This window comes from Flavobacterium gelidilacus DSM 15343, from assembly GCF_000422685.1.
Classification (GTDB): domain Bacteria; phylum Bacteroidota; class Bacteroidia; order Flavobacteriales; family Flavobacteriaceae; genus Flavobacterium; species Flavobacterium gelidilacus.
In genome coordinates this window covers 1-57,501 of record NZ_AUGN01000013.1, presented here as the reverse complement: position 1 = coordinate 57,501, position 57,501 = coordinate 1, and the positions used below count along the sequence as shown (strand labels likewise).

Below are 57,501 nucleotides of genomic sequence, written 5' to 3'. Positions count from 1 at the left end.
CCTTTACAAAATTAGAATTTGTACCCAAATGGTTAAATTTGGCTATTGGTTATGGTGGTTCTGGAATGTTGTTTGGAACAAAAGATGATGCTTTTACAAATGGATATATTCAAAACGAATATCGTCAGTTTTACTTAAGTTTTGACGTTGACTTGACGAAAATCGAAACAAACTCACACTTTTTAAAGACAGTTTTTTCTATTTTTAACACCATAAAAATACCTGCTCCAACGCTGCAACTCAATTCTAATAAGGACTTTAGGGCTTACGGATTCTTCTTTTAGAAAAATTTAACACACTGTAAATCAATTGTATAATATTTTTTGTATATTTGCAGGCTCAATTTACAGAAGTGTTTTGCATTTCTGTTTAAAGAAAAAAAATGAAAAAATTTATATTTTTTACAGGTTTATTAAGTTCACTTACTTTGGCAATAGTTGGCTTTAGTAGTTTTAAAATTGATAAAGTTGAAGGGTTTCATTTAGAGGAAGATGAGGTAATTAATTACCATGTTCCTACAGAAGGTGAAACAGAAGAATTCGAATTTCTGACTAAAATTCCTTATGTAGGAAAAACTTATATCGGATTTAGACAAGCAATTGCTTACAAGGAATCAAGAGGAAAAAGTACTTTAGTTAACCCTTATGGTTACATGGGTAAATACCAATTTGGTAAAAGCACATTAAGAGCTGTTGGTGTTTATGATTTTCAAAATTTTTTAAACAATGTTTCTATTCAGGATAAAGCTTTTAAAGCCTTAGTTGCTAAAAACAAATGGGAATTGCGTAAAGAAATTGAAACTTATAGCGGAAGAGTTATGAATGGGGTTGAAATAACTGAATCAGGAATTATCGCAGCCGCTCATTTAAGTGGTGCAGGTTCTGTGAAAAAATACTTAAGAAGTAATGGTCATAATGGATTTAAAGATGGATTTGGAACTTCTTTAAGAAGTTATATCAAGAAATTTGCATCCTACGATATTTCTCATATTAAAGCAGATAGAAATGCAAAAGTAAAAATGAATTAATTAATTCATTTTATGAATAATAAAAATGCAAGGTCGGTTATGTAAATCGACCTTATTTTTTTGCCATTCTTTTACTGTTTTTGTTTTGATAAATTCAGTAGGCAAAGTAATATCACAAGCTACGCATAAATGTGTATTTGGTTGTAAGGCTTGTAAAATATCTTCAAAAATTTTATTATTTCTATACGGAGTTTCTATAAATAATTGTGATTGGTTTTTCTCAAATGACAATCGTTCTAAACTCTTTATAGCTACTTTTTTCTCATTCTTATCAATAGGTAAATAGCCATTGAAAGCAAAACTTTGTCCGTTCATTCCGCTAGCCATAACAGCCAACAAAATTGAACTTGGTCCAACTAAAGGAATAACTTGAATTCCTTTTTCGTGTGCTAGTTTTACTATTACCGCACCAGGATCTGCAACACCAGGACAACCTGATTCGCTTAATAAACCAATATTATTTCCATCTAGCAAAGGTTTAATCATTTCATTATAATCGGAAACATCAGTGTGTTTGTTTAATAATGAAATATTTAAAGAAGGTTGCTTCTTTTCTGGATGAATACTTTTAATAAAGCGTCTAGCTGTTTTTTCGTTTTCAACAATATAATAGTCTATAAAATCTATTGTTCTTTTAATGCTTTGTGGCAAAACATCCTCTGGAACAACTGTAGTTTCACCAGGATTTGATAATGTACACGGAATTAAATAAAGTTTTCCTAAAAGTTGAATAGGTTTCATATTAAAAATATTGATTCCTTACAAAAGTAAGTAATTTGTAAAGCAAATAGAAATCTATTTTGAATCAGTTCTTAAGTTTTTTGCAATAACATCACAAGCTTTGTCGAGCATTTGATAAACATTTTCAAAACCATCTTCGCCACCATAATAAGGATCAGGAACTTCTAGGTCTTGATTTGGGTATAATTCGTTTAAAATTAACTTGACTTTTTGTTTGTCTTTTTCCGAAGAAGCTAATTTAATTACATTTTCATAATTGGATTTATCCATTACATAAATAGCATCAAATTCTTCAAAATGTTTTGAAGTAAAGTGTTTGCAACGTTGATTTGTAATATCAATTCCATGGATTTTTGCCACAGCTATGGATCGTTTGTCTGGTAATTCACCAACATGGTAATTTGCAGTTCCAGCACTATCAACAAAAATATTCTTATTAACTTTTGATTGTAAGATTCCTTCTGCCAACGGAGAACGACAAATGTTTCCAAGGCAAACCATTACAACTTTAACCATCATTTTATAATGATAATTTCTTGTTGATATCTTCTACAAATTTCTTGAATTGCTTGTCAGTAGAAACTAAGTTGTCAACTGTTTTACAAGCATGAAGTACAGTAGCATGATCTCTATCTCCAATTTGTGAACCAATATTTGCTAGTGAATTTTTAGTATATTTTTTAGCAAAAAACATAGCTAATTGACGCGCTTGAACCACATGTCTTTTTCTAGTTTTTGACTGTAAAATATCTAAATCCAATTGAAAATATTCTGAAACAACTTTTTGAATATAGTCTATAGAAATTTCACGTTTTACATTCTTAACAAATTTCTCTACAATTTGTTTAGCTAATTCAACGGTTATTTCTCTTTTGTTAAATGAAGATTGTGCAATTAAAGAAATAATTGCTCCTTCTAATTCTCTAACATTCGATTTTATATTTTTGGCAACATATTCAATAATTTCATCAGGCATCTCTACACCATCTCTGTAAAGAATATTCTTCAAGATAGAAACTCTAGTTTCGTAATCTGGTTGGTGTAATTCTGCAGAAAGTCCCCATTTGAAACGTGATAACAAACGTTGTTCGATATCTTGCATGTCAATTGGTGCCTTGTCAGAAGTAAGAATTACTTGCTTTCCATTTTGATGTAAATGATTAAAAATATGGAAGAATACATCTTGAGTTCCTGATTTTCCAGATAAGAATTGAACATCATCAATAATTAAAACGTCAATTAATTGATAGAAGTGAATGAAATCATTTCTAGTGTTTTTCTTAACGGAATCTATATATTGTTGTGTGAAAATTTCAGCCGAAATATATAAAACTGTTTTTTCAGGATATTTATCTTTGATTTCAACACCTATAGCGTGAGCTAAATGCGTTTTACCTAATCCAACACCACCAAAAATTAAAAGAGGATTAAATGATGTTCCTCCAGGCTTGTTAGCTACAGCCATACCAGCACTACGTGCCAATCTGTTTGAATCACCTTCAAGGAAATTGTCAAAACTATAATTTGGATTTAATTGAGATTCAATCTTTAAATTTCTGATACCAGGAATCACGAAAGGATTTCTTAGTTCAGCATTTTTATTTACAATAGGAAAATCAACTTCTTGTGGCTTAACGCTTGAACGTTGGGAGCTAGGTAATTGTTCTGTATAAGGAACATTATTACCATAAGTATTTTCCATTTTGATTTTATATAGTAACTTTGCCGATGGACCAAGCTCTTTTGTAAGAGCTACTTTTAATAATTTAACATAATGTTCTTCTAGCCATTCATAAAAGAATTTACTAGGAACTTGAATATATAGTGCGTTGTCGGTTAGTTCAACTGATTTGATAGGTTCGAACCAAGTTTTAAAAGCTTGATCTTGAATGTTATCTTTTATAAAATCTAAACAGTTTTCCCATACTGATTGCGCAGTTCTAGCCATAAATTCAATTCTATTAGTGATGTTTTTATTAATTTTTCTTTGTTGATTTCAACAAATATGTGTCTCGATTTTCGGGAGAACAAATATGTGAACATTTTTTTAATAAAAAAAATTAAAAGGGGGTTGATTACTAAAAAAAAATGTCGTAAGCTCATTAACAAATGTAATGAAAAAAATTAACATAATTTATATATGAAAGAATATCAATTTACTGTACGAGTAAGGTATGCAGAAACAGATCAAATGGGAGTAGTTTATCATGGTAATTATGCCCAGTATTTTGAGATGGGTCGTGTGGAATGGTTAAGAAACATGGGGGTTTCCTATAAATGGATGGAAGAAAATGGAATTATGCTTCCTGTTGTTTCTTTAACTGTAAATTATAAAAAACCAGCACGTTACGATGACCTTTTAACGATAAAAACGGTCTTTAAAAGTCAAACCTCTGTTAAGATAGAATTTGACTATGAGATTTATAACGACAAACAAGAGTTATTAACAACTGGCTACTCAATGTTAGTTTTTGTAGACATGAAAACTGGTAAACCCACAGTTCCTCCTAGCTATGTAAAAGAAAAAATATCAAATTTATAATGATACCTTTTCTTTAATGATAATTTCATAAATTGAGTTAAAAATGTCGAATATATTTTCGGCATTTTTTTTTCTTGTTGCAATTTCAATTTCACAACTCATTTCCATTGTTTGTGAAACCATTTCGATGTTTTTTTCTTTAATAATTCGCATGACTTTATTCATGTTCTTATAGTCAAAAGAAATGATGAAATGAACATCAATTGTTTTTTCAACAATATCGGCAACTTCAAAAGCCATTTGAGCAGCAGTTTTATAAGCACTAATTAATCCTCCAACACCTAATTTAACACCACCAAAATAACGAATAACTACAACTAATATATTAGTGACATCAAAAGATTGAATTTGGCCATAAATAGGCATTCCTGCGCTATTGTTAGGTTCGCCATCATCGTTGACTCTATATGATATGCTTTCTGTTCCCAATTGATAGGCATAACAAAAATGTCGAGCTGAATTATGTTGCTTTTTCAGTAACTCTAAAGCTTCTTTAACATCATCTTCATTATTTATAGGAAAAGCATAGCCAAAGAATTTACTGTTTTTTTCTTTGAACAATACTTCTTCTGATGGTTTTGATAAGGTTTTGTATGTATCTTTTAATGCTTCGCTCATACTATAAAGTAACTAAAATTACTGCAATAATGGCTAATACAATGCCAAAGTAATTTTGTTTTAAAAGTTTTTCTTTGAATAAAATTATTCCAAAAATCGTTGATAGCAAAATTACACCAATATTAATTAAAGTAAAAACAGTAGCGCTTTCAAGATTTTTATTGTGAAGTGCTTTAATTAGAAAATACATCGAAAAATAATTGGGAACTCCTAAAAATATACCACCAATTATACTCTTTCCTTCAAATTTAAAATCCCCTTTTATAGTTTTAAAGACTGAAATTAGAATTCCAAAAAAGAAAGCTGATAAAAAAGTAGTCGCCGAAAATAAGGCAATTTCATTGTCTTTTAAATGTGTGTGTTGAAGATAATTCATAGTTGTATCAACAACTCCAGCTCCAAAAAAAAGTAAAATGGGAAAAATAAAATTCTTTACTTCAACTTTGCCAGCTTCTTTTTTTGAGGTGAAATAAACGGCAATCAATGCAATTCCAATTCCAATTATTTTTTCTAAAGTGATGGATTCCTTAAAAAAGAAGATACCAAACAAAATAGGAATTATCATAGACATTTTGCTTGAAACTGAAGCTACAGAAACACCATTTTCTTGTGATGTTTTTCCTAAGATGTTAAATACTAAAATAAATAATCCACCTAATATGAAACTTCCAAACAACCATGACTTACTAAGAATTGATTGAAAATCTAATGGTTCTTCAGACAATACTATTCCAACTAAAAAAGCAGCAACATAATTAAATACAATCGCTTGAAAAGTATTAATGTTGAATTTTGAATAAAACTTAAATACAATATAAAGTAAGCTTGAAAATAGAATAGCTAATACTAAATTAATCATTTACAATATATATTAATTCGTCAGTCAAAATTTGGGTTTGCCTTTTTATGGAATGATTAATTGTAGGAGCTTTTACACCTTTTTTAAAAATAGTTTTCCCTTTAAAAACTCGAGCTTCGTCCCATAAATCTTTATCGATGAAACTCTGAATGGTTCTGCTTCCACCTTCAATAATTACCGATTGAATTTGATGTTTTACTAAAACAGCTAAAATGCTTTCAATTAGATTTTCATCAAACAAACATTTTTCATAAATACAATTTTCAGTTGTTTGAAAATCATCTTTTTCTGTTATGAATATTGTTTTTATATTGTTATCTTTTACATTAAATTTTACATTAAATTTTGCATTAAATTTTGCATCAATTTTTCCAGATTTATCCAAAACAATTCGAACAGGATTATTACCTGAAAAATCTCTAGCATTCAAACTTGGATTATCATCTAAAACCGTCTTTGTGCCAACTAAAATAGCCTGTTCTTCGGTTCTCCATTTGTGGACTAATTGCCTTGAGTGTTTATTGGTAATCCAAATAGGTTTTTGTTCATCTTTAGCAATAGGAGCAATAAATCCATCAGCAGTTTCTGCCCATTTCAATATAATGTAAGGTCTTTTTTTATTATGAAAAGTAAAGAATCTTTTGTTTAAATCATGACACTTTTTTTCTAAAATACCAATAGTGACATTTGCACCAGCTTCCATCAATTTTTTTATTCCTTTTCCTGCAACTTTCTCATTGGGATCAATTGTTCCAATAACCACATTTGGTATTTTATGAAAAATTATTAAATCTGAACAAGGAGGTGTTTTCCCAAAATGACTACAAGGCTCTAAACTTACATAAATAGTAGCTCTTGATAGTAATGTTCTATCTTTAACAGAGTTTATGGCATTGACTTCAGCATGAGGTTCACCAGCTTTTTTATGCCAACCTTCTCCAATGATTTTGTCTTCATAAACAATCACACTTCCGACCAAAGGATTTGGATAAGTTGTGCCTAAACCATTTTTGGCTAATTCGATGCAACGATTTATGTATTTTTCATGTATTTTCACAGGACAAAAATAGTACTTTTGTTTTAGAATATATTTTTATGCAGATTAGAAAAATTAAAAAAGAAGATAATGCTCAAATTGCTAAGGTAATTCGAGATGTTTTTATAGAATTAGAAGCTCCAAAAACCGGTACAGCTTATGAAGATCCAATTTTAGATACTTTATACGAAGTATATAATAAAGAGAACACTATTTATTTTGTGATTGAGCATGAAGGTGAAATAATTGGTGGAAGTGGAATTGCTCCTTTAGAAAATGGACCAAAAGAAATATGTGAATTGCAAAAAATGTATTTCGCTTCAAAAGCCAGAGGAATTGGAATGGGAAAAAAAATGATTCTAAAGTGTTTAGATTTTGCTAAAGAAGCTGGTTTTGAAAAATGTTATTTAGAAACCTTAGAAATGATGAAAGATGCCCAAAAGTTATATCAAAAAGTTGGATTTCACTATTTAGAGGAACCTTTAGGTTGTACTGGTCATACAAGTTGTCCCGTTTGGATGATGAAGGAGTTGTAGTATGAAGTTTAAGTATTAAGATTTGAAAATGATTTTAAAAGAATATAAAATAAGTTTTACCAAAGCATTAGAATCAATTTATGACAAAGAAGAAATCGAAAGTTTCTTTTTCATTATTGCTGAATTCCTACATCAAAAAAAACGTATTGATTTGGCTTTAGACCCAAGTTTTTCCATCAATGAAAATGAATTGGAAAAATGGAATTCAATTATTGCTGAATTAAAACAAGAAAAACCCATTCAATATATATTAGGAGAAACTGAGTTTTATGGATTGCGATTTTTAGTAAATGAGAACACCTTAATTCCAAGACAAGAAACCGAAGAATTAGTGGATTTAATCCTAAGTGAAAATTCCAAAATAGAAAATCCAAATCCCAAAATATTAGACATTGGAACAGGTTCAGGTTGTATTGCAATTAGTTTAGCTAAGAATTGGTATAATGCAAAAGTTTATGCTTTAGATGTGTCTGAAAAGGCTTTAGATATCGCAAAACAAAATTCTGAAATAAATAAAGTTGAAATAAATTTCATAAATAAAAGTATTCTTGAAGTTGAAGACTTAGAGCAACTCACAATTCACAACTCACAATTCACAACTAATTTTGACATAATAGTTTCAAACCCACCTTATGTTCGAAATTTAGAAAAAGAGGAAATCAAGAAAAATGTATTGGAATACGAACCTCATTTAGCGTTGTTTGTAGAAGATAACGATGCTCTATTATTCTATAGAAAAATTGCTCAATTAGCACAAAAAAATATTTCTGAAAACGGAAAATTATATTTTGAAATCAATCAGTATTTGGGCAAGGAAACGGTCGAATTACTTAAAAAGTTGAATTTCAAAAACATTCAATTAATCAAAGACGTTTATGGTAATGATAGAATGATTTCTTGCGACAAATAAATTTTATTACTCATATCTCAACGCTTCAACAGGGTCAAGTTTAGAAGCTTTCATGGCAGGATAAACTCCAGAAACAATTGTGACTACAAAAGTTGTAATAAACGCAGCAATCATTGCCATCCAGGGAATTGTAAAAGCAAAACCAATAGCCATTGCGATGCCATAACCTATACCAATTCCTAAAATAATTCCAACAATTCCTCCTAATTGGCCAATTACTAAAGTTTCTGTAAAAAATTGCCAAGCTATTGTATTGCTTCTTGCACCTAATGCTTTTCTAATACCAATTTCTCTTGTTCGTTCACTTACAGAAACTAACATAATATTCATCAAAGCAATTGAAGAACCAAAAACGGTAATAATTCCAATTACCCAAGCCGTAATACTTAAAACTTCCGTGTTAGATAATAAAGTCTGAATCAAATCGTCACTCCTTTCTATTCCAAAATTTTCTTTTTCAACAGGACTCAGTTTTCTAACTTGTCTCATGGTAATCAATGCATTGTCAACAGCTTCATCTAACAAAGCCTCATTGTTAACCATTACATTCAAATCATAATTAATATTTGGGGCAGAAAATAAGGATCGAGCCACTTGATTTGGAATTAAAACACGTAGATCTTGACTATTTCCAAAAGTGGAACCTTTTTCTTTTAAAACACCTATAACTTTAAATTTTGCACCACGAATTGAAATGATTTTATCAATCGGATTAATTCCATCAAACAAACCTTTTTCAAAATCAGAACCTAAAACACAAACATAATTGTTGTTGGCAATATCAAAAGAATTAAAATTTCTTCCTTTAGCAATTTTTAGACCTTTATTTGGAGAAAAATTCTCATCTACACCAACAATATTAATTTCTGGATCTGTTTTTTTATCTCTGTATTTTACTTCAATTCCATTAGCTGCTGTGAAGGATAAAGATGTAGTAGTAAACGGAAAGTTGTATTTGTCTTGAAATTCTCTAGCTTGTGGATAATTTATGATAGGATTAACTCTTACATCTACGTCATTTTGATTGATTTCTGAAGAAAAATCATATTGACTTATGGAAAATGTATTTGCTCCCATTGAGGCGAAATCATTTAATATTGTGTTCTTCAAGGCAGAAACAACCGTCAGGATTCCAACTAAGGCTGTAATTCCAAGTGCAATAATAAAAACCGTTAATGAGGTTCTCAAAGCTTGACTTCGTATTGAGTCTAAAGCAATTTTCGTATTTTCTTTAAATAATCCTACCATGTTGTATTAGACTATGCAAATTTAAAATTGTTACACTTTTTTATAGATAATAGATTTTCAGATAATAGATTTTCAGATTTTGGAAATCAGGTGGCAAAAAAACAACACGTAATTCTTTTATTCCTTCAAAAAATAAGATATTTGCATTTGAAAAAGTATTTGGTTTTTCTTTTATCTGAAAATCCAAAATCTGAATATCCGAAAATCTAACAAAAAATGTCAAAAAAGCCAAGTATTCCAAAAGGAACAAGAGATTTTTCTCCAGCTGAAGTAGCTAAGAGAAACTATATATTTTCTATCATTAAATCGAATTTTGAAAAATTTGGGTTTCAACCAATTGAAACACCTTCTTTTGAAAATTCAGAAACCTTAATGGGAAAATATGGAGAAGAAGGTGATCGACTTATTTTTAAGATTTTGAATTCAGGTGATTTTTTAGCTAAAGCTGAAGACACATTATTAAGTGATAAAAACAGTTTAAAAGTTACTTCTCAAATTTCAGAAAAAGCCCTTCGCTACGATTTAACAGTTCCATTCGCACGATATGTAGTGCAACACCAAAACGAAATTGAATTTCCTTTCAAACGTTATCAAATTCAGCCCGTTTGGAGAGCAGATCGACCACAAAAAGGACGTTTTAGAGAGTTTTTTCAATGTGATGCTGATGTTGTTGGTTCAACGTCTTTATGGCAAGAAGTTGAGTTGGTTCAATTGTATGATTCTGTTTTTAGTCAATTAGGCTTAAAAGGAACAACCATAAAAATAAATAACCGTAAAATTTTATCCGGAATTGCTGAGGTAATTGGTGCTTCGGATAAATTAATTGACTTTACCGTTGCTTTAGATAAATTAGACAAAATTGGAGAAGATGGTGTAAAAAAAGAAATGATTGAAAAAGGAATTTCTGAAGAAGCTATCGAAAAAGTACAACCGTTATTCAATTTTACTGGAACTATAAATGAGAAAATAGAGAAACTTTCAAACTTACTTTCATCTTCTGAAGAAGGGAAAAAAGGAGTAGAGGAGTTGCAATTTATTTGTGAAACGATTCAAGAATTAGGTTTGCAAACCGCATCTTTAGATTTAGACGTGACTTTAGCAAGAGGTTTAAACTATTATACTGGAGCTATTTTTGAAGTCGCTGCACCAAAAGAAGTCGCAATGGGTTCTATCGGTGGTGGTGGAAGGTATGATGACTTAACGGGAATTTTTGGCTTGAAATATATGAGTGGTGTTGGAATTTCATTTGGTTTAGATAGAATTGCCTTAGTAATTGAAGAACTAAGTCTTTTTCCAGAAACGGTTTTGGCTACTTCAAAAGCGATTTTTATTAATTTTGGAGATAAAGAAGCTCTTTATTCAATGAAAGCAATTGCTAAATTAAGAGCCAATAATATTAAAGTTGAATTATATCCTGACAATACTAAAATTGGAAAACAATTTCAACACGCAGACAAAAGAGGTATTCCATTTGCTATTTTAGTGGGCGAAGAAGAAATGAACAACTCGGAATTTACGTTAAAGAATTTAGCAACAGGTGAACAACAAAAAGTTGACTTTGCAACATTAGTTACTTTATTAGCATAAATAAAAGCTGAAATTTGTAATTGGAATTTGGAATTTTTATAATGTGATTTATTATGGATATAGACGAAGAAGCAAAAAAAGTAGTTTGGTCCTTGCAAAACAACAAACGTTCAGAAGATGAACGCAATGTTTTTAAGCCAACAGGAAAAAAACCAATGAATAAAAATGTGATTTATATTTTTACTTCAATAGGAGTTTTGTTATTGTTGAGTTTTTTGTTAACACAATTCAATTCAGAAGAAAAAGAATTTTGTTTTCTACTTGATTCTCTTTGTTATTCTTCTTCGGATGATAAATGGTTTTATGTTTTGTATACGTTTTTAAACCTTCTAATTATCATAATCGGATTTTTTGCAGCTTATATTGTTGGAAAAAAATTAGGAAATAGATTCAAGATTTAAAAAAAAATTAAAGGCTTAAAAACAAAAAAATCCAACTTGCTAGTTGGATTTTTTCATCAAAACAAACAATCAAATATTTAATAAAAAATCTTAAAAATTAATCTTTAATTTTTTTATAAAGTAATATTTAAATAAAGTCCCTTAACTCTCTATTAGTATTACAATTCAAATGTATACTATTATAGTTATTAACAAAAACTTTTTATTACATAATCGTTATAGATACAAATAAAACCGTTTAAAAGTAAATAAAACTTAGTTATTAACAATATAGGAAGTTATCAACAGTTTATTGGTTATGATATTAACTATTAAATATACTTAATTTTGTAAAATTAATCCAAAATAAAATAAATAAAAAAGCTAACAAACTTTAATAAGAATGTTAGCTTTAAGAATGTAGTAAATAGATTTATAACGAACTCATGTCAATCACAAAGCGATATTTCACGTCGCTTTTTAACATTCTTTCATAAGCTTTATTGATATCTTGCATTTTGATTATCTCAATTTCTGAAACAATATTATGTTCTCCACAGAAATCTAACATTTCTTGTGTTTCGGCAATTCCACCAATCAGCGAACCTGCAACAGATTTTCTACCTAGAATCATTGGAACCGAATTTAAAAACGGATCTAATGGTCCAAGATAACCGACAAGCACTAAAGTTCCGCTTATGTTTAAAGTTCCAACATATGGATTGATATCATGAACGTATGGTACGGTATCGATTATTAAATCGAATTCACCTGCTACGGCTGACATTTGATTTTCATCTGTTGAAATAACTACAGTATCAGCTCCTAAATCTTTTGCATCTTGAGTTTTTTCTGGTGTTCTTGAAAATAATGTCACTTCTGCTCCTAATCCTTTTGCTAATTTAATAGCCATGTGACCTAATCCTCCTAGACCAACAACAGCTACTTTACTGCCTTTCTTTACATTCCAATGTCTTAAAGGTGACCAAGTTGTTATTCCGGCACAAAGTAATGGTGCTACAGCAGCTAAATTTAAGTTAGTAGGAACTTTCAAAACAAAATGCTCTTCAACAACAACTTTTTCAGAATACCCACCAAAAGTATGGCCTCCTAAATATTTGTCTTCACCATTATAGGTTCCAACCCAGCCATTTGAACAGTATTGTTCTAAATCCTTTTTACAACTATCACAGGTTTTACAAGATCCTACTAGGCATCCAACACCTGCTAAATCACCTACTTTAAATTTAGTGACTTCATTTCCTATTTTGGTAATTCTACCAACAATTTCATGACCTGGTACAGAAGGATACATGGTTCCACCCCAATCATTTCTTGCTGTATGTAAATCAGAATGACAAACACCGCAATATAAAATTTCGATTTCTATATCATTTGCAGTTACCTCTCTTCGGTTAATATCTAACTCTTTTAAGTCTGCGTCTGCTGCTGCTGTACCAAAGGCTTTTACATTTGTTGTTTTCATAGTTTTTTTTATTTAGTTATTATTTTGTCAGTTGTTTTTAATTCACAGGATATTTATTCCAAGATAAGAATAGTTTTGTAACATTAGTTGACTTTTAACATTGTATTAATCCCAAAAATTAATTTCTAGCTAAATTTCTTGAGTGTGGTTCAGTTTTCAAAATCTTTTCTTGATAGTATTTGATGATTTGTTAAGTCATATAAAGGTATTAAAATGTTAAGTCTTAAAAAATTTTAAATGTTATCTAAATGAAATCAAATTTATGAAGTTAATCTAAGAGGTTTAAAGCTTACTATTATGATTAATAATCTTTAGTTTTTATAGAGTAAATTGTATAAAAACTTAAATAGATTTTGTTTAAAAAGATAAATTTTGCTAATTAAAAAGGATTTGATGTTGGTAAATAGGTGTGTAAAATAGTTTTTGAAGTAGATTTTAGGTTTTTAAACACTGCAGCAAGGTATTTTAAAAAAGTGTAGGAGTTATCTTTTAAATACATTTTGGTGTTAAAATAAATGATAAATCTCAATTATCTAATAACTATTTAGGTTTATATTTGTGCATTTTTAAATAAAAAACCCTAAATACCAAGTATTTAGGGTTTTTTTGTAGCGAAAACGGGAATTGAACCCGTGACCTCAGGGTTATGAATCCTGCGCTCTAACCGACTGAGCTATCTCGCCATTATATGTTTTGCATTTCCTCAATGCGGGTGCAAATATATAATTATTTGTAAGTAATTCAAATGTTTTTTTAAAAATTATTTTTCATTTTTTATTTTTTTATATATCATAATTATTCTATATTCGAAAAAATTTAATTTATAGAGATGGAAGTAAAAGTAAAATATGAAATAGAATTTCCTATAATGTCTTCGCCACAATTGTTGTTTCAATATATATCGACACCTTCAGGTTTGTCAGAGTGGTTTGCAGACAATGTAAATTCAAGAGGGGAATTGTTCACTTTTATTTGGGATGATAGTGAAGAGAAAGCAAAATTGATGTCAAAAAAGACCGATGAAAGGGTGAAATTCAGATGGTTGAATGAAGATAATTCAGAAACTGACTACTTTTTTGAAATTAAATTGATGGTTGATGAGATCACAAAAGATGTTTCTATCGTAATTATCGACTTTGCAGATGAAGATGAGGTAGAAGAATCAAAGTCTTTATGGACAAATCAAATTTCTGACCTGAAACATGTATTAGGTTCTGTATAATTAAAAATATAAAAGTATATTTGTCCCGACTAAAAATCGGGATTTTTTATGATAAATTTTAACGGAACTATACAAGATTCAAGTGTAACTATAATTGAAAAAAACAGAGGTTTTCTTTTTGGAGATGCTGTTTTTGAAACTTTAAAAGTTTTAGATAATAAAGTTTTATTTGCTGAAGATCATTATTTTAGGCTAATGGCTTCTATGCGAATTTGTAGAATGGAAATTCCGATGAATTTTACATTAGAATATTTTGAAGAGCAAGTTTTAAATTTAACTGACTCTTTAAATTGTAGTAATTCTGCTAGAGTACGAATGACGATTTTTAGAGATTCTGACGGTTTTTATTTGCCAAAAACTAATAATGTTGGTTTTGTAGTTGTTGCTCATCAACTTAATTCAAAAAAATATAGTTTTTCTAAGGATTTTTATGAAGTAGAATTATACAAAGATTTCTATGTTTCAAAGCACTTGCTTTCGACATTAAAAACGACCAATAAGATGATTAATGTTACTGGAAGTATTTTTGCCAAAGAAAATGATTATCAGAATTGCATTTTGTTAAATGATGATAAAAATGTGGTTGAAGCTTTAAATGGAAATATTTTCATGAAAATGGGGAATTCAATAATAACTCCACCTATTTCTGACGGTTGTTTAAATGGAATAATGCGAAAACAACTCATAGCATTAATTAATAAAATGGAAGGGTTTGAATGTGTTGAGAAATCCATTTCTCCTTTTGATTTACAAAAATCAGATGAATTGTTTATTACAAATGTAATTTCTGGAATTCAACCTATAACGAAATACAGAAAAAAAGAATTTGAAATCGATTTTTCACTTCAATTAAACGAAAAATTAAATGAATTAATTTAAAATAGGATTTTCGGGTGCGTTTGAAAACAAGATATAATCTCCACCTTGAGCTTCAATTTTTTCTTTCCAAAATTCGCTTGTTGGTTTTGCAAGTAGATTTTGTTTTTCTTTGTTTTCAATAAGTAACCAACTGTTTTCTTGTAATTCGTTTTCTAATTGTTCTTTTGTCCAGCCACTGTAACCTAGAAAGAAACGAATCTCAGTTTTAAGAATTTTATTTTCATTTAATAAGGTTTTTAATGATTCAAAATCACCGCCCCAATAAATGCCATTAGAAATTTCTATACTATTTTTAATTTTTTCTGGAATAGTATGAATAAAATATAAATTATCTTGTTCAACAGGGCCACCATTATAAATAGTCAAGCTCGAATTTATTTCCGGAATTAAATCACCAATCGTAAACTCAAGTGGTTTGTTTAAAATAAAACCTACAGTTCCATCCTTTGTATATTCTGCTAATAAAACGACAGACCTATTAAAAGAATTTTCCCCTAAAAGTGCTGGCTCAGATAGGAGTAATTGACCTCTTTTTATTTTCACTTCATTCATAAGTAATGATTTTAAAATAAAGTTAAGAAAATTCTTTTTTAAAATTCAAAAAAAAGTGATTTTTTTGTAAAAAAAAACCTCTCACAAGGAGAGGTTTCAATATCTTATCTAAAATTATTTAGTGTTTACAGCTCCTTCTAAGTCTGAACCAGCTTTAAATTTCACTACATTTTTAGCAGCAATTTTGATTGTTTTTCCTGTTTGAGGATTTCTACCATCTCTTGCAGCTCTGTTAGAAACTGACCAAGATCCAAAACCTACTAATGAAACTCTTCCACCTTTTTTCAAAGTACCTTCAACATTTCCTAAAAATGACTCTAATGCTAATTTAGCTGCTGCTTTTGTGATACCAGCACTTGCTGCCATTGCATCGATTAATTCTGATTTGTTCATAATAATGATTTAATTATTTGGTTAAACTTTAATTTACTAATACAAATTTAGCAGTATCTATGAATTTTGCAAGTATTTGCTGTCTTTTTCGTCAAAAATGTTAATAAAATCGTTTAAATGTTAATAAAGGTGTGCTTATTACCTATGTTTATTGAGGTTCCACGTTTATTTTGCTATGCTAGTGTCAGAAAAAACTAGTCCATTTAAAAGTTGTTGGGTTTCCATTTTTCTTTTTCCGGGCATTTGAAGGGACTTTATGTCTAAATAGCCGTCAATCGTAAATATGTGTAATTCCTTTTTAGAAGCAACAATTTTTCCTAATGAATTTTTATGTGCAACTTCAATGAATTCAACTTCATATAATTTTACATTCCATTCATTTTCTCCATCTACAAAAAATGTCCAAGCTGCAGGATATGGATTTAATCCTCTAATTTGATTATAAATTTCCTTTCCAGGTTTTGTCCAATCAATTTTACAATTGTCTTTGTTGAGTTTATAGGCTGTTTTTAATTCTTTAGATTCAGGTTGAATAGTTGTGGTTGCTTTTTCGTTTTCAATTAACAGAAGCGTTTCTAAAACAGCTTCAGAACCTAATTGCATTAATCTGTTGTGAAGTTCGCCAACTGTTTCTGTTTCACTAATTGGAGTTTCCTTCTTTAATATGATTGCACCAGTGTCAATTTTATCATCAATAAAAAATGTTGTTACACCCGTTTTTGTTTCACCATTAATGATTGCCCAATTAATAGGCGCGGCACCACGATATTGTGGCAATAATGAAGCATGTAGATTAAATGTTCCTAATTCGGGCATTTTCCAAACAACTTCTGGTAACATTCTAAAAGCAACAATTACTTGTAAATTGGCTTCTAAACTTTTTAGTTCAGCTAAAAATTCTTCATTTTTTAAATTAGTTGGTTGCAATAAACGTAAGTTATTGGCTAAAGCATATTCTTTAACAGCGCTAGTGCTTACTTTTTGTCCACGACCAGCTGGCTTATCTGCAACAGTGATTACTCCAACAACTTCATAGTCATTTTTATAAATGGTATCAAGAATTCCGACTGCAAAGTCTGGAGTTCCCATAAATACGATTTTTAATTTCTTCATTATATAAGGTAATATTTGTTTTGTGAATTAATTGCAATCTTATTTTTTTCTAATAATTGCTTTAATGCAAAGATAGTTTCTTCGCTTGTTATAGAAAGTTTATTTTCTATTTCTCTTGAAGAAGTTGGATTTGACTGCAATAAATCTATAATTTGAATTGATAAATCTAAATCTGATTTTTTGTTTTTTGAAAGACAAGTAGAGCAAATTCCGCAATCTGCATTAGTTTCTTGATTGAAGTAGGTAAGGAGTAGTTTGTTCTTACAAATTGAAGTATCTTCAATAAATTCGATCATTTTTTTGAATTTTTCTTCTTTTTGTTGGTTTTGACTTTCTAAAAATTTACTGACTCTATTAATGGTGAGTTCATCTTCACGTGCTTCGTTAAAAGTAATGTTGCTGTCATTGTTGTGAATTTTTAAAGTAACAGCATTACTTTGATGTAATTTATGGATAGCATCAAGGACCTTTTTTTCAGTGGAGTTTGATTTTTTAGCAATTAAAATTGGATTAATCGAAGTTTCCATTTCAAAAATTCCGGTATATGTTCTTAAAATAGTTGAAATTATTTCTTCGTCATTAGTATTTAAACTCATGTATCTAATGACTTCTCTACTTTGAATAATGAATTGTAAATCAATTTTTTCTGAAAATAAATTCTGTAAAGTCAAAATCCCTTGTCTATCCAAAAACTGAATGCTATTGTACGTTTTTATTATTGGAAATTGATAATGCGCACAAAAATGATTTAGGTTGAAAGAAAAATTCTCATTATATCCTTCACCATAAGCTATTTGAAAATAATTATTGAGTTTGATATAAACGGTTTTCAAAAATACTTTGTCAGGTAAAACAGAAATAAATTGTGATTTAGCTGATTTTATATCGCTTGCATTTGTCAACAAAACACCAAAAGCTTTTTCTCCATTTCGACCTGCACGACCAACTTCTTGATAATAATTTTCTAAATTTTGAGGCAAATGAATGTGAATAACCGTTTTTACATCAGGTTTGTCAATTCCCATTCCAAAGGCATTTGTTGCTACTATTATTTGGACTTTGTTTTCCATCCAAAGCAAACGATTTTTCTCCTTTTCTTTATAGGATAAACCTCCGTGATAAAAAGTGGCAGAAAATCCCAAATGATTCATCTGACTAGAAATTTCTAAACAAGCCTTTCGGTTGCTAACATATATAATAGAAGATTCTGTATTTTTACTAACTATTTGTTTGATTTTAGTTAGCTTATCTTCTGTTTTTATAACATGATATGCTAAATTTTTTCGTTCAAAAGATTTTGTAAAAATTTTGGGACTTTCTAAAGCTAAATTTTCAATAATATCTGTTTGAACTTTTGCTGTTGCAGAAGCTGTTAAAGCTAAAAAAGGTGTCTTTGGAAAAACTTCTTTTAACTTTGAAATTTTTAAATAAGCTGGACGAAAATCGTGTCCCCATTGACTAACACAATGCGCTTCATCAATTGCAATTAAGGATATTTTTAATTGTTTTAACCGATCAACAATCCAGTCATGTTGAAGCCTTTCTGGAGAAAGATATAAGAATTTATAGTTTCCGAATTGGCAATTATCTAAAATATCAATAATGTCATTTTGAGATGTTCCTCCGACTAAAGCAATGGCTTTTATGTCTTTTTTTTGAAGATTTTCAACCTGATCTTTCATCAAGGCAATTAACGGAGAAATTACTAGACAAATTCCGTCTAAAAGCATTCCGGGTATTTGATAACAAGCCGATTTTCCACCACCAGTTGGTAATAAGGCAAAAGCATCATTTCCGTCTAAAATAGCATTGATAATTTGCTCTTGCGGATCTCTAAAGCTATCGTGTTTCCAGTATTTTTGAAGAATTTGTAGGGCTTCAGACATTTAGGATTTGTTATAAAAAAGCATAAAAATACTGCTTTTATTTAAAGATTTAAATTTTGAAGTAAAAATTGCAACCTATTTTCTACAGTGTCTTTCGGGACTTCAATTAGTTCGTAGCCATAATTTCGGTAAGTTTCCACTAGATGTTCCTGAATTAATAAAGCTTGTTCATAGCTTTCATAACGTTCATCATCACTTACATAAATTTCTTTCCAAGTAGGTAAAATAAATATTTTTGAATAAATATGTTCTTTACATGCTTCATCAAAAAAAGCAGGATAACTATCACCAATATAATGCATATAAGCTAAAACATCAGGAATTCCTCTGTCTAAAAACACAACATTTGCTTCTTCTTTATTCGCTAAATGGAATTGTTTTTTTCTGCCTTCTAACAACAACTCACTAAAAAGTAAAGGTTGTTCTAAAAATAATTGTTCAATACCTTTTTCTTGAGCTTCTTTTATAACTTCTCTAGAAACTTCGGGATAACAAACGTGTCCATTTTCTTTTAATTTTTCAATTAATGTAGTTTTTCCTGAACTTGGTCCTCCAATTAAAACGACTATTTCTTTATTCATTTGGTGATTTTCTTGTGGCAAAAATAAGTTTTTTTTAAAAATCTTCACTGCTTTTAAAATTATAAGTTACTTGCTTTTAAGTCTGAACATAAAAAAGTATATTTGCTATTCAAAAGAATTATAGAAATGGACAAGAAAACTGAGGAATTTTACGTGCGATTGAAGGAAGAACTAGCTAACTCAACTGTTTGGCCTTCAGAATATTTATTTAAATTTATAATTCCTTCGGATAATCACAAAATTGCGATTATTGAAAATTCTTTTGATAATATGGGGGCAGTAATCAATACGAATGCATCCAAAAACGGAAAATACACCAGTATTTCTGTAAATGTAACAATGAAAAGTGCTCAAGCTGTAGTGGATAAATACCAAGAATTTTCAACTATTGAAGGCATAATTTCTTTATAAAAATACCTATGAAATACGATACACAAGATGCTGTTTTTAATCTTGAATATAATGCAGAACGTTCGCATTTAATTATTCCTGAATATGGAAGACATTTGCAAAAATTAATTGATTTAGCTACTGCAATTGAAGATAAAGATGAACGAAATAAAGCTGCAAAATACATAATTGACGTAATGGGAACTTTAAATCCTCATTTGCGCGATGTGCCTGATTTTCAACATAAACTTTGGGATCAACTATTTATTATGTCTGATTTTAAATTAGAAGTTGATTCTCCTTATCCAATTCCTTCAAGAGAAGAATTGAATCAAAAACCAGAACGTTTAGCTTATCCTCAAAATTATCCTAAATACCGTTTTTACGGAAATAACATCAAGTATATGATTGATGTAGCTAATAAATGGGAAGATGGTGAATTGAAAAACGCATTAATAATTGTGATTGCTAATCACATGAAAAAAAGTTTTTTAAGTTGGAATAAAGATACAGTTGAAGATGTAGTAGTTTTTCAACATTTATTTGAACTTTCTGACGGAAAAATTGATTTACTTAAATCTGAAGAGGAACTTTCTACTTCATATGATTTAATTAAAGTAAATAAAAAACAATCTAATAAGACTCAATTTGGTTCAAATGGTAAAACATCAGCTACAAATAAGAGTAAAATCGTAAAAAAGAATTCTAGCAATAAATTAAAAAATAGAAAAGCATAATTTTATGGGAACATTTCAAATTGAAGGTGGAGTAAAATTAAAAGGAGAAATTACTCCTCAAGGAGCAAAGAACGAAGCTTTACAAGTTTTGTGCCCAGCATTATTGACGTCAGAAAAAGTTAGAGTTACAAATGTTCCTGATATTATTGATGTAAATAAATTGATTACTCTCTTGGGTAACTTAGGAGTTAAAATTCAAAAAAATGGACCTGGAGATTATACATTCCAAGCTGATGAAGTTAATGTAGATTACCTAAAAACAGAAGCTTTTAAAAAAGAAGGTGGAAGTTTAAGAGGTTCAATTATGATTGTTGGTCCATTATTAGCTCGTTTTGGATGTGGATATATCCCAAAACCAGGTGGCGATAAAATTGGAAGAAGAAGATTAGATACTCACTTTGAAGGTTTCATTAAACTTGGCGCAAAATTTAGATATGAAAGAGAAGACCATTTTTATGGTGTTGAGAATGAAGGAAGATTAAAAGGAGCTTACATGTTATTAGATGAAGCTTCTGTAACTGGAACAGCAAATATAGTAATGGCTGCTGTTTTAGCTGAAGGAACAACTACAATTTACAATGCTGCTTGTGAACCTTATTTACAACAGTTGTGTAAAATGTTAAACTCGATGGGTGCAAACATTAAAGGTGTTGGTTCTAATTTATTAGTAATTGAGGGAGTTGAAACTCTTGGTGGTTGTGAGCATAGAATTTTACCTGACATGGTTGAAATTGGTTCTTGGATTGGTCTAGCGGCTATGACAAGAAGTGAAATTACAATCAAAAATGTTAGTTGGGATAATTTAGGTCAAATTCCGAATGTATTTAGAAAATTAGGAATTACTCTTGAAAGAAGAGGAGATGATATTTATATTCCAGAACATAAAGATGGTTATCAAATAAAGACTGATATTGATGGTTCTATTCTTACGGTTTCAGATGCACCTTGGCCAGGATTTACTCCAGATTTATTGAGTATTGTTTTAGTTGTTGCGACACAAGCAAAAGGAGAAGTTTTAATTCATCAAAAAATGTTTGAAAGTAGATTATTTTTCGTGGATAAATTAATCGATATGGGTTCTAAAATTATTCTTTGTGATCCACACAGAGCTGTAGTTATGGGTCACAATTTCCAATCACAATTAAAAGCTACAACAATGTCATCTCCAGATATTAGAGCTGGAATTTCTTTATTAATTGCAGCACTTTCTGCAAAAGGAACTTCAACTATTCAAAACATTGAGCAAATTGATAGAGGTTACGAAAATATAGATGGTCGTTTAAGAGCTATTGGAGCAAAGATTGTAAGAGTGAGCTAGGGAAGTGTTCAGTGTTCAGTTTTTAGTGTTCAGTTTTTGTTTGTGACTTAAAGTTGTTTAATGAAAAAATTAGTTTTATTATTTTTTTTGGGTTTGATTCTGAACTCTTGTAAGGCATCTTATCCAAAATATTCTATGGATGCTGTTTCTTTAGCTGAAAAACAAAGAGTTTATAATTTTGGTGAAAAAATTGCAAAAACTTGTATTGCTCGTGAGTTTGTTCAGTTAAGTAAGCAAGAAGTAACGCAAAGTTTATCAGAATTAACACTGGAAGAAATGCAAAGATCTTGTGATGTTCTAGATAAAAGAAATGGTAAGTTTATTGATATGAAGCTTATTGAAATTATTGATGATACTTTTTTACGTAAAAATTTAATATATCGATATAAAGCAAATTTTGAAAGAAACGATTATTTAAATGAAATAAGAATTTGGGTAAAGACTGATGGAAAATTTGCAGGAATTATATATCGAAAATGGAACGATAACTTTATACCTTAAATGGATAAAATAAAATCCCAATTCATTTTTTGAATTGGGATTTATCTTTGATACTAATGGAAACATACATAATAATTTTACTTTGCATCGCCTCATTTGTAGCTGGATTTATTGATGCAATTGTTGGTGGTGGAGGTTTAATACAAACACCAGCTGCATTAATTTTAATGCCAACTCAAAGTGTAGCTACAATTATTGGAACATTAAAAATTCCAGGATTTAGTGGAACTAGTATAGCTACATATCAATACTTAAAAAAAGCAACCGTTAATTGGAAGTTGTTCGGATTAATGGCAATTGTTTCTTTTGTTTTTGCCTATATAGGTTCGAGTTTATTAAATGTGATGCAAAACGATTTTATGAAGCCTTTGTTGTTTGTGATTTTGGTTTTGTTACTTCTTTATACTTATTTTAAAAAAGATTTTGGGCAATTTCAGGTAGATAAATTATCACAAAAACAAATCTACATTTATGCAATTGTAATTTGTATTTTTCTTGGTTTTTATGATGGATTTATTGGACCAGGAACTGGAAGTTTATTAATTATGGCTTTTATCGCTATATTAGGTTTTGATTTTTTACAAGCTAATATCTATGCAAAATTGGTCAACTTGGCTACAAATATTGGTTCTATAACTTTGTTTGTCATGAAGGGAAAAATACTTTGGTCAGTTGCAATTCCTATGGCTATCTGTAATGCAACTGGTTCTTGGATTGGCGCAAGATTAGCAATATCAAAAGGAAATGGTTTTATTCGTGTTTTCTTTTTAGTTGTAGTTGGAATTGCTCTAATTCGTTTTGGATATGATGTTTTCATAAAATAAATAACTCCAAATCATATTTTACTACAATTTGGAGTTATTAATGAGGTTTTTATTATCTCCTTGGAGGTCTTCCACTAGAATTATCACCTGAATTATTTTCTTTAGGTAAAGGAGGCTTTTCTATTTGATAATTTTTTTCAAAATATTTTAGCCATTTTTTATAAGATTTTGCACTTAATTTTGCTTCTAACTGTTGATTTAAAACCTTTTTAGCTTCTAATGTTTTATTCGTTACAGGTTCTAATGCAATTGAAGCCCTTCTTTTAGCTTCAAACATTGCTTTGATATCTTTATCTTGTATAGCTTTTCTTTCTATAATTCGAGTTTCTAAATCGGTGTTTTCGATTAATAAAAGATCTTCTTTTTCAATTTCTTTTATACGATTATTATAAATTCCAAAAAGCGATTCAATTGTTTCTTTTTCTTCGTCGATTTTTATTTTTAATTCTTTAATAACAAGTTTAGAATCAAAATGTTGTAATCCTGCAAATTCTTTTATATTTGTTTCTTCAAGGATATTACCGTCCTTGTTATCTTCTTTTGGTGGACTTTGATTTTGTTGTCTACCACCACCAGATCTTCCACCACCACCACCACCACCACCACGTTGACTAAACCCAAGAAAACTTTGAAAAACAAAAAATAGTAAAATAAGAAACTTCATAATAATTTTTTTTATATTGATATTAGACGATAAAAAAAGATATTCCTTGCATTGAAAATTATTTTTTTTAAACGAAATCTGAATTTTATAATTTCCGAAAATCTATTATCCGAAAATCTGAAAATCTAAATCTTACATTTTTACGCCAAAAACAATTCCATCACCTTGATAACCATTTTGATAAGCTCTAACATAACTTATTCTGAAAATCCTTAATTTTCCAAATCCGATATTATCAAATCCGGCAGAAAACTCTTGATATGGTTTTACATTTGGAACATTTATTTGATGAAATCCTCCAATTAAATTCCATTGTAATTTATTTAATAATGGAATTTTATTCATAATATATCCTTTGAAATTATGATCAATATGTGTTTCAATATAAGCGTCATTTGTAGAATTACTATAATAAGGTAAAAGTCCAAATGAGTTCATGTAACTTCCATCTAAAACAACGTGAGTTTGATTTCCATTAAAATGTTTGTAATCAATAAATGAAATATTATCTGCATTAAAGAATTTTCCAGCTTTCATTCTTATGCTAAAATCACCTTTGTTGCCTAGTTTTTTGTCAAAATCTAATGTAGCGTTTAATAAGTCGTAATTGTATTTATTATCACTTCCTGCAAATGCTTTTTGATACCCTAAATATATTACTGGATAGTCATTATTAGAAACTGTTATTTTTCTGTCTGGTCTAGTAATATATTTTTGTCCAAAACGAATTCTAGCACCAACACTTGCTTTATATAAATGATGAGCTACAAATGGAGTAGAAGTAAAGTTGTTAGGCTGCAAAGGATCATTTGAACTATACATGTCGTCAGACTTAAATAGTTTCTTGTCTGTATTGTTGAATAAAGGCCTTCTGTTTTCATAACCAATTTTTCCAGAGATATACAAACCATTTATAGTTTCTTGTCCATACATAGCTTCAGCAAATTCTTTATTATATAATTTCATAAAATTATTGGTAAAGAATAAAGTACTAACCGAGTTCACTAGTTTACTTATAGGTTCAGTTGCATTGAATTGATTTATACTACTTCCTCCAGCAACAGAAATGTTTGCATAATTTTGTGCATTGAATCGATGATATATTCGTCCTTCTACTCTTAATCTGTCTTCTGCTAAACCATAATTAAAGGTTGAGCTTAAGGAAGTATATTTCCCGTTTTCTTCATTGTATTTAGAATATGAAAATCCACTATTCATGTTATATCCCTGAACTGTGTTGTAGCTTATAGAGCCAATATTTAAAACGCCATCATAAGAAAAACGGCTCTTTTTAAAACTATTTTTATAAGTATAGCCTGTTAAAATATCTTGAATTTTAAATTTATTAGATTTAGCATCTATTGAATCTAAATACTTTTGAGAATTTCTTAAAGTCGAAACACTGTCTTTTCTAACATAACTTGTAGATTCTTCTTCGGACAATGGTACTTGTCTATTAGTTGTCCAATATGAATCTTCTTTTTTATTGGCATTTTCTGCAAAGGAAACAATTTCTCTTCCAAAAGTTTTTGGCTCAAAAGTTTCTTTGAAGTTGTAATTTGTGAAAACGTGAGTGAATTTCCCTGAGAATTTAACACCAAAAATTCCAGCTAAAAAATCTAAGGTTTGTACGTTTTTCACCCAAAGCTTGTTTGTGTTGTTATAACTAAAATTTTGAGTTAATTTCATGGTTTCCAGAATTGGCTGTTGCATTCTGTAACCTTTAATGTCTAAATCAACGCTATAAATTGCCCATGAATCTTCAACTATATAGATGTATCCTTCAAAAACTGGCTCTTTGTCGCGTTTAGGTGTAACTAAAATTTTGTTGATTAACTGATTGTTGTCATCATAAAACGTGCTTTCCAATTTAAATTTGTAATAATTAAAGGTGTTATCTGCAATTGGGGAAACCATGTTAACTTCGAAATCTATATAATTTTCATAAAAATCATAATTGGTATTCAAAGCCGTGTTATAACTAAACCCATTGTCTTCTCCAGCTACTTTACTTGCTATAATTTCTTCTTTAAGCTTGTTTGGTTTTTCGATCTTAATTTTTGAAACTGTTTCTGATAGATATATAATTCCACTTCCTGTTGAATCTAAATCAGCACCAGAATCATTCATTTCTACCCTAACTTTCATTCCCATAATTTTTTCAGGAACATCTTTAACTCTAAATATTCCTCTCGAATAAAAATCAGCTTCAAACTTATCAGTTTTAGCACTGTTAACTTTTTTTGATTTTACAGCATTTCTAATAACTATATCTGCAGGATTTTCTCCTTCAATCAAAACAACTTCGTTTAAATTATAATTCTCTTCAATTAATCTAACATCATTTGTGAAGGGAAATTTATCTATGTTTAAAGTGTTTTTTTGTGTTTTATATCCTAAATATTGATAAATGATATTTACATTTTTATCCCCATTGTACATCAACTCATATTTTCCATTTTCATTACTAGTGGTTCCGACATAAGTGTTTTCAATATAAATACTTACAAAAGCTAAAGCTTCACCATTTGCATCTGTCACAGTTCCTTTGATTTGTCCGATAGAAATAATTGAAAAAAGGCCAAATACAAGTGCGTAAATTTTTTTCATAAAATAGGTTTTTTTATATAGACGAGAATAAAATTAAAATGGTTGCAAGAATGATGTTATAAAAATGATTCAATAGCTAAATCATAACTTTTTAACCCAAAACCAATAATAACACCTTTAGCGTTTGGTGAAATAAAAGATTGATGTCGAAAAGTTTCTCTAGAGAATGTATTAGAAATATGGACTTCAATAACTAGAGAAGTTATTGCCTTTATGGCATCACCAATCCCAATAGACGTATGCGTATAAGCACCAGCATTTAGTATAATTCCATCTGCTGAAAATCCGTATTCCTGAATTTTATCAATAAGCTCACCTTCAATATTACTTTGATAATAAGTGAAATTAATTTGAGTATATTTTGATTTTAGTTTGTCAAAATAAGCTTCAAAAGATTCATTCCCATATGTTTCAGGTTCGCGTTTGCCTAATAAATTTAGGTTTGGTCCGTTGATAATAATTAGATTCATATTTGTTTGCTTTGTGTAAAAATATAAAAACCATCCTTTGGTAAAGATGGTTTAATATAAATTTATGAATTTTTTTATTAGAATAGTAATCCAGCAGATAATTGAAAGACAGAGTTTTTAGCATCTGCATCTCTTGCGATTTCAGTAACACCTAGGTTGTACCTTGCAGAAACAAATAAATTTTTAGTTATTCTTACTCCTAAACCTGCATTTACAGAAAAATCAAATTCGTTATAATCGTTAAATACTTCATCTTTTTTGTTTAATAAAAACGAACCTTGTGGTCCTGCTTCTAAGAATAAAGTTTCTGATAAATTAAATTTTGCTAATACTGGAATAGAAATATATCCTAATTCATTTTTGAATTCTGTAATGGCAGAATCGTAACTTGCTCCAACAGTTGAGTATAATAATTCGGGTTGAATGGCTAAATTATCAAATAATGAAATTTCAACTAAAATACCAGCATGATAGTTTGTAATTGCATCCGTTTTTACCTCAGTATTTGTGAAATTTGCATAATTTAAACCTGCTTTTACACCAAATCTAATATTTGATTGGGCATTTGTTACTTGTGAAATTGTTAATAAGGTAACGACTAAAAAAGCTAATTTTTTCATGTTCTATTGATTTATAAATGTTAATAACCTTTGCAAATATATGTTAATATCTGATAATATATGTTAATAAGTATTGTGTTTTTAAGTATTTGTAAGAAAATATTCTTTTAAATTTGTGCTCTAACTTTTAAAATTTTAAAAAAATGAAAAAATTAATGTTTGCTGCAGTAGCAGTTTTTGCTTTTGGTATTGCAAATGCACAAGATTTAGTTTCGAAAAAAGGAGAAAATTATTTACCAGAAGCTGGAGATTGGGCTATTAGTTTTAATGCTGATGGTATTTTTGAGTATATTGGTAATTCTTTTAACGGAAATACAAATAACAATGCTCCAAATGTGAATTACATTAGAAATAATTCTTTTGTAGGTAAAAAATTCATAACAGATAAAAATGCTTACAGAGTAATTGCAAATTTAGGTTTTGGTTCTTCAACTAACACAGCTCCAGTTGGAACAAATACTTCAGAAATTAAGAATACAGGTTTTGATTTAGCTGCAGGTTTAGGTAAAGAATGGAGAAAAGGAACAACTCGTCTTCAAGGTTTTTATGGTGCAGATGCTTTATTGACTGCTAATTCATCATCTACAGAAACTACTGACACAGATACTACTACTGGAGCTTTTGTTTCAAGTGTAGAAAGTAAGTCTGGTTTGGCTTTAGGACTTGGCGTTCAAGGATTTTTAGGTGCTGAATATTTTATTTTTCCTAAATTCGCTATTGGTGCTCAATATACTTATAGAGTTGGATTTGATTTAAGAGGAAAATCTGAAACTACAACTCAGTTTGGAACTTCTCCATCGACAACAACAGATGGAGGAAAATCTTCTAACTTTGGTTTAGGGAATGTAGGTATTGCTTCAATGAATCTTACTTTGCATTTCTAATTAATTAGAAAAAATTTATATTTAAATCCCGATTCACTCGGGATTTTTTATTTTTGACATTATTTTAGCTTAGGATTGATAATATGTTAGTTAAACGTTATTCTTTCGTTATTTATATATGAATAGTTCAACTTTTTAACAATCGATGTTGATAACTAATCCATGTGGCTAAAATCTTAAAACAAATAATATTTATATTTGATTATAACTTTTAAATTAAACAAAATGAAAAAATTATTATTCGCTGCGGTAGCAGTATTTACATTAGCTAATGTTAATGCTCAAGACATGAATTTCGGAGCTAAAGCTGGTTTGAACGTTACGACTTTAACAGGTGATGTTGAAGACGCAAATTCTTTAATTGGTGCTCATGTAGGTGTTTTTGCAGAATTTAAAATTTCTGACAAATTCTCATTCCAACCAGAATTATTGTTTTCTATGCAGGGTGCTAAAGAAAAATACTCTGGAACAGAAACTTTTGGTGGAAATACTTATTCTTACACAGAAGAAGCTAAATTAAAACTATCTTACATTAATATTCCTTTAATGGCTAAATATTATGTTGCCGAAAAATTTAGTTTAGAAGCTGGTCCTCAAATTGGCTTTTTAATTAGTGCTAATGGTGATTATGAGTATTCTGAAACTTTAAACGGTACAACTTCTTCTGAATCTACTAGTGAAGATGTTAAAGATAGTTTCAAAGGAGTTGATTTCGGATTAAACTTTGGTTTTGGTTATGACTTTACTGAGAAATTATCTTTAGGAGCAAGATATAACTTAGGTTTAGGTGATATCAACGATGTTGACGGTAGTGATGCTAAAATAAACAACGCTGGTTTCCAAGTTTCTGTTGGATATAAATTCAACTAAGAAAAAACATATTACTATAAGATCCCGATTAATTTCGGGATTTTTTTATAAAAATTAATTATGAAAAAACTAATTTATTTGGTACTTGTTGTTTTAGGTCTTGTTCACACTGTTAATGCTCAAGATAGTGGATCAACTAAAGCAAAAAATGATATTGCAATTGGGATTAAGGCTGGATTAAATATTTCTAATTTTGTTGGAGATGACGCTGGAGATGCAAATAGTTTAATTGGCTTTAATGGAGGTATTTTTGTTGAATTTAAAGTTTCTGATAAGTTTTACATTCAGCCAGAGTTTTTATATTCTACGCAGGGCTCTAAAGATAACTTATTAGTAGATGGTTATAGTTTTGATGTAACTTTTAAAACTAAATACATTAACATTCCTGTAATGGCTAAATATTATGTAGCAAATGATTTTCAACTAGAAGTAGGTCCATATGTTGGATTTTTATTTGATGCTGATGTAAAAGCAACTTTTCAAGGACAAAGTCAAACAGCGGATGCAAAAGATTTTTTGAAATCTAATGATTTAGGTATTAATCTTGGTCTTAACTATGATTTTAGTAATGCGATTTTTTTTAATGCTAGATATTCTGCCGGTTTAGTTCAGATTGGTGATACTGGTTCAGAAGATGATATTAAAAATTCTGTTATTCAATTTGGATTAGGTTTTAGATTGTAGAAATAGTTATATTGTTTAAAAAATCCCGATTAATTTCGGGATTTTTTTATGCTTAATTTTTTGTATTTTTGAGGTATGAGTAACTGGAAATCTTATATCAAAGAATATCAAAACTATTTAAAACTTGAAAGAGGTTTATCTACAAATACTATCCAAAATTATACGTTTGATATTGAAAAACTCGTCTTGTTTTTAGAAACAAATTCAATTTCTCAAAACCCTATTAACATTACAGAAGAAACCATTCAGCAATTTATTTACCATATTTCTTCTGTGGTAAATGCTAGAAGTCAAGCGCGAGCAATTTCAGGCTTAAAAAGTTTTTTTACCTATATATTATTTGAGGATTACCGGAAAGATAATCCTTTAGAATTAATCGAAGTTCCAAAAACAGGCAGAAAATTACCTGATACGCTTTCAACGATTGAAATTGATCAACTAATTGCAGCTATCGATTTGTCAACACCAGAAGGAGAACGCAACAGGGCAATTTTAGAAACGCTATATAGTTGTGGTTTGCGTGTTTCTGAATTAACGAATCTAAAAATTTCTGATTTATTTTTTGAGGAAGGCTTTATTAAAGTAACGGGAAAAGGAAATAAACAACGATTTGTTCCCATTGGAAAAACTACCGAAAAGTATATTCTACTTTATAAAGAACAGATCCGATCTCATTTAAATATTCAAAAAGGATTCGAAGATACTTTGTTTCTTAATAGAAGAGGAAAGCAGTTAACAAGAGCAATGATTTTTACAATTATTAAGGATTTATCTGTAAAAATTAACCTTAAAAAGACTATTAGTCCTCACACATTTAGGCATTCATTTGCCACGCATTTGTTAGAAAATGGTGCAGATTTGCGTTCCATCCAATTAATGTTAGGACACGAATCAATAACTACTACAGAAGTTTATATGCATTTAGATCGAAAACACTTAGCAAAAGTGCTAACGCAGTTTCATCCGAGGAAATAGTGTTTAGTAATCAATTGGCAGATTTCAGAATGTAGATAGTAGTTTTTGAATAAGAATACATTGTTGGAATAATTCAACGGTTAATTCAAGCAAAAAAAATCGCATTAAAATGAATTAACGCGATTTTATATTTATAGTAACTGATCACTGTAAACTATTATTTAGCTATATTAACAGCTCTAGTTTCTCTAATTACAGTAATTTTTACTTGACCAGGATAAGTCATTTCAGTTTGAATTTTGTGTGATATTTCAAAAGATAAAGTTGCTGCTAATTCGTCAGAAACTTTTTCGCTTTCAACAATTACACGTAACTCTCTACCGGCTTGAATTGCATAAGCACTTTTTACACCATTAAATCCGTAAGCTATTTCTTCTAGGTCTTTTAAACGTTGGATGTAAGAATCTAAAACTTGTCTTCTCGCACCAGGTCTCGCACCAGAAATAGCATCACATACTTGAATAATTGGTGAAATTAATGACTTCATTTCAATTTCATCATGGTGAGCTCCAATAGCGTTGCAAACTTCTTCTTTTTCACCATATTTCTCAGCCCATTGCATTCCTAAAATTGCGTGAGGTAATTCACTTTCAGTATCTGGCACTTTTCCAATATCGTGAAGTAGACCTGCTCTTTTGGCTAATTTAACATTTAAACCAAGTTCGGCAGCCATAATTCCACACAGTTTAGAAACTTCTCTTGAGTGTTGTAATAAGTTTTGACCATAAGAAGAACGATACTTCATACGTCCAACGATTTTGATTAGCTCTGGGTGTAAACCGTGTATTCCTAAATCGATTACTGTACGTTTTCCTATGTCGATAATTTCTTCTTCAATCTGTTTCTGTGTTTTTGCTACAACTTCTTCAATTCTCGCTGGGTGAATTCTTCCATCTGTAACTAATTTGTGTAAAGCTAAACGAGCTATTTCTCTTCTAACTGGGTCAAAACAAGAAAGTATGATTGCTTCTGGAGTATCATCAACAATAATTTCTACACCCGTTGCAGCTTCGATTGCTCTAATGTTTCTTCCTTCACGTCCAATGATTCTACCTTTAACATCATCAGATTCAATATTGAAAACAGACACACAGTTTTCTACTGCTTCTTCTGTACCAACTCGTTGAATTGTGCTGATGATTATTTTTTTGGCTTCTTGTTGAGCAGTTAATTTTGCTTCTTCAATAGTCTCTTGAATGTGAGCCATTGCGTTCGTTTTGGCTTCAGCTTTTAAGCTTTCAACTAATTGACTTTTTGCATCATCAGCAGATAAACCTGAAATTACTTCAAGTTGTTCTATTTGTGATTTATGCATTTTTTCAACATCAATTTGTTTCTTGTCTAAAAAGTCAAGTCTTGTGTTGTAGTCTGTTATTTTGGCTTCAATTTCTTCGTTTATTTTTTTAGTTTTAGCTAATTCACTTGAAACTTGAGATTCTTTGTCTCTTGTTCTTTTTTCAGCTTCACCTAATTTTTTATCTTTAGATAAAATCTCTTTTTCGTGTTCTGATTTTAATTCTAAAAACTTTTCTTTAGCCTGAAGTAGTTTGTCTTTTTTAATAGTTTCTCCTTCTGCTTTTGCCTCTTTTAGGATAGAAGTAGCTTCTTTTTTAGCATTTTTAATAAGATTTGAAACATTGCTTTTTTCTAAAAGTTTAGCTATTCCAAAACCTAGTGCTATTCCAACTACGACTCCAATGATTATTATTAGTATGTTATCCATGATTTGATTAAAAAATTATATAAAAAAACCTACATTAGCTGATTGCATAAACTCCAGTTATACAAGTTTTGAGTTAGTTTGCCTTTCAAGGTTCCTTGCTGTAAATAGCATGGCATTCTTTAGTTGCAATAATTCACTCATTTTAATTTGTGATTGTTGAGTTTACCAAATGACACTAATGTAGGTAGTATTGTTATGTAAGAACGTATTATTTCGAAAGAATTCGACTCAATTTATCATCTAATTTTTGTAGTCTTTCATAAGCTTCGTCATTGTCTTGCGACTTATTTAACTGCTTTTGTTCTACTTGTGAGGCAAATTGTAAAGCACACATGGCTAAAACATCTTGTTTATCTCTTACAGCATAGTTTTGCTCAAACTGTTTTATAATAACATCAATCTTTTTAGAAGCACTTCTTAGTCCTTCTTCTTGCGAATGTTCCACTGTTAATGGATAAACTCGGTCTGCAATTGATATTTTAATTTTTAGTTTATCTTCCATTTCTTTCTATTCCGAAAGTTGTGCTATGCAATAATCAATTTCTCTAATTAAAGAATTTATTTTGAGTTTCGTTTCTCTTTTGTTTTCATCACTACCTAATATTGCATTGACAGTTTTTAAGCCTTCCAGTTGGTTTTGTAAATCACCAATCGTTTTTAACTGTTTTTTGTTGTTTTCCTTGAATTTTATCAATTCATCAGATAATTCTTGATTTTTCTTCTCCAAAGTATCCATCTTGTGGTACATCTTTGAAAATTTAACTTCAAGAGAATCAATCAATTCAGTTAATCCGCTCATAAAACATTTATTTCAATACAATATTTACAAAGTTAAGATTTGAAATTTAAATAACAACACTTTTTATTTTTTTTTATATACTAAATGCGTATTTTTTTTGTTTTACTTGTTTTATAACTACTTAATTATTTAATTTTAGTTTTTTAAATGCAAAATCCGCTTAAATGAAACACATTTTTCTCCTTTTTTTTATCACTTCTTTAAGTTTTGGACAAGATTATCCTAAAGATTATTTTATTTCACCCTTAGACATACCTTTAGATGTTTCTGGTGCTTTTGGAGAATTACGAAGCAATCATTTTCATACTGGTTTAGATTTAAAAACTAAAGGAGTAGAAGGTTTGCCAGTTTATGCCGTTGCAGATGGCTATGTTTCTAGAATTAAAATTTCAACTTGGGGTTATGGAAAAGCGATTTATGTAACACATCCAAATGGATATACTTCTGTTTATGGTCATTTACAAAGTGCGAATGGCAAAATAGAAGAAATGATTCATAAAAGACACTATGATGAGAAAGCATTTGAAATAGAACTTTTTTTAAAACCTTCAGAATTACCTGTAAAGCAAGGTGAAGTCATTGCTCTGTCTGGAAATAGTGGTGGAAGTGGTGGCCCACATTTGCATTTTGAAATAAGAGATACTAAAACAGAAATGGTTATTAATCCGTTACTTTTTGGTTTTGATGCATTAGTTATTGATAAATACAGACCAAAAGTAAATAGCGTAATGGTTTATCCTTTAAATGATACAATTGCCATTAATAACGAATATTTAACCCAAACAATTCCTTTGTCAATTAATGATGAAGGGAGTTATGTGACCAACAAGATTACTTCTAATGGAGCTATTGGTTTTAGTCTTAATGTTTTTGATAACATGACAAATCCTTATAATAAGAACGGAATTTATAAAGTTTCCACTTTTGTGAATGGTGTTCCTTACTTCTCTTATAAATTTGATACTTTTTCTTTTGATGAATCTAAACATATCAATTACTTTATAGATTATTTCAGATTTAAAAATATGGGACAACGTTTTCAAAAAATGTTTATTGAGAACGAGTATCCTTTGTCAATAGTAAATCAGAATAAAAGAGATGGAATTTTAAAAGTGCAACCTTCAGCTTCTTACACTTATAAAATTATTGTAGAAGATTTTTCTAAAAATACTTCTATTATTGAAATCCCAGTTGTTTATAAAAAAGCTCAATCACCTCTTATTATTTCGACATCAACAGATAAAAAAATAAAAGCTAAAAACGACTATATTTTCGAAGAAGAAAAATGGACTATTAATTTTGGAGCCAATACTTTTTACGAAAATTTTAATATGAGATTGAATAGTAAAGAGGATACTCTGTTTTTACATGAAGACGAAATTCCTGTAAAAAACAGTTTCAATATTTCTTTTGATATTTCTGATTTGGATGAAACCTTAAAGAAAAAAAGTTTTATAGCTTATTTAGACGGTAAAGATGTAGACTATATTAAATCATATATTAAAGGAGATAAAATAAATGCGAAAGTCAAAAAACTTGGAAATTATAGAGTAGTTCAAGATACTATTGCTCCAAAAATATATGGTGTAAATTTCTCAGAAGGAAAAACTATAGATACTTACACAATAATTTCGGCTAAAATTTCAGATGATTTATCCGGAATTGATTCCTACAAAGCTTATTTAAACGGAAATTGGATTCTTATGGAATATGATTACAAGTCAAAAAAGCTGGTACATACTTTATCGGATAATATTTACGTTAAAGGAAAGAACGATTTTAAAGTAGTTGTTACTGATGAAATGAATAATTCTACTACCTTTGAAAGCTATTTTTATAAGAACAATTAAATTTAATCCTTTGAAGAATATACTCTTTTTCCTTTTTATTTGCACTGCAACTTTTGCTCAAACAGCCCAAATAAAAGGGGTTATATTAAACGAATTTAATGAACCTATTGAAAATGTTTCTGTAAAAGTTGGAAATATTGGAACAACAACAGATGCCACAGGTTTTTATGTATTACAAGTGCCAGCAAACAAGAAAATAACTGTTATTTTTTCGCATGTTTCTTATAAAAAAACAACCTTAAAAGAGTTAGAATTAAAGCCGAATGAAGATTATGAGCTTAATCCGGTCCTGAATATAAATGTAGAGGAAATTGGATTAGTAACTGTGGTTGGAACCAACAGAAAACGAATTGAAGGACTAACAGCAATTGATCCAGTTGTTATTAGAAAAATTCCTGGTGCAAATGCTGGAATTGAAAATATTATAAAAACATTACCTGGAGTTTATTCCAATAACGAGTTAAGTACATCTTACGCAGTTCGTGGTGGAAATTATGACGAAAATTTGGTTTATGTAAACGAAATTGAAGTCTATAGACCATTTTTAATTCGTTCAGGTCAACAAGAAGGATTAAGTTTTACAAATACAGACATGGTTCAAAATGTAGACTTTTCTGCGGGTGGATTTCAAGCTAAATATGGTGATAAAATGGCTTCAGTTTTAGACATCACATATAAAAACCCAAAACAATTTGGAGCTAATATTGAAGCTAGTCTTTTAGGAGTAAATGCTTCTGTGGAAGGAGTTTCTAAAAATCAAAAATGGAGCAATGTAACTGGTGTTCGCTATAGAAATAACAGCCTTTTAGTAAACAGTCAAGATACAGAAACAAATTATAAGCCTTCTTTTACAGATATTCAAACGTTTTTGAATTACAATGCTTCAACCAAGTGGCAATGGAGCTTTTTAGGAAATGTGGCTCAAAATAAATACAATTATCAGCCTTTGTTTAGGCAAACAAATTTTGGTACAATTAGTGAGCCAATTGGTGTACAAGTGCTTTATGATGGACAAGAAAAAGATGAATATTTAACCGTTTTTGGAGCTGTAAAATCGGTTTATGAATATAATGAAAATAATAAGTTGAAATTTATTGCTTCAACATATCACACACAAGAACAAGAGCATTTTGATATTTTAGCCCAATATAGGTTAGGAGAAGTTGATACCAATATTGGTTCAGAAACCTTTGGTGATGTTCAATTTACACGTGGCATTGGGTCACAATTAAATCATGCAAGAAATAATTTAGATGCTTTAATTGTAAATGCTGAAGTAAAAGGCTTTCATAAATTAGAAACAAAAAGCGAAATCGAATGGGGTTTCAAGTATACAAGAGAAGATATAAAAGATAGAGTAGTGGAATGGGAAGTTATTGATTCGGCTGGATTTTCATTACCAAATCCGCTTTTGGGATATACCAATAATCAACCTTATGAACCCAATCAATATCCATTAGCTCCTTATCAATATGTAAGAGCTACAAATTTCACGACAATAAATAGAGTTTCAGGTTACGGTCAATGGAATCATAGTGGTAAATGGGAAAAAGGAGAATATTGGTTAAATACAGGAGTTCGTTTTCATCAATGGCAAGTAAATGATCAAGATGGAAGCGGAAAAGCTCAAATTGTTTTTGCACCAAGAGTTCAATTTGCTTTTAAACCTTATTGGGAAAAAGATATGTTGTTTAGAGCAGCAGTTGGAGTTTACAATCAGCCACCATTTTATAGAGAATTAAGAGACTATGATGGAGTAGTGCAAAAAGATGTCAAAGCTCAACAATCTATTCATTTTGTATTGAGTAATGATTATAGTTTCAAAATGTGGGGAAGAGGTTTTAAATTGCTTTCTGAAATGTATTACAAAGATTTTAAAAATGTCAATACCTATACAATTGATAATGTTAGAATTCGTTATCGTGCCAATAATGATGCAACGGCTTATGCTTACGGATTTGACGCAAGACTAAACGGAGAATTTGTGCCAGGAACAGAATCTTGGTTTACATTTGGCTATTTAAAAACAGAAGAAAATCAAAATGGAAGAGGAAATATTGCCCGCCCAACAGATCAACGTTTAAAATTCGCAGTTTTATTTCAAGATTATATGCCTAATATTCCTAATTTAAAAATTTATCTGAATTTGGTTTATAATACGGGTTTACCTGGTGGTTCTCCCGCTTATGCTGATCCTTATGAGTATCAATTGCGTTTAAATGATTACAGAAGAGCAGATGCAGGGTTTTCTTATGTATTTAAAGATGAATCAATCAAATCGCAAAAACAATGGTTAAAACCGTTTCAAGAATTTGCCCTTGGTTTTGAAATCTTTAATATGTTTAACAACCAAAATGCTATTACGAATACATGGGTTAGAGATGTATATACAAAAAGTCAATACGGAATACCAAATTACATGACCACAAGAGTTTTTAATATAAAACTTACCGCACGTTTATAAATACTAGAAAATTAGTATATTTGAACATAACTTTTTGACTATGCAAACACGTTTAAAATACATTTTAGGATTAGCGATACTTACTTTAGTAAGTTGCAAAAAAGAGCAAACTACTCCAAAAGTAAAATACGAAGATTCTAAATCTAAAATTGAAACTTCAGCTAAAGTTGATTCGTCTTCAATAAAAATCGCTGATTTACCTATCTTAATGGAAGGAACAAAGTACTTAATTCATCCCATTGGTGATGTTCGAGTGTATGAAGATTATAAAAGCGTTTACGGTTCAAGTAAGACTAATCAGGTAAGTTATGCCATTTCAAATTACAATCGTTTTGAATTGACAGGATATTTTACCAACTTAAAATTTCAGAATATTGATTCTACAACTGTACATTCTTTAACAACAGATAGAATTCAAATCCAATCGGTTACTTTTTTAAACACGATTGCCGAAAAAACTAAAAAGCAAATTTTGGTGTATAGTTTTGTAGATAATGATACTAACAAAGATGGAAATGTTAATCAAAATGACATTAAGTCTTTAGCCTTAAGTTCTATCGATGGTTCAAATTTTAAAAAATTATCTGAAGATTTAAGTGAAGTTATGGATTGGAATATTATTGAAGCTCAAAATCGTTTATATTTTAGATGTATTGAAGATATTAATAAAAACGGTGCTTTTGATAAAAATGACAAAGTGCATTATCATTTTGTAAACCTTTTAGATAGTGATTGGAAAGTGGAAGAATATATGCCTATTTAGTTAGTTGGCAGTGTTCAGTATTTAGTGTTCAGTAATTTCGTAAATATTTCATGTATATTTTTAAAAAATAATTATGACAGAAATTTCTTTTGAGTATTGGAATAAACTTGCCAGTCAAACTATATTAATAAGTTCGTTGCTTGCGGGTTTTTCAATTACTGTAATAGCTAATTTTTTAGTTGCTGAGTTGAATACTAAATTGTCAAAATATATAATGATTTCAGCAACTTTGGCCGCTTGTTTGTTTCTAATTTCAGTTTTTGCTATGACTGGAATTATTATGATGACAACAGAAGGTTACCCTGGAAAGGTTGTGACACAAGATGATTTGTTGTTTCCAAGAATAACAGGAGCATTATCATTTGTTTTTGGAATTGCATCCTTACTTACAATGATTTCTTTAGCTGGTTGGACTAAATCCAGAAAAATGGGAATATTTACAACAGTTATTGGAGTTTTGACGTTTATATTTATTCTTACAATGTTGACTTAAATTCTAAATCAAAATATCACTTTGGTTCTTTTAAACTTAAACACAAACCTAAGGGAATAAAAATATTTATTTTATAATTATGAAGAAAATTGTTTTTTTAATTTTAATTTTTGGGTTTAATGTTTTTATTGCTTTTGGACAAAAAAAGAATATTTATGTTAATGAGGATTTAGAAGTAATATCCAAAAAAGTATTTAGAAAAGATAAATCAACTTTAAACTATATAAATATAAAATTTGATGCTGATTCTGTTTTTGTAAATGTAAATGTCAAAAGGGTTACAAAAGGAAAAATTTCAATTAGTTTACTTGACTCTATAAAATTAAATCTATCTTCAGATAGCGATTACTTTATAGAAAAGGACTTTATAGTGATAAATTATTATCCAGGTAAAGACGATTGTAATTCTTCTGGGAATAAAGATTATGTAAAAAATTTATATGAATATTATAAAAATGAAATTAAAAAGAACAAACATATTAAGCAATTTTTTGTTTATAAATCTATAGAAGGTACTGAAAGTTATGGAAAATTAAGTTGGATAAAAGATCAAAATTCACTAATTGAAAAAACTTTTTTTCCACTGCATTATCCATGTGGTAGTTTTGTCTTAATTGATTTTGCAGGAAATTACTATACTTACAAAGGTGAATATTATATTAATGATATTTTCAAACTATTAAAAGATGAAAATATATTTATCAATAATGATTAGAATTATTTTAAATCAAAATATCACTTTCTAAGTCAGATTTTTCTATTGTAAAATCAAATCCTAACTTTTCTACTAGTTCAATTACTAAATTTTTATACCAATTTTCACTTTTAGGATGAATGTAAATGCGTTCGATTAATTGATTAATATCAACATCAATTTTTAAACCATCATTTATTTTTAAGTTGTCTGAACTTACATCAGAAATAATTCGAATTTCTCGTTCATACTGAAAACTTTTTCGTTTAAACAAAAAAGGAAAAAAAGTATCATCAAACGGAATTAGTTCTTTTTTGTAATCAATATAATTTACTTGTCCAATATGTTGTTCGGTTTTTCGCTCCGTTTCTAAAGATTTCTTTAGTCTTCCTATTGTAGATTGAATGGCTAAACCTTCATTGTTTTTGGTAAAAATTTGCCACATTGCAAAGGATTCATATTCATTAATATGCCAACTGCTAATCACCACTTTCTCTCGATGTGATTTATAGTAATCTAAAAATTTGGGATTGTTGGCTGCAATTTTCTTGATTTCTTCATATGTAGGTTCAGAAAATGTGCCTTCGTATTGGTCTTCAAATTTATCTGAACGCGACATAAACAAACGTTTGGACATAAGCATATCTAGAAACTTAGATAAATCCAAATATTTCCAGACAATAATAGTATCATCGTCTGGCAGAATAATATTTGGATTTTTTATGTACATTTTTAGAATTTTTTCGGAAATTTCATCGAATACTGACCTATTTGATAGGCAATTAAAAGCCAAATAATAATAAACTTATTGACTATACCATCAATTTTTGTTTGCTCAATAATATAGCTTCCGCCAATAAGAATAATTACTGTTATTAATAGGAATATAATTCCAACGTATTCTCTTTTCATATAAATAAATTTAGTTATTATTCAAAACTCTGCATCAAAACTAATTTAGAATACATTCCTTCTTTAGTCATTAATTCTGTATGAGTTCCTTGTTCAACTATTTCACCTTTTTGCATTACAATAATATTATCTGCTTTTTGAATGGTAGATAATCTATGTGCAATTACAATTGAAGTTCTGTTTTGCATCATGTTTTCTAAAGCTACTTGAACAAATTTTTCACTTTCTGTATCTAAAGCAGATGTTGCTTCATCCAAAATCATAATTGGAGGATTTTTCAAAACAGCTCTAGCGATAGATAAACGTTGTTTTTGTCCACCAGATAATTTTCCACCTGCATCACCAATATTAGTTTCTATTCCTAAAGGCAAATCATTTACAAACTCAAAAGCATTAGCTACTTTAAGAGCATCAATTATTTCTTCATCTGTTGCATTAGGCTTTCCAATTAAAATATTGTTTTTAATGGTATCATTAAATAAAATTGAATCTTGTGTTACCAATCCCATCAAACCACGTAATGAATGAATGTTCATGTCTTTTATATCAACACCATCTATTTTAATTGAACCTTCTTGAACATCGTAAAAACGGGTTAATAAATTAGCAATTGTACTTTTCCCTGAACCAGATTGTCCTACTAGTGCAACCGTTTTTCCTTTGGGAACTGTAATTGAAAAGTTCTTTAATACATTCTCATCACCATATCTAAAGTTGATGTTTTCGATAGTTACTTTGTCATTAAAGTCTGTTTTCTCAACAGCATTTACTTTTGTGTCAACTGTGTTTTCTTGTTCTAAAATTTCGAATACACGATCAGCAGCTGCAATTCCGTTTTTAACAGCATAAGAAGCTTTTGAAATTGCTTTTGCAGGAGTTAGTATGTTATAGGCTAATCCCATAAAAACTAAGAATATAGCGCCATCTAAGGATTTGTCAACTAACACAAGACTTCCACCATAAAATAGTAAAATTGCAATAGTAATAATTCCCATAACTTCGCTTAAAGGTCCAGCCAAATTATTTTTCTTACCAATTTTGTTTGAAAGATTTAATAAACGATTAATTGAGCTTCCAAATTTATTTTTAAAAGTAGGTTCAGCATTATAACTTTTTACCACTTTTAATCCGGTTAAGGTTTCTTCTACTAATGAAATCATATAACCACCTTCATTTTGAGCTTGTAGTGATTGTGACTTTAAATTTTTTCCAATTCTTGAAATAATTAATCCCGAAATTGGAATAAAAATGAAAACAAAAAGGGTTAGTTGCCAACTATAGATAAACATCATTGCTATGGAGAAGATAATAGTAAAGGGTTCTTTTACGATAAGTTCTAAAAGCATGAAAAACGAATTTTGTACTTCGCCAACATCACCTAGCATTCTTGCCATTACATCACCTTTTCTTTTTTCAGAATAAAAAGAAACGGGTAGGCTAATCACTTTGTTATACATTACATTTCTTAATTTAGCAGTAACACCATTGCGCAAATGCATCATGTGAAATGAAGCTAAATAACCAGCAATATTCTTAAGTAAAAAAGTGATAATTACAATTGAAACTACTAGAAGTAATGATTTTTGTGGTGTTCCATTTTCGCTAAACATTGTTACATTATAGTACAATGAGTTTTCTAAATAATCTTTTAAATGAAATATATCTTTATATATTGGTTCTGTTGTTACTTTTTTTGTGGTGTCAAATAAAACATTCATCATTGGCAATAAAGTAACATAAGATAATGTACTAAATAAAGCATACAATATATTATAAAATATATTCCACCCAATATGATTTTTAAATGGATTTAAATAAGGTCTTAATTTTTGAATTATTTTTTTCATTCAACTAGTTTAATTGCATTGAAGCAATAATATTTTTTATTTTAGTATCTAATTCTTTTTCAACTTCTTTAGCGTTTTCAATACTGTCTAAAGTATCATTTACGCTAAAATAGAATTTAATTTTTGGTTCAGTTCCACTTGGTCTTGCGCAAATTTTGCTTCCGTCTTCTAAATAGTAAATTAATACATTCGATTTTGGAATGTCCAAAGCTTCAACTTCACCTGTAAACATGTTTTTAGCTGTGCTGTTTTGATAATCTTCAATCATTACAACTCTTTGTTCATTTATTTCTTGCTTTGGATTATCACGCAAGTCAATCATCATTTGCTTGATTTCATTTGCTCCTTCAATTCCTTTTTTCGTAATTGAAATTAAATATTCTTTATAAAAAGCAAAGTCAACATATAGATTTAATAATTCTTTATATAAACTACTTCCGTTTGCTTTTGCAATGGCAGCAATTTCACAAACTAATAAAATAGCAGAAACAGCATCTTTATCTCTTACTGCATCGCCAACCATGTAGCCAAAACTTTCTTCTCCACCACCAATAAATTCTTGGTTTGGAAAATCTTTAATGAATTTTGCAATCCATTTAAAACCTGTCAGGCCTACTTTACATTCAACTCCATAAGCAGAAGCTAAATCAAGCATCATTGGAGTTGATACAATAGTTGAGCCAATGAATTGATTTCCTGTAATCTTGTCAGCTTGTTTCCATTTTTCTAACAAAAATGCAGTCATTACCACCATGGTTTGATTTCCGTTTAATAAAATCATTTTTCCATCTAAATCTCTAACAGCAACTCCAACGCGGTCACTATCAGGATCAGTTCCAACTACTATATCAGCATTTATTTTTTCAGCTAAAGCAGTTGCCATTGCTAAAGCTTCTGGTTCTTCTGGGTTAGGAGATTTTACTGTTGGAAAATTTCCATCTGGCACTTCCTGTTCAGGAACAATATTTACATTTTTATAACCCGCTTTTGCTAAAACAGCTGGAACAGATTTGATTGAAGTTCCGTGTAATGAAGTATAAACAATTTTTAGATTGTCTTTTGATGCTTGCGGTGTGTTAAAACTAGCATTTTCAACGGTTGAATTTACAAAAGCTTCATCAACATCTTTGTCAATATATTCAATTAAGTTTTCATTAGCTTCAAATTTTATGTTGCTGTATTGAAGATTTTCGATTAATTTAATAATCTCTCCATCTTGTGGTGGAACTAATTGACCTCCATCTTGCCAGTATACTTTATATCCATTGTATTCTGGTGGATTATGAGAAGCCGTTAAAACAATTCCTGCATGACAGTTTAAATGTTTTAAAGCAAAAGATAATTCTGGTGTTGGACGCATTTCTGAAAATAAATAGACGTGTATTCCATTTGCCGAAAAAACATCTGCAACAACTTTAGCTAAAGTATCACTATTGTGACGGCAATCATAGGCTATGACAACTTTTAATTTTTCATTTGGAAATGACTTCTTTAAATAATCAGATATTCCTTGAGTGTTTTTTCCTAATGTGTATTTGTTGATTCGGTTAGTTCCTGGGCCCATTATTCCTCTCATTCCACCAGTTCCAAATTCAAGATTTTTATAAAAACTATCTTCTAATTCCGAAGGCGATGAAGTCATCATTTCTTTTATTGCTTCTTGAGTTTGATTGTCAAAAGTTGGAGTTAACCAAATATTTACTTTGTCTAAAATGTCTTGTTTGATGTCCATAATTTATATGTTTTCTGAAATCTTATAACGTTCTTCGTTGTTTTTTGTTCTTAAAATTATTTCACCAAGAAATCCTGCTAAAAATAACTGTGTTCCTATAATCATTGATGCTAAAGCAATGTAAAATTGTGGTCGATTTGTAATTAATCTACTTGTTTTATGAATAAACATTTTATCTATTCCTAAATAAAGTGCCAAGCAAAATCCAATTAAAAACATTATCGTTCCTAATAATCCAAACAGATGCATAGGTCTTTTTCCAAATTTTGAAATAAACCAAATCGTAATTAAGTCAAGAAAACCATTAATAAAACGACTCATTCCAAATTTTGAATTGCCATATTTTCTTGCTTGATGAATTACTATTTTTTCACCAATTTTTCCAAATCCAGCATTTTTTGCTAGAACTGGAATATAACGATGCATTTCACCAGAAACTTCTATATTTTTTACAACGTTGTTCTTATAGGCTTTTAAACCACAATTAAAATCGTGCAATTTTACACCAGAAGTTTTTCGTGCTGCCCAATTAAATAGCTTAGATGGAATGTTTTTAAATACAACAGAATCATACCTTTTTTTCTTCCAACCCGAAACTAAATCATAGTTTTCCTTGATAATTAAATAATATAATTCAGGAATTTCGTCTGGACTGTCTTGCAAATCTGCATCCATGGTTATGATTACATCGCCTTTTGCTCTAGCAAAACCAGCATGCAAAGCCTGACTTTTCCCATAATTTCTTAAAAAACGAATTCCTTTTACGTTTTCATCTTTTTTAGAAAGTTGCTCGATGGTTTGCCAAGAATCATCAGTGCTTCCATCATCTATAAAGAGTACTTCATACGAGAAATTATTCGTATGCATGACGCTCACAATCCATTGATGTAACTCTGGTAAGGATTCCTGTTCGTTTAATAAAGGAATTATTATGGATAAATTCATTTAGAATTGTTCTTTTGGTTTGCTTTTAAAAATTGCAGCGAATATTAATCCAAAAATCGAACTGATTGCAATAGCAAAAGCACTACCTTTTATTATTTGAAAAACATCAAATTGATTAACTTCAGAAATTTTTTGAACAGCTTCTTTAATTGAAGCATTAGGAGCGCCCATTTTTTTCATCATATTAACCTGGAACTCTATTAAGTTTTCTTGGATTGTATCTTTAGCTCCTGGATCTATAACATTAAATAAAAGAACTTCAAATATCGTTGCTAGCACTATGCAAATTGTAAAACATATAAAATATGTCGTAAAAGCATCTTTAAATGAAAACATGTTAATTAATTGATTCTTTGTTTTGTTTAATAAAATTACTGCAATTACAACATAAACAAGTAATTTGATTGAACCTACCCACATATTGGTAAATAAAGCTATGTCATACACATACATAAAAGATGTAAATGCTATTGAGAAAACCCCAGCGTAAATTCCAAAAGTGATTCCGTTCTTTTTAATAGTTTCGTTCATGGTTAGTTTGTTTTTTAATTAATGTACAAATATAGAAATAATAAAGTTTACCTATATATGTGACAAAAAAATAAAAAAAGTTACAGAAGTGCTTGTAAATTGAAAATTAAGTGTAAATTTGCACTCTGAAAATAATAAAGATTATAAACAAAAAGTTATAGACGTTTATACCTTTTTCAATAAAAAGAGAAAGCATCAGGACGGTTTATAGCCAACAAATAAAAAAAGATTTACAAAGATGAAAAAAGGAATCCACCCAGAAAATTACAGATTAGTAGCTTTCAAAGACATGAGTAACGAAGATGTATTTATTACAAAATCAACAGTTGAAACAAAAGAAACAATTGAGCACGAAGGTGTTGAATATCCAGTTTATAAAATGGAGATTTCTAGAACTTCTCACCCTTTTTACACAGGTAAGTCTAAACTTATCGATACTGCAGGACGTATTGATAAATTCAAAACTAAATATGCAAAATTCGATAAAAAATAATCGAAATTTTTCTAAATATTCAAAACCTTCCAATTTGGGAGGTTTTTTTATGGAATAAATTGTAATTTTGGGTTTTAATAAATCAACCATGAACTATATACTTTTTGACGGAACTGTTCGTAATACATTACTCCCTTTTACATTCACAAGACCAGTAGCTGATATTCGCGTTGGGATTTTAACCATTAGAGAAAAATGGGAAATGTATTTAGGACATACAACTACTACTTTAACCGAAGAATATTTAATGGAAAAATTTCCAATGGTTGAAATGGAAGAAAACGTTATGATTAATGCTTCCTTTTTACCTAATGAGGTTTTAGTGGAAATGATTTCGAATTTAGAAAACAATCAAGCTATTGTTTACCAAGAAGAGATTGTCGCTTTCTTTACGACAGATACACAAGAAGAAGTTGATTTTGATAAATATGATTTAATAGAGTATGAGGGAGATGTTATCCAAATTCAGAACACTTGGGATATTTTTGAGAAAAACGATATAGCCATTCGAGAAGATTTTGATTATTTAACACAAGATAGAAAGTCATTGCCTATTCCAAAAAGTGTAAATGTAATTGCTTCAGAAAATATTTTTATTGAAGAAGGAGCAAAGCTTGAATTTGTAACTTTAAACGCATCAACTGGTCCAATTTACATTGGAAAAAATGCAGAAATTATGGAAGGTTCTGTAATTCGTGGACCTTTTGCACTTTGTGAAGAGGCTCAAGTAAAATTAGGATCTAAAGTATATGGAGCAACAACTGTTGGTCCACATTCAAGAATTGGTGGAGAAGTTAATAATTCTGTTCTTTTTGGGTATTCAAACAAAGGCCATGATGGATTTTTAGGAAATTCAGTTCTAGGAGAATGGTGCAATATTGGAGCAGATTCAAACAGCTCAAACCTTAAAAACAATTATGATGAGGTTCGACTATGGAGTTATGAAACGGAAGGTTTTGCTAGAACCGGATTGCAGTTTTGTGGTTTAATGATGGGAGATCATTCAAAATGCGGAATTAACACAATGTTTAACACTGGAACAGTAGTTGGAGTTTCAACCAATATATTTGGTTCTGGTTTTCCACGTAATTTTGTGCCAAGTTTCTCTTGGGGTGGAGCTTCTGGATTTACGACTTACATTACGAAAAAAGCATTTGAAACGGCTAAAATCGTAATGGGAAGAAGAAAAGTTGACTTCACTGAAGAAGATGCCAAAATAATGGAGCACATTTTTGAGGAAACTAAAAAATTTAGAAAAGAATAGGTATGTTAGGATTAATATTTATTTATTGGATAGGAAAGTATTTTTATAGATTGGCAGAAAAATTCAATCAAAATAAATGGTTGTTTGCCATATTAGGAGTAGTTGTATATTATTCAAGTCAATTTTTTTTTGGAGTTTTGATAGCAATTTTCAATGAATATTTGGTTTTAGGTTTAGACTTAGATAATGTCTTTCTTGTTCTAATTGGAATTCCTATTGGGCTTTTGTTTACTTATCTTTTTTATTTTTTACTAGATCGAAACTGGAAGAAAAATGAGGTTCAGTATAAAGAAACTATTCAAGATATAGGTAGCGAATAAATTAATTTAAAAAGTTTGAAATTAATAACCAATTCAAATTAATTAAATAAATCGTAATAAAAAGTAATATCAGTAAAAAACTAGTTTTAATAATTGCTTTTTGATTTCTTATCTTATTTTCTAATTGAAGTTTGGTTCTAATTTTTCGTAATAATTCTGGAGATGCTTTTTTATGGTCAATAATAATTTCTCGATGATTAGAAGTGTTTTTTAATTTTTCTAATTTAGAAATTCTTTCACGTCTATTGTTTTTAATAGAAGCAACCATACTTGATATTGCACCACCACCTGACATAACCTTAAGTTTGATAATTATACGCATTAAATTATAAAAAGTTACATATTTAATATGCGAATTTGCGGTTCTTTAATTTTTACCTAAATTTGCAATCTCAATTTTTTGACAACGATTTCATTAATTGAACTTACTTATGGAAAATAAAAAAAAAGTCGCATTCTACACTTTAGGATGCAAATTAAATTTCTCCGAAACTTCAACTATAGCGAGAAATTTTCAAGATGAAGGATTTGAACGTGTAGATTTCGAAGAAGTAGCAGATATGTATGTTATCAATACTTGTTCAGTTACCGAAAATGCCGATAAACAATTCAAACAAATAGTAAAAAAAGCTTTAAAAGTCAACGACAAAGCATTTATTGCAGCTGTTGGTTGTTATGCACAATTAAAACCAGAAGAATTAGCTGATGTAAATGGTGTTGATTTAGTTTTAGGAGCAACAGAAAAATTCAAAATTATTGATTACATAAACGATTTGTCTAAAAATGACATGGGTGAAGTACATTCCTGCGAAATTGAAGAAGCTGATTTTTACGTAGGAAGTTATTCGTTTGGTGATAGAACTCGTGCATTTTTAAAAGTGCAAGATGGTTGTGATTATAAGTGTACTTATTGTACAATTCCATTAGCAAGAGGAATTTCTAGAAGTGATACTATGGAAGGTGTTCTAAAAAACGCATCAGAAATTGCTGCTAAAGGAATCAAAGAAATTGTTTTGACCGGTGTAAACATAGGTGATTACGGAAAAGGCGAATTCGGAAATAAAAAACACGAACATACTTTTTTAGATTTGGTAACCGAATTAGATAAAGTAGAAGGAATTGAACGTTTGCGAATTTCATCCATAGAACCAAATTTATTGAAGAATGAAACTATAGAATTGGTTTCAAAATCAAGAGCATTTGTACCACATTTTCACATTCCCCTACAATCTGGAAATAATGAAGTTTTAAAGAAAATGAAACGTCGTTATATGAAGGAATTATATGTAGATAGAGTGAATAAAATCAGAGAAGTAATGCCTCACGCTTGTATTGGTGTAGATGTAATTGTTGGTTTTCCCGGTGAAACAGACGAACATTTTCTTGAAACCTATCATTTTTTAAATGATTTAGACATTTCTTATTTACACGTTTTTACTTATTCTGAAAGAGATAATACAGAAGCGGCCGAAATGGATGGAGTAGTGCCAAAGAATGTTCGGGCAAAGAGAAGTAAAATGCTAAGAGGGTTATCGGTTAAGAAGCGTAGAGCTTTTTACGAAAGTCAAATTGGGACAAATAGAACTGTTCTATTCGAAAGCGAAAATAAAGAAGGATACATTCATGGATTTACCGAAAATTACGTCAAAGTAAAAACTCCTTGGAATCCTGAATTAGCAAATACACTACACGAAATTAAATTATCAAAAATTGATGATGATGGAAGTGTAAGACTTGAGTTTTTATCTATTGAGGTTTAAGAAACTGATAAATTATTATAAAAAAAATGCTCTTAATTAAAAGAGCATTTTTTTATGTTTTATATTTTCAATCCAGGTGGGAGTAATTCTCTGTAACGTCTGTTTTTTCTAAAAAACTTTATAAGTCTTAAGTTTGTTGGTACAACCTTCAATTTTCTTTCTTCAGCAATTGCTAAAACATTTCTAATAAATTCATCTTGTATTTCAATGTCAAGATTTTCGTTTTCGCAAAATTTTGTTAGAAAAATTTTACGGTCTTGTAATGAATATTCAATGGCAACTAAACCGGTGTCTGTTGTAATTTCAAATTGTCTTAAAAGTTCGTTATCTTTGATTTCCATTTTAAATATATATTGTTTTACAAAGTTACGAAACTTTTTCACATATCCCATGAGTAAGATACCAGTTTATTTAATGCCAGGTTTGGCTGCGAGTTCAACTATTTTTGAACACATAAAATTGCCCGTAGAAAAGTTTGAAATTTTTTATTTGGAATGGTTTTTGCCATTAAATAAGGAGTCAATCGAAGCGTATGCTTTTCGCATGACTAAAAAAATAAAACATAAGAATCCTGTGCTAATTGGAGTTTCTTTTGGCGGAATTATAGTGCAAGAAATGGCATTGCTAATTGAAACAAGAAAAGTAATTATTATTTCGAGTGTGAAATCAAATGCAGAATTGCCCTTGCGAATGAAAATTGCAAAGTCAACAAAAGCCTATAAAGTTATTCCAACTCAGTTGGTCTCAAATATTGATGCACTAGCAAAATATGCTTTTGGCGAGAATTTAGTCACAAGACGTTTAAGGATGTATGAAAAATATTTACAAATGCGTGACAAAAAATATTTGGATTGGGCAATAGAAAACGTAATTTTATGGCGAAGAACAAAACCTGATGAAAATGTTATACATATTCATGGTGATGCAGATGCAGTTTTTCCAATAAGACACATCAAAAATAGTATTGTAGTAAAAGGTGCAACGCATATTTTGGTAATAATGAAGTATAAATGGTTAAATGAAAATTTACCTAAATTAATTTTAAACAATGATGAAGATGAAACAGAAATTTAAAAAAGCATTACAAATAACCGGAATTATTGCGATAAGCAGTTTGTTTATTTATGCAGCTTCTACTACAATTGCTAGAACTAGTCCAACAGTGCCTTATCCTTCAGAAATGAATTTTTCTGGAGAAACAGTTCCAACAACAGATAATGATGTAAGTGAGCGTTTAGATAGAGAAATGGTTACTAATATGAATTATCATTCAAATACTACCTTGGTAATTAAAAGGGCAAATAAAGTATTTCCTATTATTGAGCCTATTTTAAAAAGAAATGGTGTGCCAGATGATTTTAAATATTTAGCTGTAATTGAAAGTAGTTTAGTAAATGCAGTCTCACCAGCTGGAGCAAGAGGTGTTTGGCAATTTATGCCAGCAACCGCAAAAGAGTATGGGATGGAAGTTACAGATCATGTAGATGAGCGTTACCATTTAGAAAAGTCTACAGAAGCAGCTTGTAAATATTTAAATGATGCTTACAAGAAATTTGGAAACTGGACATTAGTAGCGGCTTCTTATAATGGAGGAATGGCTGGAATCAATAGAGTTTTAGAAGCTCAACAAGTTTCAAGTTATTATGATGCTTTATTCTATGAAGAAACTGGTCGTTATGTGTTTAGAATATTGGCTTTAAAAGAAATTATGAAAAATTCTCCAAAATACGGATTTGATATTCCTCAAAATGAATTATACGTAAACGTACCAACAAAAAAACTTAATATAGATAGTTCGATAGATGATTTAGCTTTGTTTGCATTAGAGCAAGGAACAAATTATAAAACGTTAAAAGTTCTAAATCCTTGGCTAAGAGATAAAAAACTTACTGTTTTAAGCGGTAAAACTTACTTAATAGAAGTGCCGGAATAGATTTTCGGATTTCAGATATTAGATTTTCAGACAAAAATAGAAATCATTGCCGTTCGGCTTTAGCCAACGGATAATAAAGAATAAAAAAACCACAAACTAGTTTATCTAATTTGTGGTTTTTTATTAACCGAATAATCTAAAAATCTAACTATCAAAAAATCTAAATTTTCTTCAATTGTTGTTTCAACATAACAATCTGTTCTTTCAACATATTGTGTTTGTCTAGCTTCTTAGCTTCGTTTAAGTATTTAGTAGCTTCCATTTTTCTTCTTTTTGTTAAAGAAATTCCGGCTAATTGCAGTTTAGCTAGGGCTAAATCTTGATCCATACTTAAACCTAATTCAATAGCTTTCTTGAAATATTTTTCAGCTAAAGTTAAGTTTGTTTGCGAAACCATAATCCCGTTAAGGTAGTTATAGTACCCTTGTTGTTTCTTTACTAGTGCAGTTTCTGGGTTTTTTATTTTATCTAACCAAGCCTTTGCTCCATCCATGTCTTGTTTTCTTAATTTCAAGAAAGCCAATAGAATCAACTCATTCTTGAAATATAAGAAGATAAATATTGTGGAAAAAAGGAGTAAGAAAATTCCGTTTCCAATATTACCTTCTATAAATTGATATATGGCGAAAGCAATTATTAAACCTGCTAAAATTAATTTGATAATCTTGTTAAACATACTGTATTTTTTAATTTGAAACAAAGGTAATAAATTCTAACTAAAAAATATTTTAAAAACTACTTGTAAATGAAAAAAGACTTTGTATATTTGCACTCGATTTATAGGAAGCTATAACAAAAAAATAAATATAGATTTTAAAGATATAAAGCAATGAGCAAGAGAACGTTTCAACCATCGAAAAGAAAAAGAAGAAATAAACACGGGTTTATGGATAGAATGAGTACTCCAAACGGAAGAAAAGTCCTTGCACGTAGAAGAGCAAAAGGAAGACACAAGTTGACTGTATCTTGCGAACCAAGACATAAAAAATAATGATTAGCTACTAATCAATATTAAGCCGTTACTTTTATTAGTAGCGGCTTTTTTTTAAACTTGTTTATAAAATTTAATAAGTTTTTGAAGCTATTTCCTGCTATTCGTTACAATCTTTTTATTTTTAAGAAAAAATAAAAAGGATTTCCACTGCTATCAGGGCTAGAATGTTTTCTTAAACAACAACATACAACTAAAACAACAATAACACAATGCCAAAAGACAATTCAATCAAATCGGTTTTAATTATAGGTTCAGGTCCAATTGTAATCGGACAAGCTTGTGAATTTGATTACGCAGGTTCACAGTCAGCACGTTCTTTACGTGAAGAAGGAGTTGAGGTTATTTTGATAAACTCAAATCCTGCAACCATCATGACAGATCCTTCAATGGCTGATCATGTGTATTTATTACCTTTAACTACGAAGTCATTAATTCAAATCTTAAAAGAACATCCACAAATTGATGCAGTTTTGCCAACAATGGGTGGACAAACAGCTTTAAACCTTTGTTTGGAAGCTGATGATAAAGGAATTTGGAATGATTTTAATGTAAGAATGATTGGTGTTGATGTAAATGCTATCAATATAACTGAAGATAGAGAGAAATTTAAACAACTTTTAGCTAAATTAGGAGTTGGAGCAGCACCTGCAAAAATCGCGACTTCCTTCTTACAAGGAAAAGAAATTGCGCAAGAATTCGGTTTCCCCTTAGTAATTCGTCCATCCTTTACTTTAGGCGGAACAGGAGCAGCATTCGTTCACACAAAAGAAGAATTTGACGAAAAACTATCTTATGGTTTAGAAATGTCTCCAATTCACGAAGTACTTATAGATAAAGCACTTTTAGGCTGGAAAGAATACGAATTAGAATTACTTAGAGATAAAAACGATAACGTAGTAATTATTTGTTCTATCGAAAACATGGATCCAATGGGAATTCATACTGGAGATAGTATAACCGTTGCTCCGGCAATGACTTTGTCAGATTCAACTTATCAGCGTATGCGTGATATGGCTATCTTAATGATGAGAGCTATTGGGAACTTTGCTGGTGGTTGTAATGTGCAATTTGCAGTTTCACCAGATGAAAAAGAAGATATAGTGGCTATCGAAATAAATCCAAGGGTTTCTCGTTCATCAGCTTTAGCTTCAAAAGCAACGGGTTATCCAATTGCAAAGATTGCTACAAAATTAGCTTTAGGATATCATTTAGATGAATTACAAAATCAAATTACAAAATCTACTTCGGCTCTTTTTGAACCGACTTTAGATTATGTAATCGTTAAAATACCGCGTTGGAATTTTGATAAATTTGAAGGAGCAGACAGAACTTTAGGACTTCAAATGAAATCGGTTGGTGAAGTTATGGGAATCGGACGTTCATTCCAAGAAGCCCTTCATAAAGCTACTCAGTCGTTAGAAATTAAACGAAATGGGTTAGGAGCTGATGGGAAAGGATATAAAAACTACGAACAAATTATTGAAAAACTAACTTTTGCAAGTTGGGACAGGGTTTTCGTGATTTATGATGCTATTGCGATGGGAATTCCATTAAGTAGAATTCACGAAATTACTAGAATTGACATGTGGTTCTTAAAACAATATGAAGAGCTATTTCATATAGAAAGAGAAATTTCAAAATATAAAGTAGATACTTTGCCAAGAGAATTGTTACTTGAAGCAAAACAAAAAGGGTATGGTGATAGACAAATTGCTCACATGATGGGTTGTTTAGAAAGTCAAGTTTATAAATTACGTGATGAACAAAACATCAATCGTGTTTTTAAATTAGTTGATACTTGTGCTGCCGAATTTGAAGCCAAAACACCTTATTATTATTCAACTTTTGAAGCAGAAATTGAAAAGCCTGACGGAACAAAGTATGTTGATAACGAAAGTATAGTAACGGATAAAAAGAAAGTGATTGTTTTAGGTTCGGGACCAAATAGAATCGGACAAGGAATTGAATTTGATTATTCATGTGTTCACGGAGTTTTGGCTGCGAAGGAATGTGGTTATGAAACTATTATGATCAACTGTAATCCAGAAACGGTTTCTACGGATTTCGATACAGCTGATAAATTGTATTTTGAGCCTGTTTTTTGGGAACATATTTACGATATCATTCGTCATGAAAAACCAGAAGGAGTTATAGTACAATTAGGTGGACAAACGGCATTGAAATTAGCCGAAAAACTATCAAAATACGGAATTAAAATATTAGGAACTTCATTTGACGCTTTAGATTTAGCAGAAGATAGAGGTCGTTTTTCTGAATTGTTAACCGATTTAAAAATTCCTTTTCCAAAATTCGGAATTGCTGAAAGCGCTGAGCAGGCTTCCATTTTAGCAGATACATTAGATTTCCCATTATTAGTTCGTCCTTCTTATGTTTTAGGTGGACAAGGAATGAAAATCGTAATCAACAAACAAGAATTAGAAGAACATGTAATTGATTTATTAAAGTCAATTCCAGGTAATAAATTACTTTTAGACCATTATTTAGATGGAGCTATAGAAGCAGAAGCTGATGCCATTTGTGATGCTGATGGAAATGTATACATCATTGGAATAATGGAGCATATTGAGCCTTGTGGTGTGCATTCTGGTGATAGTAATGCAACTTTGCCACCTTTTAATTTAGGTGAATTTGTAATGCAACAAATAAAAGAGCACACACATAATATAGCAAGAGCTTTAAAAACAGTTGGACTAATTAATGTTCAATTTGCCATTAAGGATGATGTGGTTTACATTATTGAAGCCAATCCAAGAGCTTCTAGAACGGTGCCTTTTATAGCTAAAGCTTACGGTGAACCTTATGTAAACTATGCTACAAAAGTAATGTTAGGGCATAATAAAGTTACTGACTTTACATTCAATCCACAGTTAAAAGGCTTTGCAATTAAGCAGCCAGTTTTCTCTTTTAGTAAGTTTAAAAATGTAAACAAAGCTCTAGGGCCTGAAATGAAATCAACTGGAGAAAGCATCTTATTTATAGATGATTTAAAAGATGATCAATTCTATGAATTGTATTCAAGACGAAAAATGTATTTGAGTAAGTAGTAAAAACAAAAAAGTCCTCTAAATTGAGGACTTTTTTATTATAGTCTAAAAAAATGTGCGAGTAGCTCTTAAATAATTTTTTTAAATTTTTATTGATTGAAATACATTACTTGCTAAAATAAAATACAGTCAAAATCCGGAGTAGTAAAGGTTTTTTCGAAGGAAAAACCAAGCCCAAGCATTTGTGCAAAAACGTTGCTACTCAATGGCTAATTTTTCCATAAACTTGCTAGCATTGGCAATTATAATATTACTGTAAAAATGAAAATATTATGCAATCCAGTCAACTGTTGTTTTTTCGTGCTTTTAATTTTCCTTTTTAGAGCCGCTTACAATTCTTGAAATTATTCCTTTTTGATTTGTAAATTCTGCTACGAAAACACCAGCTACATGGATTATGATAAAACCAACTAAGTAATAAATACTAAGTACATGGATTTCTTCCATTGGTTTTTTTAATTCTTTTGATCCAAATTCTATTATTAGTCCAGTAACCAAAGATATAACAACACAGAGATAAAAAATGATATATGTCCATTTTTGAAATTTCTCTTTTATAGATAGATTTTTAACAAGAGGATTTTGAAACTTCATATGTCCAAAAAGTGGAAGTATAAAACGCAAACTAAATAGGCCAGTTAAGACATAACCAATGTAAATATGCCAATTCCACATAGGTTGTCTTATCTTTTTTGCTAAAACGATTAGTTGGTCTTGAGATAAAACCTGGTCAGTACCACTCAAATAATTTTGTATGATGGCTGCAATATTATTTTTATTCATCCACGTTAATCGCAAAAAAATAGTAATTAACAAAAGCAGTAATGAGAAGGCTATTGTCCAATGAATTATTCGATATATTTTTGAATACTTTATATTTTCCATAAGGTTTGTTTTTAGCAGGAATTTCTATCTTACTTATCACAAATTTACGATAGGACTTTAATTCAAAGTATGACTTTTATCACATTTGTTTTTTTTGTTGGTGGAAAGTAATAGCTTTTTTTAAGTGCTGATTATTTTGCTGATTTAAACTTGTGGGTAACGTTTTTCAATTAGACTTCAGCAACTTTGATTAAAGATTGACTACAATAAATATACACAAATTTACGATCGTTGAGGTTTTTCCGAAGGAAAAACCAAGCCTTTGTGGTTTTTGATAACCGTTGTTGTGCGACGTTTTCTTATTTGTCATAACCATATTTCCTTTCCCATTCTGAATTATCAATATTATTTATTTCGGTTTCCCATTTTTTATTGAGATAATCAACATAAAAATATATTGAAATTGTATAAACTATTATAGAAATAATAAGAGTAATTAATCTTTGTTTATATTTAAGTAAGTAGTTTTCACGTTTAAGTTGAATTAAACTTAAGCCAATTTTCCAATTACTCACTAACAAAAAAGGTGTCATTATAAAAATATAAATTATAGTAATAATTGAATAAGATTCTGTTAAGTTTTGATGTCTTTTTTCCTCAACTTTTTTGTAATATTCTTCAGCTTTTTCTAATTCAGAGTCAAAAAAGTCTTCTTGTTGCTTTTCAGATATATTTCTAACCAATAATTCATTTTTAGCTTGAAGAATTGCTTCTTTCTGCCATATCTTTTCTGAAGAATTAGCTATTATTATAAGCTCTTCAGTTGTCTTTTCCTTTATTGGTGGTTTGAAGGTTTTGTCTTGTCCTGAAATAGGTTGACCTTTTTTAGTGATTTTTATTGATTCAAATTTAGTTAAAAGTAATTGAACAATTGCTGTTTTTTTTAGTAAA

Annotated in this window: 62 protein-coding genes and 1 tRNA gene (1 of these 63 only partly in view); 31 read left to right on the top strand and 32 right to left on the bottom strand. The window is 29.7% G+C overall.

What is annotated here, in order from left to right; translation table 11 throughout:
• A protein-coding gene (locus tag G507_RS0107810) for a DUF2279 domain-containing protein (RefSeq protein ID WP_026716982.1) crosses the window boundary here: on the top strand, positions 1-284 show its end. Its footprint begins 634 nt before the window's first position; the window shows 284 of its 918 coding nt (coding positions 635-918); its start codon lies beyond the left edge, outside the window; it ends in the stop codon at positions 282-284.
• Positions 285-382: 98 nt separating this feature from the next.
• Positions 383-1,027, top strand: coding sequence for a peptidoglycan-binding protein LysM (locus G507_RS0107805; RefSeq protein WP_026716981.1), 645 nt, complete (start codon positions 383-385; stop codon positions 1,025-1,027).
• Here the strand turns inward: G507_RS0107805 and G507_RS0107800 are convergent, their stop codons facing one another.
• Genes G507_RS0107800 through dnaA form a run of 3 tightly spaced genes read right to left on the bottom strand, consistent with a single transcriptional unit; the run spans position 1,028 to position 3,716 of the window.
• Positions 1,028-1,768, bottom strand: coding sequence for an SAM-dependent methyltransferase (locus tag G507_RS0107800; RefSeq protein WP_035665828.1), 741 nt, complete (start codon positions 1,766-1,768; stop codon positions 1,028-1,030).
• A gap of 54 nt (positions 1,769-1,822) precedes the next feature.
• Positions 1,823-2,284 (bottom strand): low molecular weight protein-tyrosine-phosphatase, encoded by a 462-nt coding sequence (locus G507_RS0107795; RefSeq protein ID WP_026716979.1) that lies wholly within the window; start codon positions 2,282-2,284, stop codon positions 1,823-1,825.
• 4 nt (positions 2,285-2,288) lie between these two features.
• The gene (gene dnaA, locus G507_RS0107790; RefSeq protein WP_026716978.1) at positions 2,289-3,716 is read right to left on the bottom strand and encodes a chromosomal replication initiator protein DnaA; all 1,428 of its coding nucleotides are present in this window, start codon (positions 3,714-3,716) and stop codon (positions 2,289-2,291) included.
• 192 nt (positions 3,717-3,908) lie between these two features.
• Between dnaA and G507_RS0107785 the strand changes: the two genes are divergently transcribed.
• On the top strand, positions 3,909-4,310 hold the full coding sequence (locus G507_RS0107785; RefSeq protein ID WP_026716977.1) for an acyl-CoA thioesterase: 402 nt from the start codon (positions 3,909-3,911) through the stop codon (positions 4,308-4,310).
• Here G507_RS0107785 and G507_RS0107780 read toward each other — a convergent pair.
• The 3 genes from G507_RS0107780 to ribD are packed head-to-tail and all read right to left on the bottom strand — an operon-like array spanning position 4,305 to position 6,844.
• Positions 4,305-4,928 (bottom strand): IMPACT family protein, encoded by a 624-nt coding sequence (locus G507_RS0107780; RefSeq protein ID WP_026716976.1) that lies wholly within the window; start codon positions 4,926-4,928, stop codon positions 4,305-4,307. The genes G507_RS0107785 and G507_RS0107780 overlap by 6 nt on opposite strands.
• Position 4,929: 1 nt before the next feature.
• Complete coding sequence (locus G507_RS0107775) at positions 4,930-5,787, bottom strand: DMT family transporter (RefSeq protein ID WP_026716975.1); 858 nt, start codon at positions 5,785-5,787, stop codon at positions 4,930-4,932.
• Positions 5,780-6,844, bottom strand: coding sequence for a bifunctional diaminohydroxyphosphoribosylaminopyrimidine deaminase/5-amino-6-(5-phosphoribosylamino)uracil reductase RibD (ribD, locus tag G507_RS0107770; RefSeq protein ID WP_035665825.1), 1,065 nt, complete (start codon positions 6,842-6,844; stop codon positions 5,780-5,782). Before ribD ends, G507_RS0107775 begins: the two co-directional genes overlap by 8 nt.
• Positions 6,845-6,882: 38 nt before the next feature.
• Between ribD and G507_RS0107765 the strand changes: the two genes are divergently transcribed.
• Together G507_RS0107765 and prmC are read left to right on the top strand one after the other, a co-directional pair.
• Positions 6,883-7,359, top strand: coding sequence for a GNAT family N-acetyltransferase (locus G507_RS0107765; RefSeq protein WP_026716973.1), 477 nt, complete (start codon positions 6,883-6,885; stop codon positions 7,357-7,359).
• 28 nt (positions 7,360-7,387) lie between these two features.
• Positions 7,388-8,269, top strand: coding sequence for a peptide chain release factor N(5)-glutamine methyltransferase (prmC, locus tag G507_RS0107760; protein WP_026716972.1), 882 nt, complete (start codon positions 7,388-7,390; stop codon positions 8,267-8,269).
• 6 nt (positions 8,270-8,275) lie between these two features.
• On the opposite strand, the gene G507_RS0107755 is transcribed toward prmC, so the two are convergent.
• Positions 8,276-9,517, bottom strand: coding sequence for an ABC transporter permease (locus G507_RS0107755; RefSeq protein ID WP_026716971.1), 1,242 nt, complete (start codon positions 9,515-9,517; stop codon positions 8,276-8,278).
• 216 nt (positions 9,518-9,733) lie between these two features.
• Between G507_RS0107755 and hisS the strand changes: the two genes are divergently transcribed.
• Positions 9,734-11,104 carry a histidine--tRNA ligase gene (gene hisS, locus G507_RS0107745; protein ID WP_026716969.1) on the top strand — a complete coding sequence of 457 codons (1,371 nt, stop codon included), beginning with the start codon at positions 9,734-9,736 and terminating at the stop codon, positions 11,102-11,104.
• Between the two features lie 53 nt (positions 11,105-11,157).
• Positions 11,158-11,505: a hypothetical protein gene (locus tag G507_RS0107740; protein ID WP_026716968.1), complete on the top strand. Its 348-nt coding sequence runs from the start codon at positions 11,158-11,160 to the stop codon at positions 11,503-11,505.
• Positions 11,506-11,917: 412 nt separating this feature from the next.
• Here the strand turns inward: G507_RS0107740 and G507_RS0107735 are convergent, their stop codons facing one another.
• Positions 11,918-12,970 carry an NAD(P)-dependent alcohol dehydrogenase gene (locus G507_RS0107735; RefSeq protein WP_026716967.1) on the bottom strand — a complete coding sequence of 351 codons (1,053 nt, stop codon included), beginning with the start codon at positions 12,968-12,970 and terminating at the stop codon, positions 11,918-11,920.
• A 609-nt stretch (positions 12,971-13,579) separates the two neighbouring features.
• Positions 13,580-13,653 (bottom strand) — tRNA-Met (locus G507_RS0107730).
• 146 nt (positions 13,654-13,799) lie between these two features.
• On the opposite strand from G507_RS0107730, the gene G507_RS0107725 reads away from it, so the two are divergent.
• Positions 13,800-14,192 carry an START-like domain-containing protein gene (locus G507_RS0107725; protein ID WP_026716966.1) on the top strand — a complete coding sequence of 131 codons (393 nt, stop codon included), beginning with the start codon at positions 13,800-13,802 and terminating at the stop codon, positions 14,190-14,192.
• Between the two features lie 48 nt (positions 14,193-14,240).
• The gene (locus G507_RS0107720; RefSeq protein WP_026716965.1) at positions 14,241-15,071 is read left to right on the top strand and encodes an aminotransferase class IV; all 831 of its coding nucleotides are present in this window, start codon (positions 14,241-14,243) and stop codon (positions 15,069-15,071) included.
• Here G507_RS0107720 and G507_RS0107715 read toward each other — a convergent pair.
• From G507_RS0107715 to G507_RS0107695, 5 genes are all read right to left on the bottom strand, one after another.
• Positions 15,063-15,623 carry a YqgE/AlgH family protein gene (locus G507_RS0107715; RefSeq protein ID WP_026716964.1) on the bottom strand — a complete coding sequence of 187 codons (561 nt, stop codon included), beginning with the start codon at positions 15,621-15,623 and terminating at the stop codon, positions 15,063-15,065. The two genes, G507_RS0107720 and G507_RS0107715, sit on opposite strands and share 9 nt — an antisense overlap.
• 114 nt (positions 15,624-15,737) lie before the next feature.
• Entirely contained in the window at positions 15,738-16,016 is a 279-nt protein-coding gene (locus G507_RS0107710; protein WP_026716963.1) for an HU family DNA-binding protein, read from the bottom strand.
• A 165-nt stretch (positions 16,017-16,181) separates the two neighbouring features.
• Positions 16,182-17,129: a methionyl-tRNA formyltransferase gene (gene fmt / locus G507_RS0107705; protein WP_026716962.1), complete on the bottom strand. Its 948-nt coding sequence runs from the start codon at positions 17,127-17,129 to the stop codon at positions 16,182-16,184.
• A complete protein-coding gene (locus tag G507_RS0107700; RefSeq protein WP_026716961.1) occupies positions 17,129-19,015 on the bottom strand; it encodes a RecQ family ATP-dependent DNA helicase in 1,887 nt (628 codons plus the stop codon). The genes fmt and G507_RS0107700 overlap by 1 nt, the downstream gene beginning before the upstream one ends.
• A gap of 41 nt (positions 19,016-19,056) precedes the next feature.
• Positions 19,057-19,596, bottom strand: coding sequence for an AAA family ATPase (locus G507_RS0107695; protein ID WP_026716960.1), 540 nt, complete (start codon positions 19,594-19,596; stop codon positions 19,057-19,059).
• Positions 19,597-19,722: 126 nt separating this feature from the next.
• On the opposite strand from G507_RS0107695, the gene G507_RS0107690 reads away from it, so the two are divergent.
• The 5 genes from G507_RS0107690 to G507_RS0107670 are packed head-to-tail and all read left to right on the top strand — an operon-like array spanning position 19,723 to position 23,366.
• The gene (locus tag G507_RS0107690) at positions 19,723-20,007 is read left to right on the top strand and encodes a DUF493 family protein (protein ID WP_026716959.1); all 285 of its coding nucleotides are present in this window, start codon (positions 19,723-19,725) and stop codon (positions 20,005-20,007) included.
• Positions 20,008-20,015: 8 nt separating this feature from the next.
• A complete protein-coding gene (locus tag G507_RS0107685) occupies positions 20,016-20,723 on the top strand; it encodes a DUF4290 domain-containing protein (protein WP_035665822.1) in 708 nt (235 codons plus the stop codon).
• A 4-nt stretch (positions 20,724-20,727) separates the two neighbouring features.
• Entirely contained in the window at positions 20,728-22,041 is a 1,314-nt protein-coding gene (gene murA, locus G507_RS0107680) for a UDP-N-acetylglucosamine 1-carboxyvinyltransferase (protein ID WP_026716957.1), read from the top strand.
• A gap of 60 nt (positions 22,042-22,101) precedes the next feature.
• Positions 22,102-22,542, top strand: a complete 441-nt coding sequence (locus G507_RS0107675) for a hypothetical protein (RefSeq protein ID WP_026716956.1) — start codon at positions 22,102-22,104, stop codon at positions 22,540-22,542.
• A gap of 56 nt (positions 22,543-22,598) precedes the next feature.
• The gene (locus G507_RS0107670) at positions 22,599-23,366 is read left to right on the top strand and encodes a sulfite exporter TauE/SafE family protein (RefSeq protein WP_026716955.1); all 768 of its coding nucleotides are present in this window, start codon (positions 22,599-22,601) and stop codon (positions 23,364-23,366) included.
• A gap of 52 nt (positions 23,367-23,418) precedes the next feature.
• On the opposite strand, the gene G507_RS0107665 is transcribed toward G507_RS0107670, so the two are convergent.
• From G507_RS0107665 to G507_RS0107650, 4 genes are all read right to left on the bottom strand, one after another.
• A complete protein-coding gene (locus G507_RS0107665; protein WP_026716954.1) occupies positions 23,419-24,030 on the bottom strand; it encodes a hypothetical protein in 612 nt (203 codons plus the stop codon).
• A 132-nt stretch (positions 24,031-24,162) separates the two neighbouring features.
• The gene (locus G507_RS0107660; RefSeq protein ID WP_026716953.1) at positions 24,163-26,640 is read right to left on the bottom strand and encodes a DUF5686 and carboxypeptidase regulatory-like domain-containing protein; all 2,478 of its coding nucleotides are present in this window, start codon (positions 26,638-26,640) and stop codon (positions 24,163-24,165) included.
• A gap of 56 nt (positions 26,641-26,696) precedes the next feature.
• Positions 26,697-27,110, bottom strand: a complete 414-nt coding sequence (locus tag G507_RS0107655) for a type II 3-dehydroquinate dehydratase (RefSeq protein WP_026716952.1) — start codon at positions 27,108-27,110, stop codon at positions 26,697-26,699.
• 77 nt (positions 27,111-27,187) lie between these two features.
• A complete protein-coding gene (locus G507_RS0107650; RefSeq protein ID WP_026716951.1) occupies positions 27,188-27,730 on the bottom strand; it encodes a porin family protein in 543 nt (180 codons plus the stop codon).
• 143 nt (positions 27,731-27,873) lie between these two features.
• Here G507_RS0107650 and G507_RS0107645 point away from each other — a divergent pair, with 143 nt between their 5' ends.
• The 4 genes from G507_RS0107645 to xerD all read left to right on the top strand — a co-directional run bounded on the left by G507_RS0107645 (position 27,874) and on the right by xerD (position 31,143).
• Entirely contained in the window at positions 27,874-28,614 is a 741-nt protein-coding gene (locus G507_RS0107645; RefSeq protein ID WP_026716950.1) for a hypothetical protein, read from the top strand.
• A gap of 225 nt (positions 28,615-28,839) precedes the next feature.
• Positions 28,840-29,484, top strand: a complete 645-nt coding sequence (locus G507_RS0107640) for a porin family protein (protein ID WP_026716949.1) — start codon at positions 28,840-28,842, stop codon at positions 29,482-29,484.
• Between the two features lie 60 nt (positions 29,485-29,544).
• The gene (locus tag G507_RS16590) at positions 29,545-30,168 is read left to right on the top strand and encodes a porin family protein (RefSeq protein ID WP_051191531.1); all 624 of its coding nucleotides are present in this window, start codon (positions 29,545-29,547) and stop codon (positions 30,166-30,168) included.
• Between the two features lie 75 nt (positions 30,169-30,243).
• Complete coding sequence (gene xerD, locus G507_RS0107630; protein WP_026716948.1) at positions 30,244-31,143, top strand: site-specific tyrosine recombinase XerD; 900 nt, start codon at positions 30,244-30,246, stop codon at positions 31,141-31,143.
• A 157-nt stretch (positions 31,144-31,300) separates the two neighbouring features.
• On the opposite strand, the gene rny is transcribed toward xerD, so the two are convergent.
• From rny to G507_RS0107615, 3 genes are all read right to left on the bottom strand, one after another.
• A complete protein-coding gene (rny, locus tag G507_RS0107625) occupies positions 31,301-32,866 on the bottom strand; it encodes a ribonuclease Y (RefSeq protein ID WP_026716947.1) in 1,566 nt (521 codons plus the stop codon).
• 208 nt (positions 32,867-33,074) lie between these two features.
• Positions 33,075-33,368 (bottom strand): cell division protein ZapA, encoded by a 294-nt coding sequence (locus tag G507_RS0107620; RefSeq protein ID WP_026716946.1) that lies wholly within the window; start codon positions 33,366-33,368, stop codon positions 33,075-33,077.
• Between the two features lie 6 nt (positions 33,369-33,374).
• On the bottom strand, positions 33,375-33,665 hold the full coding sequence (locus tag G507_RS0107615; protein WP_026716945.1) for a hypothetical protein: 291 nt from the start codon (positions 33,663-33,665) through the stop codon (positions 33,375-33,377).
• A 164-nt stretch (positions 33,666-33,829) separates the two neighbouring features.
• Here G507_RS0107615 and G507_RS0107610 point away from each other — a divergent pair, with 164 nt between their 5' ends.
• From G507_RS0107610 to G507_RS0107590, 5 genes are all read left to right on the top strand, one after another.
• Entirely contained in the window at positions 33,830-35,515 is a 1,686-nt protein-coding gene (locus G507_RS0107610) for a M23 family metallopeptidase (RefSeq protein ID WP_026716944.1), read from the top strand.
• A 10-nt stretch (positions 35,516-35,525) separates the two neighbouring features.
• A complete protein-coding gene (locus G507_RS0107605) occupies positions 35,526-37,979 on the top strand; it encodes a TonB-dependent receptor (protein ID WP_245575606.1) in 2,454 nt (817 codons plus the stop codon).
• A 40-nt stretch (positions 37,980-38,019) separates the two neighbouring features.
• Positions 38,020-38,742, top strand: a complete 723-nt coding sequence (locus G507_RS0107600; RefSeq protein WP_026716942.1) for a hypothetical protein — start codon at positions 38,020-38,022, stop codon at positions 38,740-38,742.
• A gap of 73 nt (positions 38,743-38,815) precedes the next feature.
• Positions 38,816-39,235 carry a hypothetical protein gene (locus tag G507_RS0107595; RefSeq protein ID WP_026716941.1) on the top strand — a complete coding sequence of 140 codons (420 nt, stop codon included), beginning with the start codon at positions 38,816-38,818 and terminating at the stop codon, positions 39,233-39,235.
• Between the two features lie 79 nt (positions 39,236-39,314).
• Entirely contained in the window at positions 39,315-39,950 is a 636-nt protein-coding gene (locus G507_RS0107590) for a hypothetical protein (RefSeq protein ID WP_026716940.1), read from the top strand.
• A 7-nt stretch (positions 39,951-39,957) separates the two neighbouring features.
• On the opposite strand, the gene G507_RS0107585 is transcribed toward G507_RS0107590, so the two are convergent.
• The 6 genes from G507_RS0107585 to G507_RS0107560 are packed head-to-tail and all read right to left on the bottom strand — an operon-like array spanning position 39,958 to position 45,896.
• Positions 39,958-40,659: a DUF2971 domain-containing protein gene (locus G507_RS0107585; protein WP_026716939.1), complete on the bottom strand. Its 702-nt coding sequence runs from the start codon at positions 40,657-40,659 to the stop codon at positions 39,958-39,960.
• 2 nt (positions 40,660-40,661) lie between these two features.
• A complete protein-coding gene (locus tag G507_RS0107580) occupies positions 40,662-40,841 on the bottom strand; it encodes a hypothetical protein (RefSeq protein ID WP_026716938.1) in 180 nt (59 codons plus the stop codon).
• Positions 40,842-40,858: 17 nt separating this feature from the next.
• Entirely contained in the window at positions 40,859-42,688 is a 1,830-nt protein-coding gene (locus G507_RS0107575; RefSeq protein ID WP_026716937.1) for an ABC transporter ATP-binding protein, read from the bottom strand.
• A 4-nt stretch (positions 42,689-42,692) separates the two neighbouring features.
• Entirely contained in the window at positions 42,693-44,420 is a 1,728-nt protein-coding gene (locus G507_RS0107570) for a phospho-sugar mutase (RefSeq protein WP_026716936.1), read from the bottom strand.
• A gap of 3 nt (positions 44,421-44,423) precedes the next feature.
• The gene (locus tag G507_RS0107565; RefSeq protein WP_026716935.1) at positions 44,424-45,365 is read right to left on the bottom strand and encodes a glycosyltransferase family 2 protein; all 942 of its coding nucleotides are present in this window, start codon (positions 45,363-45,365) and stop codon (positions 44,424-44,426) included.
• Positions 45,366-45,896 (bottom strand): DUF4199 domain-containing protein, encoded by a 531-nt coding sequence (locus G507_RS0107560; protein WP_026716934.1) that lies wholly within the window; start codon positions 45,894-45,896, stop codon positions 45,366-45,368.
• A 238-nt stretch (positions 45,897-46,134) separates the two neighbouring features.
• On the opposite strand from G507_RS0107560, the gene G507_RS0107555 reads away from it, so the two are divergent.
• The 3 genes from G507_RS0107555 to G507_RS0107545 all read left to right on the top strand — a co-directional run bounded on the left by G507_RS0107555 (position 46,135) and on the right by G507_RS0107545 (position 47,973).
• Positions 46,135-46,389 (top strand): type B 50S ribosomal protein L31, encoded by a 255-nt coding sequence (locus tag G507_RS0107555; RefSeq protein ID WP_026716933.1) that lies wholly within the window; start codon positions 46,135-46,137, stop codon positions 46,387-46,389.
• Positions 46,390-46,477: 88 nt separating this feature from the next.
• Positions 46,478-47,653 carry a GlmU family protein gene (locus G507_RS0107550; RefSeq protein ID WP_026716932.1) on the top strand — a complete coding sequence of 392 codons (1,176 nt, stop codon included), beginning with the start codon at positions 46,478-46,480 and terminating at the stop codon, positions 47,651-47,653.
• A 2-nt stretch (positions 47,654-47,655) separates the two neighbouring features.
• A complete protein-coding gene (locus G507_RS0107545) occupies positions 47,656-47,973 on the top strand; it encodes a hypothetical protein (RefSeq protein ID WP_026716931.1) in 318 nt (105 codons plus the stop codon).
• A 1-nt stretch (position 47,974) separates the two neighbouring features.
• On the opposite strand, the gene G507_RS0107540 is transcribed toward G507_RS0107545, so the two are convergent.
• Positions 47,975-48,295, bottom strand: coding sequence for a hypothetical protein (locus tag G507_RS0107540; RefSeq protein WP_157496516.1), 321 nt, complete (start codon positions 48,293-48,295; stop codon positions 47,975-47,977).
• 109 nt (positions 48,296-48,404) lie between these two features.
• On the opposite strand from G507_RS0107540, the gene mtaB reads away from it, so the two are divergent.
• Positions 48,405-49,733 carry a tRNA (N(6)-L-threonylcarbamoyladenosine(37)-C(2))-methylthiotransferase MtaB gene (mtaB, locus tag G507_RS0107535; protein ID WP_026716929.1) on the top strand — a complete coding sequence of 443 codons (1,329 nt, stop codon included), beginning with the start codon at positions 48,405-48,407 and terminating at the stop codon, positions 49,731-49,733.
• 59 nt (positions 49,734-49,792) lie between these two features.
• Here the strand turns inward: mtaB and G507_RS0107530 are convergent, their stop codons facing one another.
• A complete protein-coding gene (locus G507_RS0107530) occupies positions 49,793-50,074 on the bottom strand; it encodes a GNAT family N-acetyltransferase (protein ID WP_026716928.1) in 282 nt (93 codons plus the stop codon).
• Between the two features lie 49 nt (positions 50,075-50,123).
• On the opposite strand from G507_RS0107530, the gene G507_RS0107525 reads away from it, so the two are divergent.
• Positions 50,124-50,807, top strand: a complete 684-nt coding sequence (locus G507_RS0107525; RefSeq protein WP_026716927.1) for an alpha/beta hydrolase — start codon at positions 50,124-50,126, stop codon at positions 50,805-50,807.
• Positions 50,791-51,666, top strand: a complete 876-nt coding sequence (locus G507_RS0107520) for a lytic transglycosylase domain-containing protein (protein ID WP_026716926.1) — start codon at positions 50,791-50,793, stop codon at positions 51,664-51,666. The genes G507_RS0107525 and G507_RS0107520 overlap by 17 nt, the downstream gene beginning before the upstream one ends.
• Positions 51,667-51,826: 160 nt before the next feature.
• On the opposite strand, the gene G507_RS0107515 is transcribed toward G507_RS0107520, so the two are convergent.
• Positions 51,827-52,342, bottom strand: a complete 516-nt coding sequence (locus G507_RS0107515; RefSeq protein ID WP_026716925.1) for a hypothetical protein — start codon at positions 52,340-52,342, stop codon at positions 51,827-51,829.
• A 153-nt stretch (positions 52,343-52,495) separates the two neighbouring features.
• On the opposite strand from G507_RS0107515, the gene rpmH reads away from it, so the two are divergent.
• Together rpmH and carB are read left to right on the top strand one after the other, a co-directional pair.
• Positions 52,496-52,657, top strand: coding sequence for a 50S ribosomal protein L34 (rpmH, locus tag G507_RS16585; RefSeq protein ID WP_035665819.1), 162 nt, complete (start codon positions 52,496-52,498; stop codon positions 52,655-52,657).
• Positions 52,658-52,869: 212 nt separating this feature from the next.
• Positions 52,870-55,725, top strand: coding sequence for a carbamoyl-phosphate synthase large subunit (gene carB, locus G507_RS0107510; RefSeq protein WP_026716924.1), 2,856 nt, complete (start codon positions 52,870-52,872; stop codon positions 55,723-55,725).
• Positions 55,726-56,031: 306 nt separating this feature from the next.
• Here carB and G507_RS0107505 read toward each other — a convergent pair whose 3' ends face one another.
• Positions 56,032-56,610, bottom strand: a complete 579-nt coding sequence (locus tag G507_RS0107505) for a cytochrome b/b6 domain-containing protein (protein WP_026716923.1) — start codon at positions 56,608-56,610, stop codon at positions 56,032-56,034.
• A gap of 299 nt (positions 56,611-56,909) precedes the next feature.
• The coding region (locus tag G507_RS17755) for a hypothetical protein (protein WP_035665817.1) at positions 56,910-57,501 on the bottom strand (592 nt) is incomplete at its 5' end.

Excerpts from the sequence above, each read along its gene's own strand:
- G507_RS0107675 (WP_026716956.1), top strand. The coding sequence starts at position 22,102 with ATGAAAAAATTAGTTTTATTATTTTTTTTGGGTTTGATTCTGAACTCT.
- G507_RS0107640 (WP_026716949.1), top strand. The coding sequence starts at position 28,840 with ATGAAAAAATTATTATTCGCTGCGGTAGCAGTATTTACATTAGCTAAT.
- G507_RS0107575 (WP_026716937.1), bottom strand. The coding sequence starts at position 42,688 with ATGAAAAAAATAATTCAAAAATTAAGACCTTATTTAAATCCATTTAAA.
- murA (WP_026716957.1), top strand. The coding sequence starts at position 20,728 with ATGGGAACATTTCAAATTGAAGGTGGAGTAAAATTAAAAGGAGAAATT.
- G507_RS0107780 (WP_026716976.1), bottom strand. The coding sequence starts at position 4,928 with ATGAGCGAAGCATTAAAAGATACATACAAAACCTTATCAAAACCATCA.
- G507_RS0107590 (WP_026716940.1), top strand. The coding sequence starts at position 39,315 with ATGAAGAAAATTGTTTTTTTAATTTTAATTTTTGGGTTTAATGTTTTT.
- prmC (WP_026716972.1), top strand. The coding sequence starts at position 7,388 with ATGATTTTAAAAGAATATAAAATAAGTTTTACCAAAGCATTAGAATCA.
- G507_RS0107565 (WP_026716935.1), bottom strand. The coding sequence starts at position 45,365 with ATGAATTTATCCATAATAATTCCTTTATTAAACGAACAGGAATCCTTA.
- G507_RS0107530 (WP_026716928.1), bottom strand. The coding sequence starts at position 50,074 with ATGGAAATCAAAGATAACGAACTTTTAAGACAATTTGAAATTACAACA.
- G507_RS0107660 (WP_026716953.1), bottom strand. The coding sequence starts at position 26,640 with ATGAAAAAAATTTACGCACTTGTATTTGGCCTTTTTTCAATTATTTCT.
- G507_RS0107805 (WP_026716981.1), top strand. The coding sequence starts at position 383 with ATGAAAAAATTTATATTTTTTACAGGTTTATTAAGTTCACTTACTTTG.
- dnaA (WP_026716978.1), bottom strand. The coding sequence starts at position 3,716 with ATGGCTAGAACTGCGCAATCAGTATGGGAAAACTGTTTAGATTTTATA.
- G507_RS0107665 (WP_026716954.1), bottom strand. The coding sequence starts at position 24,030 with ATGAAGTTTCTTATTTTACTATTTTTTGTTTTTCAAAGTTTTCTTGGG.
- G507_RS0107525 (WP_026716927.1), top strand. The coding sequence starts at position 50,124 with ATGAGTAAGATACCAGTTTATTTAATGCCAGGTTTGGCTGCGAGTTCA.
- G507_RS0107620 (WP_026716946.1), bottom strand. The coding sequence starts at position 33,368 with ATGGAAGATAAACTAAAAATTAAAATATCAATTGCAGACCGAGTTTAT.
- G507_RS0107550 (WP_026716932.1), top strand. The coding sequence starts at position 46,478 with ATGAACTATATACTTTTTGACGGAACTGTTCGTAATACATTACTCCCT.
- G507_RS0107560 (WP_026716934.1), bottom strand. The coding sequence starts at position 45,896 with ATGAACGAAACTATTAAAAAGAACGGAATCACTTTTGGAATTTACGCT.
- G507_RS0107800 (WP_035665828.1), bottom strand. The coding sequence starts at position 1,768 with ATGAAACCTATTCAACTTTTAGGAAAACTTTATTTAATTCCGTGTACA.
- G507_RS0107555 (WP_026716933.1), top strand. The coding sequence starts at position 46,135 with ATGAAAAAAGGAATCCACCCAGAAAATTACAGATTAGTAGCTTTCAAA.
- G507_RS0107715 (WP_026716964.1), bottom strand. The coding sequence starts at position 15,623 with ATGAATGAAGTGAAAATAAAAAGAGGTCAATTACTCCTATCTGAGCCA.
- G507_RS0107570 (WP_026716936.1), bottom strand. The coding sequence starts at position 44,420 with ATGGACATCAAACAAGACATTTTAGACAAAGTAAATATTTGGTTAACT.
- G507_RS0107615 (WP_026716945.1), bottom strand. The coding sequence starts at position 33,665 with ATGAGCGGATTAACTGAATTGATTGATTCTCTTGAAGTTAAATTTTCA.
- G507_RS0107785 (WP_026716977.1), top strand. The coding sequence starts at position 3,909 with ATGAAAGAATATCAATTTACTGTACGAGTAAGGTATGCAGAAACAGAT.
- G507_RS0107775 (WP_026716975.1), bottom strand. The coding sequence starts at position 5,787 with ATGATTAATTTAGTATTAGCTATTCTATTTTCAAGCTTACTTTATATT.
- hisS (WP_026716969.1), top strand. The coding sequence starts at position 9,734 with ATGTCAAAAAAGCCAAGTATTCCAAAAGGAACAAGAGATTTTTCTCCA.
- G507_RS0107520 (WP_026716926.1), top strand. The coding sequence starts at position 50,791 with ATGAAACAGAAATTTAAAAAAGCATTACAAATAACCGGAATTATTGCG.
- G507_RS0107735 (WP_026716967.1), bottom strand. The coding sequence starts at position 12,970 with ATGAAAACAACAAATGTAAAAGCCTTTGGTACAGCAGCAGCAGACGCA.
- G507_RS0107740 (WP_026716968.1), top strand. The coding sequence starts at position 11,158 with ATGGATATAGACGAAGAAGCAAAAAAAGTAGTTTGGTCCTTGCAAAAC.
- G507_RS0107670 (WP_026716955.1), top strand. The coding sequence starts at position 22,599 with ATGGAAACATACATAATAATTTTACTTTGCATCGCCTCATTTGTAGCT.
- G507_RS0107610 (WP_026716944.1), top strand. The coding sequence starts at position 33,830 with ATGAAACACATTTTTCTCCTTTTTTTTATCACTTCTTTAAGTTTTGGA.
- G507_RS0107595 (WP_026716941.1), top strand. The coding sequence starts at position 38,816 with ATGACAGAAATTTCTTTTGAGTATTGGAATAAACTTGCCAGTCAAACT.
- fmt (WP_026716962.1), bottom strand. The coding sequence starts at position 17,129 with ATGAAGAAATTAAAAATCGTATTTATGGGAACTCCAGACTTTGCAGTC.
- G507_RS0107645 (WP_026716950.1), top strand. The coding sequence starts at position 27,874 with ATGAAAAAATTAATGTTTGCTGCAGTAGCAGTTTTTGCTTTTGGTATT.
- G507_RS0107700 (WP_026716961.1), bottom strand. The coding sequence starts at position 19,015 with ATGTCTGAAGCCCTACAAATTCTTCAAAAATACTGGAAACACGATAGC.
- rny (WP_026716947.1), bottom strand. The coding sequence starts at position 32,866 with ATGGATAACATACTAATAATAATCATTGGAGTCGTAGTTGGAATAGCA.
- G507_RS0107795 (WP_026716979.1), bottom strand. The coding sequence starts at position 2,284 with ATGGTTAAAGTTGTAATGGTTTGCCTTGGAAACATTTGTCGTTCTCCG.
- G507_RS0107765 (WP_026716973.1), top strand. The coding sequence starts at position 6,883 with ATGCAGATTAGAAAAATTAAAAAAGAAGATAATGCTCAAATTGCTAAG.
- G507_RS0107650 (WP_026716951.1), bottom strand. The coding sequence starts at position 27,730 with ATGAAAAAATTAGCTTTTTTAGTCGTTACCTTATTAACAATTTCACAA.
- G507_RS0107690 (WP_026716959.1), top strand. The coding sequence starts at position 19,723 with ATGGACAAGAAAACTGAGGAATTTTACGTGCGATTGAAGGAAGAACTA.
- G507_RS0107655 (WP_026716952.1), bottom strand. The coding sequence starts at position 27,110 with ATGAATCTAATTATTATCAACGGACCAAACCTAAATTTATTAGGCAAA.
- G507_RS0107695 (WP_026716960.1), bottom strand. The coding sequence starts at position 19,596 with ATGAATAAAGAAATAGTCGTTTTAATTGGAGGACCAAGTTCAGGAAAA.
- rpmH (WP_035665819.1), top strand. The coding sequence starts at position 52,496 with ATGAGCAAGAGAACGTTTCAACCATCGAAAAGAAAAAGAAGAAATAAA.
- carB (WP_026716924.1), top strand. The coding sequence starts at position 52,870 with ATGCCAAAAGACAATTCAATCAAATCGGTTTTAATTATAGGTTCAGGT.
- G507_RS0107600 (WP_026716942.1), top strand. The coding sequence starts at position 38,020 with ATGCAAACACGTTTAAAATACATTTTAGGATTAGCGATACTTACTTTA.
- G507_RS16590 (WP_051191531.1), top strand. The coding sequence starts at position 29,545 with ATGAAAAAACTAATTTATTTGGTACTTGTTGTTTTAGGTCTTGTTCAC.
- G507_RS0107720 (WP_026716965.1), top strand. The coding sequence starts at position 14,241 with ATGATAAATTTTAACGGAACTATACAAGATTCAAGTGTAACTATAATT.
- G507_RS0107545 (WP_026716931.1), top strand. The coding sequence starts at position 47,656 with ATGTTAGGATTAATATTTATTTATTGGATAGGAAAGTATTTTTATAGA.
- xerD (WP_026716948.1), top strand. The coding sequence starts at position 30,244 with ATGAGTAACTGGAAATCTTATATCAAAGAATATCAAAACTATTTAAAA.
- G507_RS0107540 (WP_157496516.1), bottom strand. The coding sequence starts at position 48,295 with ATGCGTATAATTATCAAACTTAAGGTTATGTCAGGTGGTGGTGCAATA.
- G507_RS0107710 (WP_026716963.1), bottom strand. The coding sequence starts at position 16,016 with ATGAACAAATCAGAATTAATCGATGCAATGGCAGCAAGTGCTGGTATC.
- G507_RS0107505 (WP_026716923.1), bottom strand. The coding sequence starts at position 56,610 with ATGGAAAATATAAAGTATTCAAAAATATATCGAATAATTCATTGGACA.
- mtaB (WP_026716929.1), top strand. The coding sequence starts at position 48,405 with ATGGAAAATAAAAAAAAAGTCGCATTCTACACTTTAGGATGCAAATTA.
- G507_RS0107685 (WP_035665822.1), top strand. The coding sequence starts at position 20,016 with ATGAAATACGATACACAAGATGCTGTTTTTAATCTTGAATATAATGCA.
- G507_RS0107580 (WP_026716938.1), bottom strand. The coding sequence starts at position 40,841 with ATGAAAAGAGAATACGTTGGAATTATATTCCTATTAATAACAGTAATT.
- G507_RS0107585 (WP_026716939.1), bottom strand. The coding sequence starts at position 40,659 with ATGTACATAAAAAATCCAAATATTATTCTGCCAGACGATGATACTATT.
- G507_RS0107515 (WP_026716925.1), bottom strand. The coding sequence starts at position 52,342 with ATGTTTAACAAGATTATCAAATTAATTTTAGCAGGTTTAATAATTGCT.
- G507_RS0107755 (WP_026716971.1), bottom strand. The coding sequence starts at position 9,517 with ATGGTAGGATTATTTAAAGAAAATACGAAAATTGCTTTAGACTCAATA.
- G507_RS0107725 (WP_026716966.1), top strand. The coding sequence starts at position 13,800 with ATGGAAGTAAAAGTAAAATATGAAATAGAATTTCCTATAATGTCTTCG.